Below are 57,671 nucleotides of genomic sequence, written 5' to 3'. Positions count from 1 at the left end.
GGAGAACCGCGGCGGCCTGCAGGACATGGATCACACCCAGCTGGTGCGCTCGATCACGCGCTATGCCCGCACCGTGCGCGAGCCGTCGCTGGTGCTGCAGGAGCTCGACGAGGCGATTGCACGCGCTTTCGGCGACGGCGGCGAGCCGGGGCCGGTGTTCATCGATTTCCCGGTCGACACCTTGCGCGGCATCGTGCCCAAGGCGTTGCAGCTCGAAGAGCATCTTGCGCCGAAGCCGCGCGCGGCAGCGCGGCCCGATCCGGCTGAGGTCGAGAAGGCCGTCGAGCTGTTGTGGTCGGCGCGCCGCGCGCTCGTGATTTCCGGCCGCGGCGCGCGCGGCGCCGGGCCCGAACTGATCGGGTTGCTCGACCGGCTCGGCGCGGTCTACCTCGACACTGGAGAGAGCAGGGGCCTCGTGCCCGACGATCACCCTGCGGTGGTCGGCGCGATGCGCGGCGCCGTCATGGGCGATGCCGATGTGGTGCTGACGGTTGGGCGAAAGCTCGACTTCCAGCTCGCCTATGGCTCGCCCGCCGTGTTCAAGGACGCCAGGTTCGTGCGCATCAGCGACACCGCCAGCGAGCTGCGTGACAACCGCCGCGGCGCCGCCGAGATCCTGGCGTCACCGGCCGAAACGCTGCGCGCGATCGTGGCGCTCGCGGGCAATCGCGAGTCGGCCGTCGATCGGCAATGGGCCGCTAAGTTGCGCGCTGCGCATCAGGAACGGGCCGCCAAGCTGAAGCAGAGCATGGCGATGGCGGCGCCCGGCTCGGACGGACGCTTGCATCCGAACCGGGTCTTGTCAGCGGTGCAGGAGGCGATCGGCCACGACGCCGTGGTCATCACCGACGGCGGTGATTTCCTCTCCTTCGCCCGTGTGGGCTTGAGCGCACCGCTGATGCTCGATCCCGGCCCGTTCGGCTGCATCGGCATCGGCGTGCCCTACGGTATCGCCGCGAGTCTCGCTTATCCCGACAGACCGGTGGTCGTCGCGACCGGCGACGGCGCGTTCGGCTTCAACGCGATCGAGGTCGACACCGCGGTGCGCCACAAGGCGCCGGTGCTGATCGTCGTCGCCAACAACGGCGCCTGGCAGATCGAGGTGCATGACCAGACGGTGACGCATGGCAAGGTTGTCGGCACCAGGCTGCAATTTGCCGATCACGCCGCCATGGCGCGCGCGTTCGGCATGCATGCCGAGCGGGTCGAGACGGAGGAGCAGTTGGGGCCTGCCATTAAGCGCGCACTGGCCAATCGCCCGGCGCTGCTCGACATGGTCGTGACGCCGGAGGCGGTGTCGTCGGATGCCAAGACGGGACTGGCGTGGGTGCCAGATCTGCAGCCGCTGGCGGCGTGGGACGAGGCGGAGCGGAAGTGGCGGGGGAGTTGATCTGCACTTGATGTGCAACGCCGACTTCGGATCTCACCCCTCATGGTGAGGAGCGCCGAAGGCGCGTCTCGAACCATGAGGCCCGAGCTGTGGCCTCGCCCTTCGAGACGCCCGCCTCCGGCGGGCTCCTCAGGATGAGGGGAGAGGCCGTTCCAAGCGGGCGACCGCGCAACTTGGAAACAAGCTTTTGATCGTCTCGATTAGAACGCCATGGTCGACAGCGCATCTCGAACCAAGAACACCCGCTTCAGCTACATGAGTCGCCTCGCCTATTTCTGCTCCAACTGCCTCGGCGCACTCAGCCACAACGCCAGCAGCGTGCACACCGCGCCCGACAGCAGATAGCCGCCGGCCGACAGCAGGCCGAAATACGACGCCAGCAACAGCGCCGCCAGCGGCGCGAAGCCCGCGCCGAACAGCCACGCGAGGTCCGCGGTCAGTGCTGACGCCGTATAGCGATAGGTGCGGGCGAAGTTGGCGGCGATCGCGCCGGAGGACTGGCCGAACGACAGGCCGAGCAGGATGAAGCCGAGCACCATGTAGACGGTCTCGCCGACCGGGCCGGCGTCGAGCAACTGCGGCGCGAAGCCGGAGAAGACGGCGATCGCGATCGCCGAGCCGATCAAGAGCGACTTGCGGCCGATGCGGTCCGCGAGCATGCCGGAGGCGATGATCGCGACCACGCCGAACACCGCGCCGACGGCCTCGATGATCAGGAAGCGCGCCGGCGTCTCCTTGGTGAACAGGAACACCCAGGACAGCGGAAACACCGTCACCATGTGGAAGAGGGCAAAGCTCGCCAGCGGCGCGAACGCGCCGATCACGATGTTGCGGCCTTCATGGCGGATGGTGTTGGCGACGCTGGCCGGCTGCAGTTCACGGGAGTGGAACAGCTCGTCATATTCGGGCGTCACCACCATGCGCAGCCGCGCGAACAGCGCCACGACGTTGATGGCAAACGCCACGAAGAACGGATAGCGCCAGCCCCAGTCGAAGAAGTCCGCCGCCGAGAGATGGCCGACGAAAAAGGCGAACAGCGTGCTGGCGACGATCAGGCCGAGCGGCGCGCCGAGCTGCGGAATCATCGCATACCAGCCGCGCTGATGCTCCGGCGCGTTCATCGCGAGCAGCGAGGCGAGCCCGTCCCAGGCGCCGCCCCAGGCGAGGCCCTGGCCGATTCGCGCCAGCGCCAGCAGCCAGATCGCACCGGCGCCGACGGTGTAGTAGCTCGGCAGGAAGGCGATCGCGACGGTCGAGGTGCCCAGCAGGAACAGCGCGATGATCAGCTTGGCACTCTTGCCGTAGCGGCGGTCGATCGCCATGAACATCACGCTGCCGAACGGGCGGGCGATGAAGGCCAGCGCGAACAGCGCGAAGGAATACAGCGTCTGCGTCAGCTCGTCGGCGAACGGGAAGACGAGCCGCGGAAACACGATCACCGAGGCGATGGCGTAGACGAAGAAGTCGAAGAACTCCGACGTGCGGCCGATGATGACCCCGATCGCGATCTCGCCCGGATTCGCCTCATGCCTGCGGGAGAGATCGGTCTCGCCGTCCATGGCCGCTGCCTGTGTCATCGCTGCTCGCAGTCCTCTCGCACTCTATCTGAGCCCGTAGATGTCTGGCCGGGCGGCGGTCCGGTATTGGACAAATTGTCCAATGTTGGGCGTGACGCGCGGTCGCTACGTGAGGCCTCGTTCAGAGATCCGCGCTTCGACGAGGTTAATCGTGCATTACTGGAAGACATTGGCTCTGCTACCGCTGGGGCTTGCGCTCGGCGGCTGCAATCTGGTGGTGCTCGCGCCCTCCGGTGATGTCGCCGCCCAGCAGCGCGATCTCGTGATCATCGCCACCGTTCTGATGCTGCTGATCGTGGTGCCGGTGATGGTGGCCACCGCCATGATCGCCTGGCGCTACCGCCAGTCCAACCAGTCCGCGACCTACACGCCGGACTGGGACCACTCGACCCAGCTCGAGCTGCTGATCTGGGCCGCGCCGCTGCTGATCATCATCTGCCTGGGCGCCGTGACCTGGATGGGCACGCATCTGCTCGATCCCTACCGTACGCTGGGCCGCATCTCCGCCGATCGCGCGGTGACGCTGCAGGACAAGCCGCTCGAGGTCAACGTCGTCGCGCTCGATTGGAAGTGGCTGTTCATCTATCCGGAATACGGCATCGCCAGCCTCAACGAGCTCGCCGCTCCCGTGAACCGGCCGCTCGATTTCCGCATCACCTCGTCCTCGGTGATGAACTCGTTCTATATTCCGGCACTCGCCGGCCAGATCTATGCGATGCCGGGCATGCAGAGCCGGCTGCACGCCGTCATCAACAAGCCCGGCGTCTATCGCGGCTTCTCGGCGAACTACAGCGGCGCCGGCTTCTCTGGCATGCGCTTCGCCTTCCATGGTCTGTCGGATGCGGAGTTTTCGAGCTGGATCGAGAAGGCCAAGGCGAGCGGCAATGCGCTGGGCAAGCCTGAATACCTGACCCTGGAGCGTCCGAGCGCCAACGAGCCAGTGCGCTACTACGCGTCCGTCGACAACGACCTGTTCCGCGCCATCCTCAACATGTGCGTCGAGACCGGCAAGATGTGCATGAGCGAGATGATGGCGATCGACGCCCGAGGCGGCATGGGCATGGCCGGCGTGCGCAACACGCTGCCGCTCGCCTATGACAAGTTCGCCGGCCGCGGCGCCGTGTTCGGTGCCGAGCCGAGCTTCGTCGCCGGCGGCGTCTGCCTGCCGGGCGATCAGGTCACGCGCATGGCCGAGGACTCCTCGCCGACCGTGCTGGCGCCGCTCGACTGGACGCCGCTGCAGGGACGCGGGCTCGAACGGCCCGGCCTGATGCGGCCGTCGAAGGCGTCGTTCATCCTGGTGCCGGCCCCCAAGAGCAATTCGTGAAGTCGGATTCGTGAGCGTCCATCATGTTTGATACAGCAGATATCACCAAGCTCATCTTCGGCCGGCTGACCCTGGAGTCGCTGCCGCTGCACGAGCCGATCATCATCGGCACCTTCGCGATGGTTGCGCTCGGAGGCGTCGCGCTGCTCGGCGCACTGACCTATTTCCGGCTCTGGGGCTATCTCTGGAAGGAGTGGTTCACCACCGTCGACCACAAGCGCATCGGCATCATGTACATGGTGCTCGGCATCGTGATGCTGCTGCGCGGCTTCGCGGACGCGCTGATGATGCGGCTGCAGCAGGCGATCGCCTTCAACGGCTCCGAGGGCTACCTCAACTCGCACCACTATGATCAGGTGTTCACGGCGCATGGCGTGATCATGATCTTCTTCGTGGCAATGCCGCTGGTCACCGGCCTGATGAACTATGTCGTGCCGCTGCAGATCGGCGCCCGCGACGTGTCGTTCCCGTTCCTCAATAATTTCAGCTTCTGGATGACGACGGCCGGCGCCGTGCTGGTGATGTGCTCGCTGTTCGTCGGCGAGTTCGCGCGCACCGGTTGGCTCGCCTATCCGCCGCTGTCGAACCTGTCCTACAGTCCGGATGTCGGCGTCGACTATTACATCTGGGCGCTGCAGGTCGCCGGCGTCGGCACGCTGTTATCCGGCGTCAACCTGATCTGCACCGTCGTCAAGATGCGGGCGCCCGGCATGACCATGATGAAGATGCCGGTCTTCACCTGGACCTCGCTGTGCACCAACGTGCTGATCGTCGCCTCCTTCCCGGTGCTGACGGCGGTGCTGGCGCTGCTGTCGCTCGACCGCTACGTCGGCACCAACTTCTTCACCAACGATTTCGGCGGCGATCCGATGATGTATGTCAACCTCATCTGGATCTGGGGCCATCCGGAGGTCTACATCCTGATCCTGCCGGCGTTCGGCATCTTCTCCGAGGTCACCTCGACCTTCTCGGGCAAGCGGCTGTTCGGCTACACCTCGATGGTCTACGCCACCGTCGTCATCACCATCCTGTCCTATTTGGTCTGGCTGCACCACTTCTTCACCATGGGCTCCGGCGCCAGCGTGAACTCGTTCTTCGGCATCACCACGATGATCATCTCGATCCCGACGGGCGCGAAGATGTTCAACTGGCTGTTCACGATGTATCGTGGCCGCATCCGCTTCGAATTGCCGATGATGTGGACGGTGGCCTTCATGCTGACCTTCGTGATCGGCGGCATGACCGGCGTGCTGCTCGCGGTGCCGCCGGCCGACTTCGTGCTGCACAACAGCCTGTTCCTGGTCGCGCATTTCCACAACGTGATCATCGGCGGCGTGCTGTTCGGCCTGTTCGCCGGCATCGCCTACTGGTTCCCGAAGGCGTTCGGCTTCAAGCTCGATCCGTTCTGGGGCAAGATGTCGTTCTGGTTCTGGACCGTGGGCTTCTACTTCGCCTTCATGCCGCTCTACGTGCTCGGCCTGATGGGCGTGACGCGCCGCCTGCGCACCTTCGATGATCCGAGCCTGCAGATCTGGTTCGTGATCGCCGGCATCGGCGCGTTCATGATCCTGTTGGGCATCGCCAGCTTCCTGATCCAGATTGCCGTCAGCGTCCTGCGCCGCGAGCAGCTCGTCGACACCACCGGCGATCCGTGGGATGCGCGCACCCTGGAGTGGGCGACGTCGTCGCCGCCGCCGGCCTACAATTTCGCCTTCACGCCCGTCATCCACGACAATGACGCGTGGTGGGACATGAAGCGCCGCGGCTACGTCCGTCCGCTCACAGGCTTCAAGGCGATCCATATGCCGAGCAACACCGGCACCGGCGTGATTCTGGCGGGCCTCAGCACCACCATGGCGTTCGGCCTGATCTGGTACATGTGGTGGATGGCGGCCGGCAGCTTCGTCGCGCTGCTGGCGGTCGCGATCGGCCACACCTTCAACTATCACCGCAGCTTCCACATTCCGGCCGAAGAGGTCGTGAGCGTCGAACGTGCCCGCACCGAGCTGCTCGCGGCAGGAGCCAAGTCATGACGATCGCAACAGGCACCATGAAGGCCGGCGAGCCGGTCTTCTACGTCGTCGACGAGCACGACCACCCGGAAGGCAGCAGCACGCAGCTCGGCTTCTGGATCTATCTGATGAGCGACTGCCTCATCTTCGCGATCCTGTTCGCCGTCTATGGCGTGCTCGGCGCCAAATATGCCGCCGGCCCGGCGCCGAAGGACCTGTTCGACCTGTCGCTGGTCGCAATCAACACCTCGTTCCTGCTGCTGTCGTCGCTGACCTACGGCTTCGCGATGCTGTCGATGCAGCAGAACCGCGTCGGCGCGATGCAGGGCTGGCTGGTGATCACCGGTCTGTTCGGCCTCGCCTTCCTCGGCATCGAGCTGACCGAGTTCGCGCACATGATCCATGAGGGCGCGACGCCGCAGCGCAGCGCCTTCCTGTCGTCGTTCTTCACCCTGGTTGGAACGCACGGTCTGCACGTCACGTTCGGTCTGGTCTGGCTGCTCACCCTGATGGTGCAGGTCAAGCGCTTCGGCCTAATCGAGGCCAACCGGCGCCGGCTGGTCTGCCTCAGCATGTTCTGGCACTTCCTCGACGTGATCTGGATCGGTGTCTTCACCTTCGTCTATCTGATGGGAATGCTTCGATGAGCTCTGATGCCCACGCTCACGGTTCGGCCGACGACCATGCCGGCACGCGCTCCGGCCAGCTGATCGGTTTCGGCCTGTCCGTCGTCCTGACGGCGATCCCGTTCCTGCTGGTCATGACCGGCTCGTTCGACAAGCAGGTGACGGCGCTGATCATCATGGCGTTCGCGGCCGTACAGGTCGTGGTCCACATGATCTTCTTCCTGCACATGAACACCAAGGCCGAGGGCGGCTGGACGATGATGGCGCTGATCTTCACCATCATCATGGTGGTGATCGCGCTGTCGGGCTCGCTCTGGGTTATGCATCATCTGACCACCAACATGATGCCGGTGCACGAGATGGGCCAGACGCCGTGATGTCGAGTCCTGCCAATCGGGCAGGGGGACGAGAGACGCCGGGCGCGTGGCGGCCGGCGACGCTGGCGATCGGCGCGGCGTGGGTCGCCTGCGTCGCGATCCTGCTGGCGCTGAGTGTCTGGCAGGTCGAGCGCCGCGTCTGGAAGCTCGATCTGATCGACCGGGTCGAGCGCCGCGTGCATGCCGTGCCGGTGCCGGCGCCTTCTCCCGCACAGTGGCCAGCGATCAATCGCAGCGACGACGAATACAAGCGGGTGACGCTCAGCGGCCGCTTCCTCAACGACCAGGAGACGCTGGTCCAGGCGATCACGGTCGAGGGGCCCGGCTACTGGGTGGTGACGCCGCTGCAGACGGCCGACGGGCTCGTGCTGGTGAACCGCGGTTTCGTGCCGTCGGATCGACGCGATCGCGCCAGCCGCGGCGCCGGGAACCCGGATGGTGCGGTCAGCGTGACCGGATTGCTGCGGATCTCGGAGCCCGGCGGCGGCTTCCTGCGCGACAATGATCCCCGGGCCAATCGCTGGTATTCACGTGACGTCGCGGCGATCGCGGCCGCGCGCGGCCTGCAGGACGTCGCTCCCTATTTCGTCGATGCCGACGCGACGCCCAATCCCGGTGGCTTCCCGATCGGTGGCCTGACCGTGATCGCGTTTCCGAACAGCCATCTGGTTTATGCGCTGACGTGGTTTACATTGGCCCTGATGCTGGCCGGCGCCGGCGTGCAGCGGCTCCGCCGCGCGCGCGGGGAAGCCGGCGCGGCGGCAGCGCAGGATGCGGAATGGGATCATCGGCAGCAGGGCATGCGTGGACACGAGGCATCGCCATTGTGAGCGGACCGGTCCCGTCGACGCTTGCGCCAATCGCGGACGCCGCGCCATGAGGAACGAGGCGCCGAATCTGCCGATCGGAGCTGTCGCCGCGATCGGGATGCCCGAAATCCACGCTCCGCTGCCGACCAAGGACGCGACCAACCGCAAGAACATGGTCCTGCTGATCCAGCTGCGCTGGATCGCCGTGGTCGGCCAGATCGTCACCATCGCCTTCGTCACGTACTGGTTCGGCATCGCCCTGCCACTGCTGCCCATGGCGGCGATCATCTGCGCGCTCGTGGTGCTGAACGTCGCCAGCCACATCTGGCTGCGGACGCGCGACGATGTCGCCAATCGCCATCTGCTGATCGCCTTGATGCTCGACGTCGTGGCGCTGACGTCCGAGCTCTATCTCACCGGCGGCGCGTCCAATCCATTCACCTGTCTCTATCTGCTCCAGGTGACGCTGGGCGCCGTGCTGCTCGATGCGCGCTCGTCCTGGTCGCTGGTGGCGCTCACCGTGCTCAGCTTCGTCTGGCTCACCATCGAGTACCGCCCGCTCGATCTCCCGCAGCATCACGTCAGCGACGCCTTCACACTGCACATCACCGGCATGTTCGTCGGCTTCGTGCTCGACGCCGTGCTGCTCGTCGTCTTCGTCACCCGCATCAACCGGAATCTGCGCGAGCGCGACGCCAAGCTCGCCGATCTGCGCCAGCATGCCGCCGAGCAGGATCACATCATTCGCATGGGCCTCCTGGCCTCGGGCGCCGCGCATGAGCTGGGCACGCCGCTCGCCTCGATCTCGGTGATCCTGAACGACTGGCGGCGCATGACCGCGATCTCGGCCGATCCGGCATTGGCGGAGGACTTCACCGAAATGGAAGCCGCGGTGCAGCGCTGCAAATCGATCGTCACCGACATCCTGGTGTCGGCCGGGCAGGCGCGCGGCGAAGGCTCGGCGCCGACGACGTTGAAGGCGTTCCTGACCACGCTGGTGGCGGAATGGAGCGCGGCGCGTTCGGCGCGCAACCTGATGGTCCGCAACGAGTTCGGCGCGGACCCCGCCATCGTCTCCGACGTCGCGCTGAAGCAGGCCATCGTCAACGTGCTCGACAACGCATTCGAAGTGTCGCGCGAATGGGTGGAACTCGTCGTCGAGCGCGATGGCGATCAGCTGCTGCTCAGCGTCAGCGATCGCGGACCCGGATTCGATCCGGCTATGCTCGGACAAATCGGGCGTCCCTACCAGTCGAGCAAGGGCCGCCCAGGCCGCGGCCTCGGGCTGTTCCTGGTGGTCAACGTGATCCGCAAGCTGGGCGGTAGCGTTTCTGCCTGGAACCACCGGGGACGCGGGGCAACCGTGCGGCTGTCGCTGCCGCTGTCGATGCTTGCGATTGGAGAGCCCAGTGGAGATTGAACGCTCTCTCCTCATCGTCGAGGACGACGACGGCTTTGCACGCACCCTGAAACGCTCCTTCGAGCGCCGCGGCTATGAGGCGGTGATCGCGGCCTCGCTCGAGCAGGTCGACGACATCCTGAAGGAAAAGACGTTCACTTATGCCGTCGTCGACCTCAAGCTCGGCGGCGCCTCCGGCCTCGTCTGTGTCGAGAAGCTGCATGCGCATGATCCGGAGATGCTGATCGTGGTGCTCACGGGCTTCGCCAGCATCGCCACGGCCGTCGAGGCCATCAAGCTCGGCGCCTGCCACTATCTCGCCAAGCCATCGAACACCGACGACATCGAGGAAGCCTTCCGCAAGGCCCAGGGCAACGCCCAGGTCGCGCTCGCGGAGCGCGCCACGTCGATCAAGACGCTCGAGTGGGAGCGCATCCATCAGACCCTGATCGATACCGACTTCAACATCTCCGAAGCCGCACGACGCCTCGGCATGCATCGCAGGACCCTGGCCCGCAAGCTGGAGAAGCGGCCGGTGAAGTAGGCCTCAATTCGGATCGCAGCTTCGATGCAATCCGACTTTTGCCCGCAAGCAGGCAGCGCGACCTCTGCGGAAAGGGGAGCTGGCGAAGATCAACCCAGTCCCCACGCAGCCCATGGTGACAGATCGCGAAGCTCATCCTCGGATCCCCTGTTCCCCGGAAACGGAACCTTCGCGCCGTGTCGTGATTGCTGTGGTGTCACAGGGAGATCATCTTCAATGGCACGAACAGCACGCAAATACGCGAAGGGCGCGTCCAAGGACGTCGAGCGCGCGATGAAGAAGCGCAAGGCCGGAACGTTGAAGAGCGGTGGCCCGGGCCGCAAGGTCAAGAGCCGCAAGCAGGCGATCGCGATCGGCCTGTCGGAAGCGCGCCGCGAAGGCAAGAAGGTGCCGGCCAGGAAGAGCGCGAAGTCCTCGGCGAAGAAATCTGCCAAGAAATCCTCGAAGAGTGCGAGCAAGACGAGCACGAAGAAGACCACCAAGAAAACGACAAAGAAGAAGTCGTCGAAGAAGAACTGATAGCGCTGATCAGCGCAACGCGCGCCGTGACGCGCAGTCGTCGCCCGATCCTCCGCAGTCGTCCTGGCGAACGCCGGGACCCAGAACCCCAGGGAGATGTGATGGGGCGGGATGTCCGACCAGTCTCGTCTCACCATACCTGCCGCGGAGTATGGATCCCGGCGTTTCGCCGGGATGACGGCGGTCGGCGTCGGGGCTTGAGCTAGACGAGCAGTCTGTAGCCGGATGAGCGCAGCGACATCCGGGTTACGACGTCATCCGGCCTTGCGTTGCCGCGCCGCCGAGCGATGCGCCTTCTTTGCCGGACGGCGATGCGACGGCGCCCGCCGCGATGGTGAACGCGACGCCTTCTTGCCGCCCTTGCCCAGGCTCTGCTTCAGTGCGTCCATCAGGCTGACCACATTGCCGGACTTCTCCTCCGGCTCCGGCAGCTTGATCGGCTTGCCCGAGGCCTTGCGCTTGACCAGCGCCTTCAGCGCCGTCTCGTATTGATCCTTGAACTCTGAGGGATCGAAATGCGCGGCCTTGGTCTGCAGGATGTGGCCGGCGAGCTCGACCATGTCCTTTGTGATCTTCGGCGACTTGATGTCGTCGAAGAACTCAGCTTCGTCGCGCAGCTCGTAAGGGAAGCGCAGCGTGGTGCCGAGCATGCCCTTGCCCATCGGCTCGATCGCGATGACGTGCTCGCGATGCGTCAGCACGATGCGTGCCAGCGCGACGCGATCCTGGTCCTTCATGGCGTCGCGGATCACCGCGAAGGCATCCAGCGCGGCCTTTCCGTCAGGAGCGATATAGTAGGGGTGATTCAGATAGCGCTGGTCGATCTCCTCGCGCGGCACGAAGCTGTCGATGTCGATGGTGTGGTTGCTCTCGATCTGGACCGCCTCCAGCTCCTCCGGCTCGATCTCGACATACTGCCCCTTGGACAGCTCGTAGCCGCGGCCCTTCTGCTCGCTCTCGACGATGTCGCCGGTCTCGGCATCGATCATCTGCTGCTTGAGCCGATTGCCGGTCTCGCGGTTGATCTGGTGGAAGCGCGTCTTCTCCACCGAAGTGGATGCCGGATAGAGCACGACAGGGCAGCTGACGAGCGAGAGTTTGAGCGAGCCTTTCCAATAGGCGCGGGGGGCCATCGTGATCTCCGTGAAAGCATTCTGAGCCCAACCAGATTGGACCTGTTTAGGTTCCGCGGGGATCGATGGACGACCTCGCGGCTCACCTGTGGGCTCTGCCGAGCCGATCAACGATACTGCATCGATCTCGTCAGCTGCCACCATCTTGGCGGCGTGCTCAAGCGGGCGAGTTCATTGCCATTGATAGGCTTGAGAGCCCGAAGCTCGCTGAAAAGGTCTGCCCGCATCATCCAATCGCGGGGGTACAATGGCAGAGTCGCGGCGGTGTCCGTCGGGACGTTGAACAGGTAGTCTACCTTCCAGCGTGTGGTTTGGCTGGGGCGCTGCTTTGCGATCGCTTGGTCGCGCAGCTTTGCGAACTCTCCCGGAAGCGACCCCGTCGTCTCAAGATGGTCGCCGGCATCGTGCCGAACCTCCCACACAGGCTCTCCGCCCTTCCAATATCCGGCATAGGACACCATGGCATGTTCGAGCACGACGCACGCGACGCAGCGGGACTGCGCCGGCAGGCGGGCGAGCCGAGGCGGCGTCGTACCCAAGAGCAGGTCCATGACGAGAGCGTAGTTGCCAAAAATGCCACACCAGCTTGGTTCGAGCTTGGCACCCGTCAGAGGAACGCTGCTCGTTCCCAAGTCCGTATGGTCTGGAATGTCGTGAGTGGGCTGAACGTCGAGAATTGTGTAGAGCTCGTGGAGGCTGACTCCTTCCACGAACGCCCAAGACATGTTTGTACCCACGATCGATCCAGCCTCGCGCTCACCTAACGATTGACTTTATCTATGCAAGGATAGGCTTGGCAACATGAGGCGCGAGCGGGGAGACGCGTGGTCGTCGATCCATGATGTGGTGCGAACCGGGCTCTATTTGCCCGTCGGGTTACTATGTCGCAGTCATTATCCCTTGCGTCGTCGGGCAAATCAGATCGATCTTTCCGTGCATCCCGCCTCATGCAGAGGGCGTACGCGTCGTCACGATACGTGGAGTGCGGGAGGCGATGGACGAGACGGCAGCGTGCGCTTGATGCGCGGACGAGCGTTGTCTCTCGGACGTGAAGTCGCGTGGTCCTGGCGCCCCGATGCTGGCGTCAAGTCCGTGCTGCTGACGAGGCGCGCGGACGACGGTGGCTAACAAGCCGGACACCGGGGAGATCGCGAAGTAAGCGTTAACACCATCGCGCAGGGAAGGCCGGTTGATGGCCGTACCTGTGGTGACTGCCGCCTGCTTTTGTGTTGCAGGCGGGCCATGGGCCGCGGTCAGCACCCGGCCTTCCCTGCACCCTCTCGCTTCTGCGGAGGGGTCGAATGCAGCAACACCCGGGCTCGTCGAGCGCCGGGAACGCGGAACTTTGCCCCGTGTTATCATGCAGATCGGCCGGTTCCACGACCCCGCCGGCTTTGCTACGTTACCGCTCAACGCGAGGGATCACCGTGGCGCTCAAGAAGCTTTCCACCTATCGCAAGAAACGCGACTTCGAGAAAACGGCAGAGCCGTCCGGCGATGCCAAGGTCGCCCGTGCCGAGCGGCCGCGCTTCGTCATTCAGAAGCATGACGCCACCCGGCTGCACTATGATCTCCGGCTCGAATTCGGCGGCGTCTTCAAGTCGTGGGCGGTGACCAAGGGGCCGTCGCTCGATCCGCACGACAAGCGGCTCGCGGTCGAGGTCGAGGACCATCCGCTCGATTACGGCGATTTCGAAGGCACCATTCCCGAAGGCGAATATGGCGGCGGCACCGTGATGCTGTGGGACCGCGGCACTTGGGAGAGCGCAGATCCAGAGCGCGGCTTCAAGAAGGGCGACCTGAAGTTCACGCTGGCGGGAGAGAAGCTGCATGGCAGCTGGGTTCTGGTGCGGATGCGCCACGACCGCACCGGCGGCAAGCGCACCAACTGGCTGCTGATCAAGCATCGCGATGAATTCGCCAGGGAAGGTGAGGCGAACGACATCCTGAGTGCAGACAAGTCGGTCGCGTCTGGCCGCACCATGGAGCAGATCGCGGCCGGCAAGGGCAAGGCGCCGAAGCCGTTCATGCTGGCCAAGAGCCAGCGTATGAATGCCGATGCGGTGTGGCACTCCGACCACGGCGACAGCGAGACGCAGATCAACAGGGGATCGACCAAGGCGCCCTCGCCGAAGGCCAGGGATGCGAAAGCCAACGCCGCAAAAGCGAAGGCCACGAAGGCCAGTGGTGCGAAGGCCCGGCGTACGACGAAGACCATTGAGCCCAAAACCGTTGCGTCGCTGCCCGACTTCGTGCCGCCCGAGCTCTGCACCTCGGTCGCGGCGCCGCCGAGCGGCGAGGGCTGGGCGCACGAGATCAAGTTCGACGGCTACCGCGTGCAGATCCGGGTCGAGGACGGCAAGGCGACGTTGAAGACGCGCAAGGGCCTCGACTGGACCGCCAAGTTCGGCGCGATTGCGGAAGCCGCGGCCAAGCTGCCGGATGCGATCATCGACGGCGAGATCGTTGCGCTCGACAAGGACGGTAACCCGAACTTCTCGGCGCTGCAGGCGGCGATCTCGTCCGGCCAGACCGATGAGCTGGTCTTTTTTGCCTTCGACCTGCTGTTCATCGACGAGTTCGACCTGCGCCGCCAGCCGCTGCGCGAGCGAAAGGCCCGCCTTGCGAAGCTGCTGAAGGCGAACAGCAAGGGCAAGACGTCTGTTATCCGCTATGTCGAGCATTTCGAGAGCGACGGCGAGGCCGTGCTGGAATCGGCGCGCAAGCTGAACCTGGAGGGCATCGTCTCGAAGAAACTGGATTCGGCCTATCATTCCGGCCGCACCGAGAGCTGGACCAAGGCCAAGACGCGGCCGGGGCACGAGGTCGTCATCGGCGGCTGGAAGACCACCAACGGCAAGTTCCGCTCGCTGATGGTCGGCGTCAACAAGGACGATCATCTCGCTTATGTCGGCATCGTCGGCACCGGTTTCGGCCAGGACACGGTGAAGGAGATCATGCCGGCGTTGAAGGCGGCGGCGGCCGACAAGAGTCCGTTCAGCGGCAAGAACGCCCCGCGCAAGGCGCGCGAGGTGCATTGGCTCAAGCCGGAGCTCGTGGCGGAGATCGAATTCGCCGGCTTCACCGGCGACGGCAATGTCCGGCAGGCTTCGTTCAAGGGACTGCGCCAGGACAAGCCGGCGCGCGAGGTGGTTGCCGAGGAGCCGGTCGTCGCTACCAAGGTAACGAAGCCGGTGGCGCGTGCCGCGGCGACGGTCGCGACCGGCGGCACGACGGTGCACAAGACCCCCTCGCGGTCGAAGACCTCGGCCACTGTGATGGGCGTTGCGATCTCCAAGCCCGACAAGGCGCTGTGGCCGGACGCCGGCGACGGCGAGCCGGTGACGAAGCTCGACCTCGCCAACTATCTGGAGGCCGTCGGTGACTGGATGATCGAGCATCTGAAGGGCCGGCCATGCTCGATCGTGCGCGCGCCCGACGGCATCGGCGGCGAGCGGTTTTTCCAGCGGCACGGCATGCAGGGCATGTCGGACCTGCTCGAGCTGGTGAAGGTCTCCGGCGATCGCAAACCCTATCTGCAGATTGATCGTGTTGAGGGGCTCATCGCAGTGGCGCAAGTCGCAGCCGTCGAGCTGCATCCGTGGAATTGCGCGCCCGATGCCTACGACGTGCCGGGCCGGCTGGTGTTCGATCTCGATCCGGCGCCGAACGTCGCTTTCGAGGAGGTCATCGCCGCGGCCAAGGAGATGCGGCAGCGCCTGAAGACGCTCGGGCTGGAGAGCTTCTGCAAGACCACCGGCGGCAAGGGCCTGCATGTGGTCACGCCGCTGCTCCATGGCGCGCGCGACAAGGTGACGTGGCCGGAGGCGAAGGCGTTTGCCCAGGGCGTGTGCCAGTGGATGGCGAACGACAGTCCCGACGACTATCTGCTCAACATGTCGAAGAAGCTGCGCAAGGGAAAGATCTTCCTGGACTATCTGCGCAATGATCGCATGTCGACCGCCGTCGCGGTGCTGTCGCCGCGGGCGCGTGACGGCGCGATGGTGTCGATGCCGATCACGTGGGCGCAGGTGAAGAACGGACTCGATCCCAAGCGCTATACGATCCGCACGGTTCCGGCGCTGCTGGCCAAGACCAAGGCGTGGGATGGTTATGACGACGCGGCCGGAGCGATCAAGCCGGCGATCGAGAAGCTGACGGACAAGCTGTGAAAGGCTGTCAGCTGGTTCGGGCAGACATGGTCTTCGCCACATCTGCCCGAAGAGTATCGCAGGTGAATCAGATCCGCCCGAGCAGGACGAGGATCAGCACGATGACGATGATCAGGCCGAGACCACCGCCGCCGTAATAGCCGGTGCCGTAGAACGGGCCGCCGCCGATGCCGGAGAAGCCGCCGAGCAGCGCGATGATGAGAATGATGAGGATGATCGTTCCGATGGACATGTACTTTCCTCCAGGGCCCGGCAGCGGGGCGACAAATGGCTCTGCCTTCGTCGAGGAAACTGGTCGGAACTTCGAAAGTTCCGCGAGGGAAACAGGTAAAATACGGAGTGTATCTTTGCGGTCGTATCGATCGATGACTACATGAGGGCGGTTGTTAGTCAGGAGATCGCGATGTCAAGACCGCTTGTCGTTTCCATTCCGCATCGCCTCGGCAAGGACGAAGCCGTGCGGCGGCTGCAATCCGGCCTGAGCCGCGCCGCGAGCAGCCTGCCGGTCCTGAGCGTCGACGAGGAGCGGTGGGACGGCGACAAGATGATCTTTCGCGTCCGAGCGCTCGGCCAGGCGGCGTCGGGCCACGTCGACGTCGCCGACGACCATGTGCGTGTCGAGGTCACGCTGCCCTGGCTGTTGCAGCGCTTTGCCGAGGCAGCGCAGTCCGCCATTCGCAGCCGCGGCCAGCTGTTGTTGACGAAGAAGAGCTAATTAGCTCGGAGACGCGAGGGCTGGCGTTCGCCTGCCGCCACGTTCGGGCGCACCGTCCACCCCGGCGGATATCAATGCGGCCGGCAGATGGGTGAAGAGCGCGGAGACAGAGAGCACGCTGTCTTGAACTTGGGGGGCCGCGTAGCCGGGAACCTGCACCGTAGCGTCGAATGCATCGGCGTGCGGCCAGACGCGGCCGCCGTCGGTGAACGGCGCAAAATTGCGGCCGACGACTACGATCGCAGCCTCGGTCCCGCGTCGGCGCGCGAAGGCGACGATGTGGTCGGCGTGCCGACCCCTCACCTCGAGCGGATCGTAGCTGCCGTCGGTGAACACGTCGGCGAGCTCGCTGCGCAGCTTCAGAAGATGCCGCGTCCATGCGAGCTTGATGCGGCCGTCAGACCAATGCTCGACCAGATTGGTCCAGTTCGGGCTTTCATTGTCCCGCAATGCGCTCTCGCGCGCGGCAAAATCGACCGGACGGCGATTGTCGGGATCGACCATCGAGAGGTCCCAGAACTCGGTGCCCTGGTAGAAGTCGGGTACGCCGGGCATCGTCGCCTTGAGCGTGAGCTGCGTCAGCGAATTGAGCGCGCCGAGCAGGGCGATCCGCTTGGCGAACGTCTCCAGCGACTGCAGGAACTCGGACGAACGACCACGATCGAGACTGCCGTCGATGAAGCTGCTCAGACCGTTCTCATAAGCCTCGTTCGGATTGAGCCAGCTGGTCTCCTCCTTGCCCTCCCGCGCGGCCTTCAGCGCATAGGCCTGCAGCCGATCGACGAGGCGTTCATCGGTGCCGGCGGGCGGCCAGATGCCGACCAGGGTCTGGTACAGCATGTATTCGAAGGTGGCGGACGGCGCGCGCATGGTGCCGGCGGTGACGACGTTCGGCGCGTTCAGGGTCTTCCACCGCGCCACCGCGGAGGTCCAGTCATTGGGCAGCTCGGTGAGGGCCGCGAGCCGCATGCGGGCGTCCTCGCCGCGCTTGGTGTCGTGCGTGGCGGTCGCCGTCATGCCGCGCGGCCAATGCCTGGCGCGCTGCCGCATGAGCGTGTGAAAGTCGCCGATCGCCAGTGCATGGGCCGACGGATCGCCGCCGACCTCGTTGAGCGCGAGCAGCCGGTGGAAGCGGTAGAAGCCGGTGTCCTCGAGCGACTTCGCCATCATCGGCCCGGTGAACTGCTGCACCTTCAAGGCGAAGCGGCGCACGCGCGGGACGCTGTGGGTGGTGCTGCGGTCGCGCTTGATCAGATCCATCGTCAGCGCATCGCGCAGGAAGTCGAAGATCGAGCCGTCGGAGGCGAACCATTCGGCACTCGCCTGCGTGATGGCGTGATCGATCAGCTGGCGGTCGGCCTCGGTCGGGCCGGCCGTTGTGAGATAGGTCCGGTAGACCGGAAAGTGCAGCACGTACAGCTCAAGCGCCTGGCGCAGGCTGTCTTCCGAATAGTCGCGCGTGGAATAGTGACCATTGGCAATCCGCGCCAGGAGGCGCGTGAGCACGGTGAACTCGCTGGTCAGCAGCGTCTCCAGCACGCGACGCTTGGCCTCCTTGATCACAGGCGCGAGCTTCGGCGGCTTGTTGCTGATCTGGCGCCAGATCTCGTCCAAGGGCTCCAGACCTTTGCCGTCGATCAGGAGTTGGGTGATGACGTTCATCCACTCGTAGCCGGTGGTGCCATGCACGCCGGAGAAGCTCGGCAGCTTCTCGTGCTCGCAGAGAATCTTCTCGATGACGACGTAGAACGGCCCGGCCGCGGGCCCCCGGGCGTCACGGATCAGCCGCCGCAGGCGCTGGAAATATTGCGCGGGATCGCGCAGCCCGTCGATATGGTCGAGCCGCAGACCCTGCAACTGACCATCCGCGACCAGCTTCTTGACCAGCCGGTGGATCGCCTCGAACGTTCCGGCGTCCTCGACGCGCAGGCCGGCCAGCGTGTTGACGTCGAAGAAGCGGCGGTAGTTGATGTCGCTGGACGCCAGCCGCCAATGCCCGAGCTTGTAGTGCTGCCGCTCCAGCAGATGGTGCAGGGCCAATGTCTGCGCGGGGCGGTCTTCGCCCGCTTTGTAGGCCGGAAGACCGCGCGCGATGACGTCCGCGGCGCCGGGAATGGCCTTGAGCGCTGCCTTGAAGCTGGGCGCTTCCTTGCGGTTGGGATGGCGCAGGCCGGGGTAGCGAGAGACGAGCTCCAGGATCGCCTTGCCGGCCTCGCTGCTTTCTTCACCGGCTTCCTTGACGATGATGCGCAACATTTCGCCATAGCGCTCGGGCGCGATCGGCAGCCGGTGCTCGAAGTACCAGCACGAGAACGAGCCTTCCTCCGGATCGTAGCGCAGCTCGATGTCGCCGTGCTCCAGCGCATGGCCGTAGGACGTGCCGATGATCGGCAGCAGCACGCCGCCGCGCGCGCGATACGGCAGTTGGTCCCAGTCGATGTCGAACGAGGCCGCATGCGGTGAGGCCTGGCCCCATTCGAGGACGTCCAGCCACCACGGATTATCGTCGAAGTGCACGCCGACATGGTTCGGCACGAAATCGAGGATCAGCCCGAGGTCGTGAGCCTTCAGCGCGGCGCTGAGCTTGGTGAAGCCATCCTCGCCGCCGAGCTCCGGATTGAGCTTGGTATGATCCGTGATGTCGTAGCCATGCGTCGATCCCTTGCGCGCCGTCATGAACGGCGAGGCGTAGACATGGCTGATGCCGAGCGCCTTCAGATAAGGCACGACCCGCGCCGCTGCCTCGAAATTGAAGTCGGCGGTGAGCTGCAGGCGGTAGGTCGCGAGCGGGATGGCTGGAGGCATGGTTATCCTCCAATGCTCCAGAACACCGACCAGGGCGGCAGGCGATCTCCGGGCGTGCCGCCCCAGATCGGGCTGCCCGCGACGTTCGATGCCGCCAAGATGTCCCTGTCGGAGACGTTGGCGAGCAGCCGGAGCGTGCTGCCGTCGCCCATCACCCAATGCGCGCTCAGGAGGCCGTCGTCGGTGACGTCGGCTTTGCCGAAGCTCGCGCCCGGCAACCGGGGCGCAACGTGCCTGTGTCGTGCGGCGAGGAGATCGCGCACCAGCGCCAGCCGCTCGCGGCCGGGCGAGGCGTTGCGCGCGTCCCAATCGATGATCGCGGACTTGAAGGTTTCAATGTCGAGCGGGTCGGGCACCTCGTCGCCATATTTGGCATACGCCCACTCATATTCCTTGCGCCGGCCCCTTCGCACGGCGTTCGCGAGATCGCCCTGGAAGTCGCAGAAGAACGGGAACGGCTGCTTCGAACCCCATTCCTCGCCCATGTACAGCATCGGCACGGTCGGTGCGAGCAGGGTGACTGCCAGCGCAGCCGCGATCCCTTCCGGCTGCGCCAGCGCTTCCAAGCGGTCGCCAAAAACGCGGTTGCCGATCTGGTCGTGGTTCTGCAGGAAATTCACGAACGCGCCGGGGGCCAGATGACCACTCGGCTCGCCCCGCGGAATGTCGCCCCAGAAGGCCGCCTGTTCGCCCTGATAGACGAAGCCGGACGCCAGCGCACGTGCAAGGTCGCGCCGCGGCGACTGCTGATAGTCGCCGTAATAGCCACTGCTCTCGCCGGTCAGCATCACATGCCAGGCATGGTGATAGTCATCGTTCCACTGTGCCCGGAATTTCCCTCGTGGCGGCTCCTCGGCGGAATCGAGCATGCTGGCGCGATTATCGCCGTTCTCCAGCACGAGATGGATGTGCCGTCCGGTCTGCTCGACGAGCTTGCCGACGGCGGCGCTGAGATCGTGCAGCATCGGAATCTCACCCTCGTTGGCGAGGATGTGATTGACGGCGTCGAAGCGCAGACCGTCGAAGCGATAATCGGTCAGCCAATGCAGCGCGTTTTCGATCGCAAACGCACGAACCTCGGGCCGCCGATAGTCGATGGCGCTGCCCCAGGGCGTGTGCGTATCGGTGAAGAAGGTCGGCGCATACAGGCCGATGTAGTTCCCTTCGGGGCCGAAATGATTGTAGACGACGTCGAGGAACACCATCAGGCCGCGCAGATGCGCCTCGTCGATCAGCGCGCGCAGATCATCGGGGCGGCCATAGACGTGGTCGGGCGCGTAGAGCAGCACGCCGTCATAGCCCCAGTTGCGCGAGCCGGCGAAGTCCGCCAACGGCATCAGCTCGAGCGCGGTGATACCGGTCTCGACGAGATGATCGAGCTTGTCGATCATCGCGCGGTAGGTGCCCTCCGTCGTGAAGGTGCCAACATGGCTTTCGAGGAACACGGCATCCTGCCACGGACGTCCGCGCCAGTTTCCGGAGCGCCAAGTATAGGAGCCGTGGTCGATGATTTCGCTCGGGCCGAAGACGTCTTCGGGTTGGAAATCCGAGCCGGGATCTGGAACGTCCAGCTCGTCGTCAATTCGGAACTTATACTGTGTACCGGCGCCGACGCCGGCGACCTCGAGCGAATACCAACCGCCATGCCCGCGCTGCATCTCATGCTTGCCATCGAGCACCAGATCGACGCGCTTGGCGGCGGGCGCCCACAGCCGGAACGTCGTGCCGTCCGGCGTGAGCCGGGGTCCGAATTGACGGGCGGTCATGACAGGCCCGCATATGCCAGCACGGAGCGGGGCGGGGCCTTGAGGTCCGTGCCGGACGCAAAATCGATCGGCTTCTGCTGGGCTTCCGCGGTGTTCAGGACCTGTTGCCAAATCTTGGTTTCGGCGAGCTTGGGCAATTTGAATCCGATCTCTTCGGGGGCCGCGTTCAGAACGATAAAGATCGGAGCCTGCTCCTGTTCCACCGGTGCGAGCACATAGGCGAGAAATCGACCATCCGGAAAGGTCCAGTCGGTTTGCGTCATCTCCTCCGCCGAAGGCGTCAGCCACAGCACGCCGAAGCTGCCGTCGGAGCGGCGGCCGTCGAGCCAGCGGCGCGCGCGGATCTGGCCGAAGCGGCGGCGCAGATCGGTCATGTGCGCGATGAAATCCGTGAGATCGTCGCCCTCGCGGCCCATGCCGCTCCAGTCGACCCAGCCGACCTCGTTGTCCTGGCAATAGGCGTTGTTGTTGCCATGTTGCGAGTTGCCGACCTCGTCGCCCGCGAGCAGCAGCGGCAGGCCCTGCGCGAGGAACAGACAAGCGAGCTGGTTCTTGCGCGACTGCCGCCGCAACGCGGTGATCGTCGCGTCATCGGTCGGTCCTTCGTGGCCGAAATTGTTGCTGTGGTTGTCGTTGGAGCCGTCGCGATTGTCCTCGCCGTTCGCTTCGTTGTGCTTGCTGTTGTAGGCGAAGAGATCGGCGAGCGTGAAGCCGTCATGGACGGTGACATGGTTGACGCTGGCGCGCTGCGTGCGGCCGTCGTGATTGAAGATGTCGGACGAGCCGGTCATGCGGCTCGACACCTCGCCGATCAGGCTGCCTTCGCCGCTCCAGTAGCGGCGCATGGCGCTGCGATAGCGGTCGTTCCATTCCGACCATTGCGACGGGAAGGCGCCGACCTGATAGCCGCCGAGGCCGACGTCCCAGGGCTCGGCGACCAGCTTGACGCTCGCCAGCACCGGGTCCTGGCGGATCGCGGTGAGGAAGCCGCTGCGGCGGTCGAAGCCGTGCTTCTCACGGGCCAAGGTGGTGACGAGGTCGAAGCGGAAGCCGTCGACATGGCAGACCTCGACCCAGTAGCGCAGCGAGTCCATCACCATCTGCAGCACGCGCGGATGCGTCAGGTTCACCGACGAGCCGCAGCCGGTGAAGTCGTCATAGAAGCGCGGATTGTCGGGCTTGAGCCAGTAGTAGGAGGCGTTGTCGATGCCGCGATAGCAAAGCGTCGGGCCGAGATGATTGCCTTCGGCGGTGTGGTTGTAGACCACATCCAGCATGACTTCGATGCCGGCATCGTGCAGCCGCGCCACCGTCGTTCGAAAGGCGTCGAGCGGATTGTCCTGCGCGTAGCGCTGCTCCGGCGCGAAGAACGAGATCGTGTTGTAGCCCCAGTAGTTGACCAGCTTCTTCTCGACAAGCATGCGGTCATCGATGAAGGCGTGGATCGGAAGCAACTCGATCGTGGTGACGCCGAGCCGCTTGAGGTGCTTGATCATCGCGGGCGACGACAGCCCGCCATAGGTGCCGCGGAGGTTCGGCGGGACATCGTCGCGCCTGTTGGTCAGGCCCTTGACGTGGGCCTCGTAGATGATCGTGTCCTCCCATGGGATCTGCGGCCGCATCTCGCGGCGGCCCCAATTGAAGGTCTCGTCGATGACCACCGCCTTTGGCATGCCGCGCGCATTGTCGCGTCTGTCAAACGAAAGGTCTTCGCGCGGCGAGCCGGCGCGGTAGGCGAAATGCGCGTCGCTCCAGACCAGCCGGCCAGCGAGTCGCTTGGCGTAGGGGTCGAGCAGCAGCTTGTTGGCGTTGAAACGATGGCCGCGCTCCGGCTCGTAAGGGCCGTAGACGCGGTAGCCATAGAGCTGCCCCGGCGAGACGTCGTTGAGATAGCCATGCCAGACGTCCTCGGTCCGCTCGGGCAACTCGATCCGCTCGATCTCGCGCCGGCCCTGGCTGTCGAACAGGCAGAGCTCGACCTTCTCGGCATTTGCGGAAAACAACGCAAAATTCGTCCCCCGTCCGTCCCAGGTGGCGCCGAGACGGGCGTGACTTCCTGCGGCCAGGCGCATGGAGTCAGGCTTCCGGGACGAGAAATACCGCTGCCATGGGCGGGAGGATGAGGTTGAGGTGCTGATCTTCAGAGGCATGGACCTGGCCGACATTGCCGACATTGCTGCCGCCATAATGCAGGGAATCGGAGTTGAATGCTTCCCTCCATTTGCCGCCGAACGGCACGCGGACCCGGTAATTGTAATAAACGTTGGGCGAAAAGTTCACGACCACGACGCAGCGGGCGTGCTCATCGAAGCCTTTTCGTACCCAGGCGAAGACGTTGCGGTCGGAATCGTCGGCGATCAGCCATTCGAAGCCATCCGGCTCGCAGTCCCGCTCATGCAGTGCGGGCACGTTGCGGTAGAGATGGTTGAGGTCGCGGATCAGGGCCTGGATGCCGGCATATTTGGTATCGCCCAGGAGATGCCAGTCGAGCGAGGTGTCGTGATTCCATTCGCGCTCCTGGGCGAGCTCGCAGCCCATGAACAGCAGCTTCTTGCCGGGATGGCCGAACATGAAGCTGTAGTAGGCGCGCAGGTTCGCAAAACGCTGCCAGTCGTCGCCCGGCATCCGGCCGATGATGGAGCGTTTGCCGTGCACGACCTCGTCATGCGACAGCGGCAGGATGAAGTTTTCCGAAAAGGCGTAGTGCAGCCCGAACAGGATCTCGCCGTGGTGATATTTGCGGTGAATCGGATCCTTGCTGATGTAGCGCAAGGTATCGTGCATCCAGCCCATGTTCCATTTGTAGCCGAAGCCGAGGCCGCCCATGTCGACCGGGCGCGACACCTGCGGCCACGCCGTGGACTCCTCGGCAGCGGTGGTGGCCTGGGGGAAATGGCCGAACACGTCGATGTTGGTCCGGCGCAGAAACTCGATGGCTTCGAGATTCTCGCGGCCGCCGAACTTGTTGGGAATCCAGCCGCCGGAGGGACGGCTGTAGTCGAGATAGAGCATCGAGGCGACGGCGTCGACGCGCAGCCCGTCGATGCCGTAGCGCTCCAGCCAGAACAGCGCGTTCGAGCGCAGGAAATTGGCGACTTCGGTGCGGCCGTAGTTGTAGATCAGCGTGCCCCAGTCGAGATGCCGGCCCTGCATCGGGTTGGCGTGCTCGTACAGCGCGGTGCCGTCGAAATGGCCGAGGCCGTGGGGATCGTCCGGGAAATGTCCCGGCACCCAGTCGAGCCACACCGCGAGGCCTTCGCGATGACAGGCATCGATCAGCGCGCAGAAATCCTCCGGGCTGCCGAAGCGGCTCGTGGGCGCGTACAGGCCGGTCGGCTGATAGCCCCAGGAGCCGTCGAACGGATGCTCGTTGATCGGGAGAAATTCGATATGGGTGAAGCCCATGTCGCGCGCATAGGCCGGCAGTTGCTCGGCGAGCTCGCGATAGCTCAGCCACTGATTCTTGTCCTTGCGCCGCCAGGAGCCGAGATGCACCTCGTAGATCGAGACCGGCTTGTTCAGCTTGTTGATGTCGTGCGGGGCAGGCCGTGGCCGCGGCAGAGTGGTTTCGTCGACCACGATCGACGCCGTCTTCGGGCGCATCTCGGCCGCGAACGCCATCGGATCGGATTTCAGCGGCAGGTGCTCGCCCTGCGGGCCGATGATGTCGAACTTGTAGTGATCGCCGGCCCGGGCGCGCGGAATGAACAGCTCCCAATAGCCGTTGCCGCGTACGCGCATCGGGTGGCGCCGCGCGTTCCAGAAATTGAAATCGCCGACCACGCTGACGCGACGCGCATTGGGCGCGAGCACGATGAAGCCGACGCCGTCGATTCCATCCAGCAGCATCGGATGGGCACCGAGCTTGTCGTAGAGCCGCTCGTGATTGCCTTCACCGAGCAGATGCAGATCGAAATCGCTCAAGATCGGCAGGAAGCGGTAGGGGTCTTCGAGGTCGGTGACGGCATCGCCGAATGTCGCGCGCAGGCGATAGCGCTGCATCGACGACATCGTCCCGGTGAACAGGCCGGCGTCGTGGATGCGCGCCAGCGGCGCGATCTCGCCATGCTCGCCGACCACCTCCACCCGGGAGGCCTCGGGCAAGAACGCGCGGACGACGGTCCTGCCGTCGACATTGTGCTGACCGAGATAGCGAAACGGGTCGGCATGCCGGCCCTCGATGATCGCAAACGCCTCGGGAGAAAGATGGGTCATGAGGACTCGCTGGCAGGTGCTGACTCGGACAGAACGCGAAGCAGATTGCCCAGCGCGACGCGCAACCAGTCCGGCCGGTGAGCCAGATCATATTCCAGCGCTCCGAGGGCTTTTTCCAGCATGAAAAAGTTAAGGAGCGCCTCTGCGTCGCGCGGATCGTCCGGCCAGAGCCGTTGATGAGCCTTGACCTCGCGATAGCCGGCCAGAAATGCAGCGGTTGCCTGATCGCGCCACTCCGAGAGGGCGGCGGCAAGCCTGCCGTGATCATCGGGAGCGGCATTCAGGGCGCGGTCGAGCGCCACGCGAATCGAGCAGTCGATGGAGCGCAGAAAGCCTGCGATGTCGCGCGCCGGCGGCGCCTTGCGTCGACGCTCTTCGAGCGGCTGCTCCTCGTCACCATCAAAGTCGATGATGAAGATGTCGTCCTTGACGATCAGGACCTGGCCGAGATGGAAGTCGCCATGGACGCGGATGTCCTGGCCGCCGACATGGTGGGCCAGCGCGCTCAGCCGCTCCGACAACTCGCCGCGGCGAGCGAGCACCTGGTCGGCCAGCCCACGTTCGGGATCCTTGAGCCGGTCGCGGCGCTCGCTCAGACTGCCGAACACCCGGCCGGCCTGGGCCCGCAGCCGATCGATCCAATGATCGAGGCTGTCGGCGGTGGTGGCCTCGGGGGCGAATTCGGCGATGTCGCTGCGTGAGGCCAGTGCGACATGAAGCTCTCCGAGCCGCCGCCCTGCCTGCATCACGTAGCGCAGATAAGGGGTCAGCTCCTCGCTCTGGCGTACGTCTCCACTCGCCGCGAAGACGCGCTGGTCGTCTATGTAGCGGTCGAGATAGGCGGCGCTGACGGTCCAGCCATCGCCCTGATTTTCGACAAAGCTGTGGACGCTGCCGACGGTACGCCGCTCGCCGTCCTGGATCACCTCGACGCTGCCGAGCAGCGGCGGCACGTTGGCAAAGCCGGCGGTCTCGGTGAGGAAGCGGCCGACGTCGGTCTCGGGATGGGAGCCGGCTTCGAGCTCACGGTAGATCTTGATGAAGAATTCGTTGTTGACGACCGCCTTGCTGCTGCAGCGGTCGGTCTCGATGACGCGGATCTGCTCGGACTCGCGGATCGGCTTGTCGGGAAACTTCGAGGTCGGGCGGAATTCGAGGCGCAGTCCATTCTCTTCCACCGTCAGCGACTGCGCCAGATTGCGCAGCAGCAGCGCCAGGAAAATGGGGTTGTTGGCGGCATCCAGCAGCGTGCCCTCGCGGGCGCCCTGACGCACGGCGGCGAACGCCTGCGGGTTGTAGCGCTCGCGATCGAAGCGGACCCAGTCGATCTGCATCGGCAGCAGATAGCGCAGATCGTCCTTGCGTCCGGCGGCCTTGAAGAAGATCAGCCAGGGTCGGTTGTCGCCGATGTCGCAGAACGGGATGGCCGATGTCAGTGTCGCCTCGATCGCCTCCGGCGCGCGCTCCGGATACCAGCGGGTCCGCGCGAGGTGACCAGGCAGCACGTCGCGCTCGAATAGGCTGCGCGTGCGCGCCAGCGATACCCAGGTCGATCCGAGCGGCACCACCAGCGTTTCGAACTCCGGCACCGCGCGCTGAACGACCGGCTCGGATTTCTCGCGCTCCTTGAGCTGGAACCAGTAGAAGCCGTAGGGCGCGAGCGTGATCATATAGGGAGGCTCGCCGATTGCGGGAAATCGCGAACGGCCCAGCATCTCGATCGGCACGCGATCCTTGAATGCCGACAGATCGAGCTCGGTGGCCTGCGCCGAGCGCGACAGGTTGGCGACGCAGAGGATGACCTCGTCCTTGTATTGCCGGACATAGGCCAGCACGGAGCGGTTGGCGGGACGGATGAAGGTCATTGTGCCACGGCCGAAGGCCAGCGTCGACTTGCGCACCGAGATCAGCTTCTTGGTGGCGTTGAGCAGCGACGACAGGCTGCGCGATTGCGCCTCGACGTTGACGGCCTCGTAACCATAGACCGGGTCCATGATCATCGGCGCGTACAGCCGCGCCGGGTCGGCCCGCGAGAAGCCGCCGTTGCGATCCGGCGTCCATTGCATCGGCGTGCGCACGCCGTTGCGGTCGCCGAGATAGATGTTGTCGCCCATGCCGATCTCGTCGCCGTAATAGATGATCGGCGTGCCCGGGAACGACATCAAGAGCGAATTCATCAGCTCGATCTTGCGCCGGTCGTTGTCCATCAGTGGCGCCAGCCGCCGGCGGATGCCGACATTGATGCGCGCGCGCGGATCGTTGGCATAGGTCGACCACAGATAGTCGCGCTCGACGTCGGTCACCATTTCCAAGGTGAGCTCGTCATGGTTGCGCAGGAACAGCGCCCATTGGCAGCTCGCGGGAATGTCCGGCGTCTGGCGCAGGATGTCGGTGATGGGAAAACGATCTTCCTGCGCGATCGCCATGTAGATGCGCGGCATCAGCGGGAAGTGGTAGGCCATGTGGCACTCGTCGCCCTGGCCGAAATATTCCTGCACGTCCTCCGGCCATTGATTGGCCTCGGCCAGCAGCAGCTTGTCCTTGGCGTAATTGTCGAGCTCGACCCGCAGACGCTTGATGATCGCGTGCGTCTCGGGAAGGTTCTCGTTGTTGGTGCCGTCGCGCTCGCAGAGATAAGGAATGGCGTCGAGCCGGAAGCCGTCGACGCCGGCATCGAGCCAGCGCTTCATCACCTGGATGATGGCATTGACGACGCGCGGATTGTCGAAGTTCAAATCCGGCTGGTGCGAGAAGAAGCGGTGCCAGTAGAACTGGCCGGCTTCGGGGTCCCAGGTCCAGTTCGACTTCTCGGTGTCCGTGAAGATGATGCGCGTGCCCGGATATTTCTGGTCGGTGTCGCTCCAGACATACCAGTTGCGCGCGCTGGAGCCGGGCGGGCTGCGCCGTGCGCGCTTGAACCAATGGTGCTGGTCGGAGGTGTGGTTGACGACCAGCTCGGTGATCACGCGCAGGCCGCGCCGCTGCGCCTCCTGGATGAAGCGCTTGAACTCCTTCATCGTCCCGAAGTCGGGATTGATGCTGCCGTAATCGGCAATGTCGTAGCCGTCATCGCGGCCCGGCGAGGGATAGAACGGCAGCAGCCACAGCGCGGTGACGCCGAGATCCTGGAGATAATCGAGCTTCTCGGTGAGACCGGCGAAGTCGCCGATGCCGTCATGGTTGCTGTCGGCAAACGCCTTGACGTGCAACTGGTAGATGATCGCGTCCTTGTACCACAGGCCGTCGCCGTCAGTCTCGGTCTGAAGATTGGGGACATCCAGGGATGACATCAGATTCATGAGGCCCTCACCTAGGAGAGAGGATGAAAAATCGGCTGCGGTCGGAGGCGCGATGCGACGCGTCTCGGCTCCGACAGATGCGGCTCTCCTCAAAAGAGGGCAGAATAGGGGAGAAAGCGTCCCGGAGGGCGACGCTCTCGAACGTGTGCGTAAATTTGTTCACTGTGATGCCATTGACAAGAAATCGGTGTCCCGGTTCGCTAGGAATCGAGACGACTTCATACAAAGCTGCCGGCCCCGGATTTGTTCCCTGAGGAACGAGGGCACGGGCGGCGCGTTAGAGGTCTATCCTCTTGCTGTCCCACAATAATTTACCGACGTGCTCCCCCCGTACGTCCAGATCGCGTGCCGAATGGATCTCTACAGCGAAGCTCACAGTCTCGGAATCCTGACAGAATTCTATGATGGTCAGGGACAGCGCCGCGTCACCGACGAGGCGGCCCTCAAGATTATCGTCGAGGCCTTCCCCAGGCCGACGCCTCACCGGCTCCTGAGTGGCGCGATCGTGATTCGATCTGCGCAGCCGGCCCGCAGCCGCCTCAGCGAGGCTGCCAAGCTGCCGGTCACCTGGGTCATCAAGCGCGGCGACGCCACCATTGCAGAGGGTGAGACGCGCGACGCCTTGGTCGAATGGCCTCAGGATCTGCCCGCGGGCAGCTATCGCCTGGAGCTCCTGGATGCGTCGTCATGCCGCGAGGAGCTGCCGCTGCTGGTTGCGCCCGACAAGGCGTTCTCGGGCGATTTCGACCGCGTCTGGCTCTTGGCGGTGCAGCTCTACGGCATCAGGTCACGCCGCAACTGGGGCATGGGGGATTTCACCGACCTCGCCCATCTCATTCAGCTATGTGCCGAGCTGGGCGCGGACGGCGTCGGCCTCAATCCGCTGCACGCGCTGTTCGACGACCGGCCCGGCGATTTCAGTCCCTACGCGCCGAACAGCCGGCTCTTTCTCAACGCCCTGTATATCGATGTCGAGCAGGCGCCCGGCTTTGCGAAGGGACCGGACGACAAGCAGCTCGAACCGCTCCGGCAAGCCGAGCTGGTCGATTACAAGGGCGTCGCGGCGCTGAAATGGCCGGCCTTGCGCGCGGCGTTCGACGCCTTCATGTCTGCGCCCGACACCGCCGAGGCCGCGGAGTTCAAGACCTATCGCGCCGAGCGCGGCGACCTCTTGGCGCGCTTCACCTGTTTCGAGGTACTGCGGCATCGCTTCGAGAAGCCGTGGTGGGAATGGCCCGAGGAATGGCGGCAGCCCGACGCTGCGCGTTGTGCCGCGCTGCTGAGCGGTCCGGACCGGCGCGAGGCCGACTTCGTGGCCTATGTGCAGTGGCTCGCCGAGCGCCAGTTGCGCCGTTGCAAGGATCTTGCCCATCGGTTGGGCATGAAGGTCGGCCTGTATCTCGATGTCGCCGTCGGCGTCCAATCCGACGGATTCGATGCCTGGAATGAGCAGGGCGCCATTTCGCGCACGCTGTCCGTTGGCGCGCCGCCTGATCCCTTGAACACGGTCGGTCAGAACTGGGGACTGGCGGGCTTCAATGCCCCAGGGCTCGAATTGAAGAACTTCGAGCCGTTTCGCGAGATGATCAGGGCCTCGATGCGTCACGCCGGCGCGATCAGGCTCGACCATGTGCTCGGCCTGAAGCGGCTCTATCTGGTGCCGCATGGTTTTCCGGCCAAGCAGGGTGCCTATGTCCAGATGCCGTTCGATGCGCTGCTCGCCGCCACCGCGATGGAGAGCGTCGCCAACCAATGCATCGTCATCGGCGAGGATCTCGGCACCGTGCCGGAAGGGTTTCGCGAGCAGATGGCCGATTGGGGGCTGTGGTCCTACAAGGTCATGATCTTCGAGCGCGACGACAACGGGCGCTTCCGCGACGTCGACTCCTACCCGCCCAACGCTTTGGTCACTCTGAACACCCACGATCTCTCGACCTATGCCGGCTGGCGTTCGTTCGGCGACCTCAACACCAAGCGCGGTCTCGCCATCGATCCTGGCGAGAGCGATCAGGATCGCTGGCACGCGCTCGGTCTCTGGGACGAGGTGCTGCGCCACAATGGGATTCTCGGCAACGACGTCCATTCCGCGATTGGATTCCTGTCGCGGACGCGGTCGCGGCTGCTGGCGGTCTCGCTCGAGGATCTGCTCGGCGTCGTCGATCAGCCCAACATTCCCGGGACGATCGACGAGCATCCCAACTGGCGCCGCAAGATGCCGATCGGCATCGAGGACATCTCCGGCGCCGCAAATGTCGCGGCGCTGAAGGCCGCGACCGCTGAACGGATCAGCCCGGCCGGCGTTTAAGCAGCGGGGTTCGGGCGGGGGCATTTGCACGCGGATGCCGGATGTCTTGCAGGATCGAAGATTATGCGCTGATCGGTGATTGCGAGACGGCGGCGCTGGTGAGCCGCAACGGATCGATCGACTGGCTGTGCTGGCCGGCGTTCGATTCCGACGCCTGCTTCGCGGCGCTGCTCGGCGATCACAACCATGGCCGCTGGCTCATCGCGCCCCAGGGCAAAGTGACCGCCAGCTCGCGCCGCTATCGTGGCGACAGCCTGATCCTGGAGACCCGGTTCGAGACCGCGGCAGGCACGGTCGAGCTGATCGATTTCATGCCGCCGCGTGGCAGCGCCTCCGACATCGTCCGGCTGGTTCGCGGCATCAGCGGCAAGGTGGCCCTGCGGATGGATCTGATCATCCGCTTCGGCTTCGGCGTCGAGATCCCCTGGGTGAGGCGGTCGGAGGACCGCACCGCGCTGCTGGCCGTGTGCGGCCCTGACATGACGGTGCTGCACACGCCGGTCGAGACGCGCGGCGAGAACATGACGACGGTGGCGGAGTTCGAGGTCGCGGCCGGCGAGACCGTGCCGTTCGTTCTGACCTATGGTCCATCGCATCTGGCGCCTCCGAAAGCGATCGATCCGGAGCAGGCGCTCCGCGACACCGAAGCGTTCTGGCAGGACTGGTCGCACCGCTGCACCTATCGGGGAGACCATCGTGATCTCGTGATGCGTTCGCTCATCACGCTGAAGGCGCTGACCTACGGCCCGACCGGCGGCATCGTCGCGGCCCCCACCACATCGCTGCCGGAGAAGCTCGGCGGCTGGCGCAATTGGGACTATCGCTTCTGCTGGCTGCGCGACGCGACCTTCACGCTGCTGGCGCTGATGAACTCCGGGTACACCGAAGAGGCGCTGGCCTGGCACAATTGGCTGCTGCGGGCAGCGGCCGGCGCGCCGGCACATATGCAGATCATGTACGGCATTATGGGGCAGCGCCGGTTGACCGAGTGGGAAGCGGAATGGCTTCCGGGGTACGAAGGCGCCCAGCCGGTCCGGATCGGCAATGCAGCCCATGCGCAGCTTCAGCTCGACGTCTATGGCGAGCTGATCGACGCCTTTCACCAGGCACGCATGAGCAGGCTCAAGCTCGATGACGGCACCTGGGGCCTCGAATGCGCGGTGCTCGATCATCTCACCGATGTCTGGGACCAGCCCGACCATGGCATCTGGGAGCGTCGCGGCGACGGCCGCCACTACGTGTTCTCCAAGGTCATGACCTGGGTTGCGTTCGACCGCGCCATCAAGAGCGCCGAGCGCTTCCATCTGAAGGGGCCGCTCGAGCGCTGGCGACGTCTGCGCGAGACCATTCATCGCGACGTCTGCGAGAAGGGCTTCGATTCGGGGCTCGGCAGTTTCGTCGAATCCTACGGGTCTCGGCTGCTCGATGCCAGCCTGCTGCTGCTGCCGGCCGTCGGCTTCCTGCCGTGCTCCGATGCGCGGATTCGCGGCACCATCGCGGCGGTCGAGCGGCACCTGCTCCGCGATGGTTTCGTGCTGCGCCATGATCCGCGCGAGATGTCGTCGGAGGAGCAGCAGCCGATCGAAGGCGCCTTCCTGGCCTGCACGCTGTGGTTGGCCGATGCGCACGTGCTGACCGGCGAACTCGAGAAGGCCGAGATCCTGTTCCAGCGCGTGGTCGACATCGCCAATGACGTCGGACTGATTGCCGAGGAATATGACATCGAAGCACGCCGGCAGACCGGCAATTTTCCTCAGGCATTGACACATATTGCGCTGATCAACACGGCGCAGAATCTCAGCGGTGCCAAGCGGGCGAGCGACAAGCCGGCCAAGCAGCGGTCGGAGTCATGAGCCCGTAGCCCGACTTCCGGGGCAGCTAACCTTGCGCGTTTTCGGCCAGGATCATCTCCATGGCGTTGGCGAAGCCTTCGTCCTGATTCGACGTGGTGATGCGCCTGGCTTTGCTCTTGACGTCGTCACTGGCATTGCCCATGGCGATCGAGAGGCCGCTGACATCGAACATCGCGACGTCGTTATGCATGTCGCCGATGGTCGCGACCTGGTCGAGCGGGATGCCGAGGCGCCGCGCCATCGCCGTGACGAACGTTCCCTTGTTGCGGCCGGGCGGGGTGATGTCGAGATAATAGCTCTGCGAGCGGACGGCAGTCGCCTCCGTCCCCAGCAGCTCGCGCATCTCGCTCTCGCAGCGGGCCAGCAGCTCGAAATCGCGGCTGGCGCCGACGATCTTGCAGGCGCTGGAGAGATAGGGGGTGAAATCATCGATGATGGTCGGGTCGGCGCGGATCGCGCGCTGCTCGTTGGGCACGTAGTCGCCGTCCGGATTGCGCGTCAGCCACGCATCGTTCGTGAACACCCAGATGTCGATGGCGCGCTGGTGCAGAAGATCGATGCAGCGCTCGGCGGCCCCGGCCGGAATGAGGCTCTGCTCCAGCGGCTGCATGTCGGGACCGATGATCGAGCTGCCGTTGAACGGGCCGACCGGCAGGTCGATCTGCAATGGCGCGATCAGGAATCCCATGCCGATCGCCGGCCGGCTGGATGTGATGGTGAAGGCGATGCCCGCCTCGCGGAGCTGGCGCGCCGCCTTTGCAGCCCGCTCGGTCAGCACCTTGTCCTTGGTCAGGAGCGTGCCGTCGACATCGGACACGACGAGAGCAATGTGGGTCATGAGACCTTCCAATCGCAGTCAGGCGCGGCCCTGACCGATGCGCAGTCGTTGCAGGATGCCGTCCACGATCGCCTCCACTGGGGCATCGACCGATACCGTGACGGGATGTTCGTCACCCCCCGGCGGCTCCAGCGTGGCGAACTGGCTGTCGAGCAGGCCGGTCGGCATGAAGTGACCCTTGCGGTGACGCATCCGGTCGGCGATCAGGTTCTGGCTGCCCTCGAGATAGACGATGCGGACGTCGTCCCGATTGCCGGCCAGGATATCGCGATAAACCTTCTTGAGGGCCGAGCACGCGATGATGATGCGTTCGCCGTTCGCGCGGCATCGTGCAATCTCATCGGCGATTGCCTGAAGCCACGGCCAGCGATCCTCGTCGGTGAGCGGGTGGCCCGCACTCATCTTGGCGACGTTGGCCGGCGGATGGAAGCTGTCACCGTCCTCGAAGCGCCACCCGAGGCGCTGCGCCAGAGCTTCGCCGATCGTGCTCTTGCCCGAGCCGGCCACGCCCATGATGATGAGCGCCTGCGGCAGCTCCGGCGGCGATCGATCCAATGAGGTCTCCGGCCACGCCGCGGCGTCGATCAGAAATGTCGTGTGATGGTCCGAGCGGGCGCGATGGGCGGGCAGGTTCTCGCCCGCCAGCACCCGCGTCAAGATCGCGCGCTTGTCCGGACCGGCCACTTCGAACAGCAAGGTTCGGCAGGAGCCGAGGGCAGGCAGGGTCAGGCTGACCCTGGGAACGAACGGCGCTACGTTGGCCTTGTCGACGCCGACGACCCAGCGATCACTGACATTGACGGCCGGGAAGCCTGGAAACAGCGAGGCGACGTGGCCATCGGGGCCGATGCCGAGCAGCACCAGATCGAACAGCGGCCGTGCCGCATCGAGCTTGTCGGCGCCGTAGAACGCCATCAGCTCGCGCTCATAGGCATGCGCTGCAGCCTCGGGCGTGGCCGTGTCGGTCGGGATCGGATGAATGTTCGCAGGTGGTGCGAAGGCATCGAGGAACGCGTGGCGAGCCATCGTCATGTTGTGCAGCGGGTCGCCGGGGGGAACGAAGCGTTCGTCGCCGATGAACCAGTGCACGCGCGGCCATGGGATGCGCGCGCGGCAGGCGTCCGTCGCCAGCAGCTCGTAGAGCTGCTTCGGGCTGGACCCGCCGGCCAGGCAGACCGCGATCCGGCCGGGGTTGAGCGCGATCTGTGCGATGAGGCGATCGGCTGCCGCCTGCGCCATCGCCGCCTTGTCGGCGACGCGGACCAACGCGGGAGAGGCGGTCGCCATGGTTCAGGCCAGCTTTCGCCAGCTGCGGCCATCGCGCGCGAGCAGATCGGCGGCCGCCGTGGGGCCTTCGCTGCCGGCTTCATACGAATGCAGGCCGTCGCGGCCGGCCTTCTTCCAGGCCTCGATGAACGGCTCCACCGCCTTCCACCCGGCCTCGACGCTGTCGGCACGCTGGAACAGGATGTTGTCGCCGATCATGCAGTCATAGAGCAGAGTCTCGTAGCCGGTGGCCGGCTCGGCCTGGAAATAGTCCTTGTAGTTGAACTTCATCTGCACACCGTCGGTACGGATGGTCGGCCCTGGAATCTTGGTGTTGAACTGCAATGTGATGCTCTGGGTCGGCTCGATGCCGATCACGAGATAGTTCTCCGCCAGCGTATCGATCGGCGTGCAGCTGAACATCGCGAACGGCGCCTGGCGGAACTTGATCGCGACCTCGGTGCGCTTGGCGCCGAGGGCCTTGCCGGTGCGGAGGTAGAACGGCACGCCGGCCCAGCGCCAATTGTCGATGGTGAGCTTCAGCGCCGCATAGGTCTCGGTCGCGCTATCGGGCCGTACATCCTTGGTCTTGCGGTAGTCGGACAGCTCGGTGTCGCCGATCTGGCCCGCCTTGTATTGGCCGCGGACGGAATTCAGCAGCGCTTCCTGTTCGGTGAGCGGCTGGACGGCCGAGAGCACCTCTGCCTTTTCGGAGCGGACGGTATGCGCATCGAAACGCGCAGGCGGCTCCATCGCCACCAGCGACAGCAGCTGAAACAGATGGTTCGGCACCATGTCGCGCAGCGCACCGGTCGCGTCATAGAAGCTGCCGCGCGTTCCCACCCCGAGCTTCTCCTCGACCGTGATCTGGACGTGGTCGATGTGATGCCTGTTCCAGATCGGCTCGAACATGCCGTTCGCGAAGCGCAGCACCAGGATGTTCTGCACCGTCTCTTTGCCGAGGTAGTGGTCGATGCGGTAGATCTGGTGCTCGGTCACGAGCTCCAGCAACTGGTCGTTCAGCTTCTTGGCCGAAGCGAGATCGGTGCCGAAAGGCTTTTCGACCACGAGCCGGCGCCACGCCTTGCCGTCCTCCTTCAGCAACCCGACGCGTCCGAGCTGCTGGGCGATCGGCGCAAAGGCGCTCGGCGGCGTCGCCAGATAGAACAGCCGGTTGCCATGCGTCTCACGCGCAGCCTCGAGCTTTTCGAGCCGCGCCTTCAGCTGATCGAAGCTGTCCGGCTCCTTCGGATCGGCCTCGACCGCGGTCACGCAGTGCAGCAGGCGCTGGGCGATCTCGTCCTCGACGGGGCGGGTCGCGTATTTGCGCAAGCCTTCCATCAGATTGTCGCGCAGCTGCTCGCTCGACATGCCCTTGCGGGCGATGCCGACGATGCAGAACCGATCCGGCAGCAGATGATTGGCGGCGAGATTGTAGAGCGACGGCAGGACGAGGCGGTGCGTGAGATCGCCGGTCACTCCGAAGATGACGAAGGCGCAGGCGTCGGGCTTCTGATGTTGCGGCTGGCGGGGATGTGTCACGCGCGGTCGGCCCTATTGTTATCCTTGGGCTTGACGATCTCGGGCGCGCTCTGGCGCGCGGGATCAGGATGCTGCTCCGGCTCCTTGTGGCCGCCGAAGCCCTCGCGCATGGCCGACAGGATCTTTTCCGCGAAAGTGTGCTCCTGGCGCGAGCGGAAGCGCGCGAACAAAGCGGCCGTCAGCACTTCCGCCGGCACGGCCTCATCGATCGCGGCATTGATGGTCCAGCGGCCCTCGCCGGAATCCTCGACATAGCCGGAGTACTTCTCGAGTGCCGGCTGACGCGCCAGTGCGCTCGCGGTGAGGTCGAGCAGCCAGGACGGAATGACGCTGCCCCGGCGCCAGACCTCGGCGATGTCGGCGAGATCGAAATCGAACCGGTGCGCTTCTGGCAGCACCTCGCTGTTGGCATTGCGCAGGATGTCGAAGCCTTCGGCGTAGGCCTGCATCAGGCCATACTCGATGCCGTTGTGGATCATCTTGACGAAATGTCCGGCGCCGGTGGGGCCGGCGTGGATGTAGCCCTGCTCGACGCGCGGGTCGCGGCTATCACGACCCGGCGTGCGCGGAATATCGCCGATCCCCGGTGCGAGCGTCGCGAAGATCGGATCAAGCCGGTCTACGACGGCCTTGTCGCCTCCGATCATCATGCAGTAGCCGCGGTCGAGGCCCCAGACGCCGCCGGAGGTGCCGACATCGACATAGTGCAGCCCGCGCTCTCGGAGTGCCTTGCCGCGGCGGACGTCGTCCTGCCAAAAACTGTTGCCACCATCGATGATGACGTCATCAGCCGACATCAGCTTGGTCAGTTGTTCAACGGTGGCTTCCGTGATCTTGCCGGCCGGCAGCATGATCCAGGCGTGCCGCGGCGTGGCAAGCTTGCTGACGAACTCCTCCAGGCTCGCGGCGCCGGTCGCGCCTTCCGAGACAAGGGCCGCGACGGCCTTCGTGTCGCGATCATAGACGACGCAGGAATGTCCCGCGCGCATCAGGCGGCGCACGATGTTGCCGCCCATCCGCCCGAGACCGATCATTCCCAATTGCATGACGAGCCCTTCCTAGCTCAGCGCTTCGGTGAGCGCGCCGTCGAGCATCTTCAGGCCCGATTTCAGGTTGCCCTTGAGATGAACCCGCAGCGCCCGCCGGCCGCGCTCGGTGAGCACGTCGAAATCGCCGCGCGCCTGCGCCGCCTTGATGACTCCGAAGCTGGCCTTCTGACCGGGTATCGTCAGGTCCTGCCCCTCGTCGGCGGTGATCTGGAGAAACACACCGCTGTCCGGCCCGCCTTTGTAGGCTTGGCCGGTCGAATGCAGAAAGCGCGGGCCGAACTCGGCACATGTCGCGAGATGCTTGGTGTCTCGCAGCTTCACGCGCATCCGCTGCAGCGCCTCGGTGTTCGCGCCATTGTGCTCGATGTAGCCGAGCAGCGCGATGTAGTCGCCGTCGCCGGCGCGGCGGAGATGCGCCTTCAGCCAGGAGGCGAGGGTGCCGTCGGCGCCATGCTCGCGCAGGCTCTCGGCATTGTGCGCGTCGGTGTAGAGCTCGCAGCCCTTGATGGCGACGACGGGCTCTTCCGCGGGAAGCGCGCCGCTCTGCTCGAACGCGGCCGTCAGCTCCCGGGTCTTGATCTTGGCGGATTCGACGTCAGGCTGGTCGAACGGGTTGATGCCCAGCACGGCGCCGGCCACGGCAGTGGCGATCTCGAAGCGGAAGAACTCCTGCCCGAGCTGGTCGATCGATCCCATCACGATGCGCACGACGGGATGACCGGCGTCCTCCAGGGCGGCGAGCTTCGTCGCGTGACCGGGATCATCATCGCCGTCGACCTTGATGTCGATGAAGAAGCGGTCGTTGCCATAGACCTCGGGCGAGGCGATCGGCTCGCCGTCGATCGGGATCAGGCCCTTGCCTTCCTTGCCGGTGGACTCCGCGATCAGCTGCTCGGCCCAGGCGCCGAAATCGGCGACCTTGGGTGAGGCGAAGATGGTCACCTTGTCACGGCCATCGAGACCGGCGAGACCCATGGCGAGCCCGAGCTGCACGCCCGGATTCTGCAACGGCGGCACGTCGGGGCCGCAGGACCGCACCATCGACAGCGCCTGCGTGACCAGCTTGCGCACATCGATGCCGGCGGTTGCGGCCGGCACCAGGCCGAAGGGCGACAGCACCGAGTAGCGGCCGCCGATGCTCGGCTCGCCGTGGAAGATGCGCGCAAATCCCTGCGCCTTGGCCGCCTTCTCCAGCGACGAGCCGGGATCGGTGACGGCAATGAACCGATGGCCGGCCTTCTTGGCCCCGATCGCCTCGCTCACGCGGGCGAAGAAATAGTCCTTCATCGCGTTCGGCTCGGTGGTGCCGCCCGATTTCGAGGAGACGATGAACACCGTGTTCGCAACGTCGATCTTCTTCTCCATCGCGCGCACCTGGGCCGGGTCCGTGGAGTCGAGCACGTGCAGCCGGGGGAAGCCGGCCTTGCGCGGGAAGGTCTTGGCGAGCACCTCCGGACCGAGGCTGGAGCCGCCCATGCCGAGCACCACGGCGTCGGAGAATTTCTGTCCCTTCACGCGCTGGGCGTAGTCCTCGTAGTCGGCAAGGTCGGCCTTCTCGGCGCTGGTCAGCCAGCCCAGCCATTTGTGCTCGTCGCGGCCGGTCCAGACGCTTGCATCCTTGTGCCAGAGGCGGCGGATCTTGGCGGCCTTGCGCCAATCCTCGGTAGCGGCCTGCACTTTCTTCTCGAGGTCAGCAGCAACCACGATCGACTGCTGCCCAAGTCCGGCGCCCAAAACCACCGCGCGCTTATGTGCGACCGCGCCATACAGCTTGTCGGCGGCATCGGCGAACTGCTTGACGCCATCGACCACGAGGTCGGCGGTGATCTCGTCGAGCGAGATGCCGGTTTTCGCCAGCTCCTCGAGCGCCGCGTTCGCGGCATCGACGTTCTCCTCCAGGCTGTCGCGCACCTCGCCGTGGTCGCGGAATGCGTCCAGCGTCGCTGGCGGCACGGTGTTGACGGTGTTGGGGCCGATCAACTCCTCGACATAGAGGACGTCCCTGTAATCCTTGTTCTTGGTGCCGGTGGAGGCCCACAGCAGGCGCTGCGGTTTGGCGCCCTTGGCCGCCAACCGCTCCCAGCGCTCGCCCGAGAACAGCCGCTTGTAATCCTGATAGGCCATCTTGGCGTTGGCGATGGCGATCTTGCCCTTCAGCGCGGCCAGCCGCTCCTTCTCGGTGGGGTCGTTCGCCTGGGCAATCTTCTCGTCGAGCTGCTTGTCGACGACGCTGTCGATGCGGCTGACGAAGAACGAGGCGACGCTCGCGACATGCGAGGGATCGCCGCCGTGGGCGACGTGAGCCTCCAAGCCGGCGAGATAGGCTTCGGCAACCTGCCGATAGACGTCTTGCGAGAACAGCAGCGTGATGTTGACGCTGATTCCCCTGGAGATCAGGTGCTGGATGGCCGGAAGGCAGGCGTCCGTCGCCGGCACTTTGATCATCAGATTTTCGCGGTCGACCGCCTTCCAGAGCTGCTCGGCTTCGGCAATCGTCCCCTCGGCGTCCATCGCCAGATAGGGCGAGACTTCGAGGCTGACGAATCCGTCATTGCCGTTGAAACTGTCATAGACCGGCCGGAGCACGTCGGCGGCGTTCTGGATGTCCTCGACCGCCACGGCTTCGAACAACTGCGTCGGTGAGCGGTCGCCGCCCTTCAACGCTTTGGCGATGGGCGTGTCATATTCGTCCGAACTGCCGATCGCCTTCTCGAAGATGGCGGGATTGGAGGTGACGCCCTTGACGCCGTCCTCCTCGATCAGCCGCTTCAGGTCACCCTTGGCGACGAAGCCGCGAGCGAGGAAGTCGAGCCAGACCGCCTGGCCATGTCGTTCGAGTTTCTTGACCGGATTCATGATGCCTATCTATGTGCTCTGGCTTGCTTTTTTGGGTTCCGGGCAGAACCGGCCCGGCCCCGGACGAAACTATGCGTCAGCCGTTCGGATAACGCCATTCATATTGGATTGATCCTCGTTGAATCCCAAGCGCTTCCTGCGGGCTTCCAAAGCCTTCCAGCGCGCCCGATCCCGGTGTGAGCGCAGTCGAAGATTGCCCCGGCGGCAGCGCGGCGATGTCTTGGCTGAGACGGCTCCTGACTGGCCGCGCGATCGTGTCACGTGATTCGAACGGCTGGCGCCGTCGTCATCGGACAGGGCGCCGCCGAACGATGCTCATCCGTTCCATTTCGCTCAAATGAGAGATGATCGCACCATGGCTCCACTCGCCGATGCCCGCGCGAGCAGAGGCCGTCAATATGCGCGCGAATATGTTGGGCGGATGAAGGGGCGCGTCCTTGCAGAGCGAAAAGCAGCGCACATCTGTTTCAGTGAGATGCCTTCATCCTTGCCGGATAGCAGCGAGTGCGCGCTTAGATCACAGCATGACCACGCTGCTGGCCCTCCTTGCGAATGTCTCCGGTCGCATGTGACCCGCACACCACGCCACAATCGTTCCGGCGCGCGGTCGTTGCGGAGGAGAGCTTCGTTCATTTGTGGTTCACCTGCGTCGCCGACACTGCTTCGGGCGTGTCGCAGCTCCGCTTCACGTGGCTTCACAACAGCTTGTGCGGCGCAGGGAGACTACGGTGCCGGGGTATTGCGGATGTTGCGAAGCAGAGACAATGGGGTACAAATGAAGGGAGTCAGCCTGCTTTTGCCGAACTATTGAGCGAAGTGCATGTTGATAGGGCATATGCTGCATGCGCTTTGCGTTGCGAAAGAGGACCAAGAGGGTGCCCAATGGGGGCTAGCGCGCTTCACTCTGAATCGGTTCGAGATCAGTAGGAACGTACTTTGATCTCGGCCCGTTGCAGCGGTGCGGCGGAACCTACGTGGAGAGGGATCATGTACAACGATTCGTTGTTCAACGCGTTCGCGAGGTCGTTCGAGGCACGCAGCCAGACCGACATGTCGATGCAGGAATATCTTGAATCGTGTCGAACCGACCCGATGCGATACGCGAACGCCGCTGAGCGACTACTAGCTGCGATCGGTGAGCCTCAGATGATAGACACGGCCAAGGACCCACGCCTTGGCCGTATTTTTTTGAACCGGACGGTTCGCCTGTATCCGGCCTTTGCCGGCTTCTACGGCATGGAAGATACGATCGAGCGCATCGTCGGCTTCTTCCGCCATGCCGCGCAGGGGCTCGAAGAGCGCAAGCAGATCCTCTATCTGCTCGGACCCGTCGGCGGCGGCAAGTCGTCGCTCGCCGAGCGACTGAAGCAGTTGATGGAAACGCATCCGATCTACGTGCTCAAAGCCGGCGATGAGCTGAGCCCCGTGTTCGAATCGCCGCTCAGCCTGTTCGATCCCGACACGCTCGGCCCGATGCTCGAGGAGAAATACGGCATTCCGCGCCGCCGTCTGTCGGGCCTGATGAGCCCGTGGTGCTACAAGCGGCTCGAAGCTTTCGGCGGCGACATCTCGCAATTCCGCGTCGCCAAGATCCAGCCGTCGCGGCTGCGCCAGATCGGCATCGCCAAGACCGAGCCGGGTGACGAGAACAACCAGGACATCTCCTCGCTGGTCGGCAAGGTCGACATCCGCAAGCTCGAGACCTACGCGCAGAACGATCCGGATGCGTACAGCTATTCGGGCGGCCTCAACCGCGCCAACCAGGGCATTCTCGAATTCGTCGAAATGTTCAAGGCGCCGATCAAGATGCTGCATCCGCTGCTGACCGCGACGCAGGAAGGCAACTATATCGGCACCGAGAACATCGGTGCGATTCCCTATAATGGCGTGATCCTCGCCCACTCCAACGAGGCGGAGTGGCAGAGCTTCAAGACCAACAAGAACAACGAGGCCTTCATCGACCGCATCTGCGTCATCAAGGTGCCGTACTGCCTGCGCGTCACCGAGGAGCGAAAGATCTACGAGAAGCTGATCCAGGGCTCCGAGCTCGCCACCGCGCCCTGCGCGCCGGCGACGCTGGAGACATTGGCTCGTTTCTCGGTCATGTCGCGGCTCCGCAAGCACGAAAACTCGACGCTCTATGCCAAGATGCGGATCTATGATGGCGAGAGCCTGAAGGAGTCCGATCCGAAGGCCCGCAGCGTCCAGGAATATCGCGATGCCGCCGGCGTCGACGAGGGCATGGACGGCATCTCGACCCGCTTTGCCTTCAAGGTGCTGGCCGCGACCTACAACCACGACACGTCGGAAGTCTCCGCCGATGCGGTTCACCTGATGTACGTGCTGGAGCAGTCGATCAAGCGCGAGCAGCTGCCGGAGGAGGTCGAGAAGCGCTATCTCGAGTTCATCAAGGCCGACCTCGCGCCGCGCTATGCCGAGTTCATCGGCCACGAGATCCAGAAGGCCTATCTGGAATCCTACTCCGATTATGGCCAGAACCTGTTCGACCGCTACGTCGACTACGCCGACGCCTGGATCGAGGATCAGGACTTCAAGGATCCCGATACGGGACAGCTGCTCAATCGCGAGCTGTTGAACCAGGAGCTGACCAAGATCGAGAAGCCGGCAGGGATCGCCAACCCCAAGGACTTCCGCAACGAGGTTGTCAAGTTCTCGCTGCGGTCCCGAGCCCAGAACGGCGGAAAAAATCCGTCCTGGACCTCCTACGAAAAGATCCGCGAAGTGATCGAAAAGAGGATATTCTCGCAAGTCGAGGATCTGCTTCCGGTCATCTCGTTCGGCAGCAAGAAGGACGGCGAGACCGAGAAGAAGCACGACGACTTCGTCGCGCGCATGGTCGAACGCGGCTACACCGAGCGGCAGGTCCGCCGGCTGGTCGAATGGTACATGCGCGTGAAGCAGGCGGGTTGATCGTGGTCCGGCGCCGGTGTTCACTGCATGAGCTGCAGGCCATCGGACGAGCGCCGGCGCCCGGACTGCGGTCGATGCGGAACGGTCGACGCTGAGCTGCAAGGCGAAGCGTCGAGCAGGCGGATGATGCTGATGCGGTGCCGGATCCGACACCGTATTGCGCATCGCGGCGGGGGAGAGCAGGAGTCGAAGCCGCTGCAGCAGGAGGCGTATGGAACGTGGTCATGCACATCATTGATCGGCGCCTGAATCCGGGCGGCAAAAGTCTGGAAAACCGCCAGCGATTTTTGCGCCGCGCCAAGGCCCTGGTTCAGGGAGCGGTCAAGAAGACCTCGCAGGACCGCGACATCAAGGACGTGCTGGAGGGCGGCGAGGTCTCGATTCCGCTCGACGGCATGGACGAGCCGCGCCTTCGCCGCGAGGGCGGCACCCGCGACATGGTGTTGCCGGGCAACAAGAAGTTCGTCGAGGGCGACATCCTGCCGCGCTCCGGTGACGGCAGCGGCCGCAAGTCGGGGCCGGGGCAGGGCGACAGCGAGGATGCGTTCCGCTTCGTGCTCAGCAAGGAGGAGTTCGTCAATCTCTTTCTCGACGATCTCGAGCTGCCCGATCTCGCCAAGCGAAAGTTTGCCGAGGCCGAGAGCGAAGGGCTGGTGCGCGCGGGCTATTCGACATCGGGCTCACCGGCCAACATTTCGATCAGCCGTACGGTGACCCGCGCGCTCGCCCGCCGCGTCGCGCTGCGCCGGCCGCGGCCCGAGGCGATTGCCGAGCTCGAAGCCCAGATGGAGCAGGAGACCGACGAGGAGAAGAAGGCCGCGCTCGCGGCCGAGCTCGAAGCGTTGAAGGCGAAGGCCAAGCGCATTCCCTTCATCGATCCGATCGACATTCGCTACCGCCGCTTCGAGGCGGTGCCGAAGCCGATTGCGCAGGCGGTGATGTTCTGCCTGATGGACGTCTCCGGCTCGATGTCCGAGCACATGAAGGACCTCGCCAAGCGGTTCTACATGCTGCTCTACGTCTTCCTGACGCGGCGCTACCGCCATGTCGAGATCGTGTTCATCCGTCACACCGACCGCGCCGAGGAGGTCGATGAGCAGACCTTCTTCTACGGCCCGGCGTCCGGAGGCACCCTGGTGTCGAGCGCCCTGCAATGCATGCACGACATCGTCCGCTCGCGCTTCCGCCCGTCGGACTGGAACATCTACGCGGCGCAGGCCTCGGACGGCGACAACGCAACCTCGGATTCCGAGAACGTCGCGCGGCTCTTGACCGACAACATCCTGCCGGTCTCGCAGTTCTTCGCCTATCTCGAGGTCGGCGAATCCGGAACCTATTCGTTCGAGATGCCCGATTCGGCGCTGTGGTCGCTCTATGAGCGGCTGCGCGCCAATGGCGAGCCGTTGTCGATGCGCAAGGTGCGCGACCGCAGCGAGATCTTCCCGGTCTTTCACGATCTGTTTCAGCGTCGCGGCACGACGCAGGAGAGGGCCGCGTCATGAGTGGGCTTCTGTTCGAAGGCGCAGACTGGAACTTCCTCACTTTGCAGCGCATCCACGATGCCTGCGAGGCCGTGGCGCACAAGGAGCTCGGGCTCGACACCTATCCCAACCAGATCGAGGTGATCACCGCCGAGCAGATGCTCGACGCGTATTCCTCGGTCGGCATGCCCCTGTTCTACAAGCACTGGTCGTTCGGTAAGCATTTCGCCTATCACGAGGCCTCGTATCGCAAGGGGCTGATGGGCCTCGCCTATGAGATCGTGATCAACTCCTCGCCGTGCATCTCCTATTTGATGGAGGAGAACACGGCGACGATGCAGACGCTGGTGATCGCGCACGCGGCGTTTGGCCACAACCACTTCTTCAAGAACAACTACCTGTTCAAGCAGTGGACCGATGCCGACGGCATCCTGGACTATCTCGACTTTGCCCGCGGCTACATTGCGCAATGCGAGGATCGGTTCGGCCGGCTGGCGGTCGAGCACACGCTCGATGCCGCGCATGCGCTGATGTCGCACGGCGTCGACCGCTATCCCGGCAAGAAGAAGCTCGACTTCCGCGAGGAGGAGAAGCGCGCCGGCAAGCGCCGGCTCTACGAGGAGGAGCAGTTCAACGATCTCTGGCGCACGGTGCCGACAGGGCCGGCCAAGACCAGCGCGGTGCTGAATGTCGAGCGCCGCCGCGCGCTGCTCGGCCTGCCTCAGGAGAACCTGCTTTACTTCCTGGAAAAGAGCGCGCCGCGGCTGGCGCCCTGGCAGCGCGAATTGCTGCGCATCGTCCGCCACATCGCGCAGTATTTCTATCCCCAGGGCCAGACAAAGGTGATGAACGAGGGCACGGCGACCTACGTGCACTATCGCATCATGAGTCGCCTGCACCAGGAGGGGCGTCTCACCGACGGCAATTTCCTGGAATTCCTGCAGTCGCACACCAACGTCGTGTTCCAGCCGGAGTTCGACGATCCGCGCTTCTCCGGCTTCAATCCTTACGCGCTCGGCTTTGCGATCATGCAGGACATCGAGCGCATCGTGAAGGATCCGACCGAGGAGGATCGCGAGTGGTTTCCGGACATCGCCGGCACCGGCGACGAGATGGCGGTGCTGCGTGACGTCTGGGCCAATTATCGCGACGAAAGCTTCATCAGCCAGTTCCTGAGCCCGGCGCTGATCCGGCAGCTTCGGCTGTTCCATCTGCATGACGATCCGGCCGAGCGCGCCGGCATCCTGGTCGACGCCATCCATGACGAGCGCGGCTATCGCCGCATCCGCCGCGAGCTGTCGAAGCAATATGACGTCGGCTACATCGATCCGAACATCGAGGTGGTCGACGTCGACCTCGCGGGCGACCGCCGCCTGATGCTGCGGCATACGGTGGTGAAGGGCGCGCAGCTCAGCGAGACCGACACCAAGCGCGTGCTGCAGCATCTCGCCGATCTCTGGAGCTATGATGTGTCGCTGGTCGAGGTCGACGCCGCCACCGACAAGGTGTTGAAGGAGTACGTGCTCAATCCCCGGATACAACCGGCGGCCGCGTAGCGCGGCCGCCTTGCCCTGAGCGACGTCAGATTTCCGCGAAGATCTCCAGCAGGTTGCCGTCGGGATCCCTGAAGAACAGCGTCCGATGGCCGAAGGGCAGGTCCTCGGCGGCTCCATGAGCGCGACGCCCTTCGCGGTCAACTCGGCCGCGCAGCGGTCGACGTCGTCGCGTCCGACCTTGAAGGCGAGCTGAAGCGCCGCGCTTCCCGGCGGGGTCGGCTGGTCCGATCTCAGCCGCTGCGGCCGAGCGAGCGCGAGCGTGTTGGAGCCGACCTGGAATTCGATCCACCCCTGCGACAGTTCCCGGAGCAGCGGGAAGCCCAGGACCTCCTGGTAGAACTGCCGCATGACGTCCCAGTCGCGGGCGAGGATCACCGTGTAGTCGATGGCGCGAATGGCGCGAAATGCCGACGCCGTCTCTACATCATTGGTCATGATCTCTCCCTCCCGGCCGGCCCCAGCGAGCTTTTCCATCCCGCGTCGAGTGGCGCAAGGCTGACGAGCCCGCTATGGTGCCCGCCATGGGCCGGGTGGTTGCAGCCGGCCGTTGCGGACGATGATCAAGGCTCGGGCATAAGGCGCGTGGTTGGAGCAAAGGAGACGGCGGCAACGGATCGGCGGGACCGGTTCATTCCGATACGCAAGTCCGACGTCCTGGACGCCGTCATTTCGCATGGCGGCCTGGATGACGCCCAGGCGGCCGACCTGCGCCATTTGGCGCACATGCTCGGCGCTATCCTGCACCACGAATATTTCGACGAGCTCGATCGGCTGCGCGACGTCTATTTTGACTTCGATCCCGAGGTCCCCGCCGGCCGCCATCGCTCCGCCCAGGAGCTCGACACCGCCTATTGCAACCTCACCGACGAATTCGTCCGGGTGCTGGGCGAGGCCAATTTCATCGAGATCAGCCGTGATGAGATCGAGCGCGCCTTCGCCGAGCACGCGCTTGTCAGGGTCAAGCTGAGGGCGCCGGTCTCCGACTTTCGCGCCGTCCGCATGTTCCGGCGGGGCACGCATCAAGAGACCATCGAGGTGCCCATGCTCTATGGCCTGCGGCGGCGCAAGCAGGACATCGAGGTCTATGACGACATCATCCTGATGGTCGCGACCAGGCCCGACGAGCCCACCAAGAAGAAGCGCAAGACCGCCGCCTGGCGCGGCCGCAACAAGATCCGCGGCGGGGCGGTGCTGTTCAAATATTTCCGCCACATCGCGCGCTTCGATCTCGAAGCGCTGCTGCCGAACGTCCGCGTCGTCATGGGTCTGCGCGAGCAGCTCACGCTCGGGGTGCCGGCGCTGGTCGGCGGCGTGCCGATCCTGCTCAAGCTGGCCTCGACGCTCACGGTGCTGTTCATCGTCGCCGGCTTCTATCTCGGTCTCAGCGGCACCGTGCACGACAACGACACCGAGCAGGCGCTGGCGGCGCTGTCCGGCCTGTTCGCGCTCGGCGCCTTCATCCTGCGGCAATGGGGCAATTTCCACCGCCAGTCGCTGATCCATCAGAAGCAGGTCACCGACAACATCTACTTCCGCAACGTCAACAACAATTCCGGCATCTTCAATTACCTGATCGGCGAGGCCGAGGACCAGGACTGGAAGGAGGCCGTGCTGGCCTATGGCGGCCTGCTGCTGGCGTCGGTGCCGCTGAGCCGGGCGGCACTGGGGAGCCATGTCGAGGAATTATTGCAGCAGATGTTCGGACTGGGGCGGGCGTTCAATATCGATGAGGCGTTGATCAGGCTGCGCGAGTTCGGGCTCGTGAGCGGTGATGACGAGTCGCTGTCGGCGCTGCCGCTGCCGGAAGCGATCGCGCAGCTCGACCGCGTGTGGGCGAATGCGCTGCGGGCGTAGTCTCGCTCATCATGCGCAGCCTGCTGGTGAAGAACTTCGGCGGCTTGCTTCTCTTGCCCCAGCAAATGCTCTCCACCCTCACCCTGAGGAGCCCGCCGCAGGCGGGCGTCTCGAAGGGCAAGGCCACGGCTCGGGCCTCGCGGTTCGAGACGCGTCGCAAGGGCGACGCTCCTCACCGTGAGGGGGCGCACCGAGGACGGCGCTGCACTTGCCCTCCGAGGATTGTGTTCACGCGGGGTGAGCAGCCAAGCGTGATGTGTCCAAGCAGGGCTCTCCTCTGCTAACGCAGGCTCGCATTGATCTTGTCGAGCACGCTCTGCCCCGGGCACAGATCCGCCGCCTCCAGCCGGTTCAACGGCCGCTCCACCGTGTTGAGATGGCTGTGCAGGTCATCCGCCTCGGGATCGACATACAGCAGCCCGGTCACGATCTGCCCTTGCGCCGCATGCTTCTGCAGGAAGGTCATGGCGCCCAGGCGGTCGTGCGGATCGTAGTCGGCGTCGAGCTTGCGCAGCGCCAGGCGCGAGCCGTCATGCTGCTCGACGATCTGCACCGTGCCGGGATCCTGGTCGATCTCGATCGGGTCGCGGCCGGTCAGCACGTCGAGCCGGTTGACGGCGTCATTGTGCTCGCGGACATAGTCAAAACTCTTGGTGGAGCCGGCGTGATTGTTGAAGGCGATGCACGGGCTGATCACGTCGATGAAGGCGGCGCCCTTGTGCCGGATCGCGCCTTCGATGATCGGCACCAGCTGCTTCTTGTCGCCGGAGAACGAGCGCGCGACGTAGGTCGCGCCCAGTTGCAGCGCGATGCCGACGAGGTCGATCGGGTTGTCCGTGTTGGTGACGCCCTTCTTCGACTTCGAGCCGCGGTCGGCGGTCGCTGAGAACTGGCCCTTGGTCAGGCCATAGACGCCGTTGTTCTCAACGATATAGGTCATGTTCACGCCGCGCCGGATCGCATGCGCGAACTGGCCGAAGCCGATCGAGGCGGAATCGCCGTCGCCGGAGACGCCGAGATAGATCAGCTCGCGGTTGGCGAGGTTGGCGCCGGTCAGCACCGAGGGCATGCGGCCGTGCACGGTGTTGAAGCCGTGCGAATTGCCGAGAAAATAGTCTGGCGTCTTCGACGAGCAGCCGATGCCGGAGATCTTGGCCACCCGATGCGGCTCGATCGACAGCTCGAAGCAGGCCTCGATGATCGACGCCGTGATCGAGTCGTGGCCGCAGCCGGCGCACAAGGTCGAGATCTTGCCTTCGTAGTCGCGATGGCTATAGCCGAGCTCGTTCTTCTTGATGCCCGGATGCTGGAATTTCGGCTTCGCGATGTAGGTCATGAGAGCACCGTGTCGCTCACGGCCGTCATGGCCGGGCTTGTCCCGGCCATCCACGTCGAGCCGGGAAGGAGATGGATGCCCGGGTCAAGCCCGGGCATGACGCGAGGAGAATGCGGGTAAACCATCACGACACCGCCTTGCGCAGCGGCGTGACCTTGATCTGGTCCTGATGGGTGCCGATGGAGTCCGCGATGAAGCGGGCGGTGATCGGGGTGCCGTCATAGTGCAGGATCGGCACCAGACGGACCGGGTCGATGCCGTTTTCGGTGACAATCAGCTGCCGCAACTGCGCGTCGCGATTCTGCTCGACCACGTAGACGAAGTCGTGCTCGGCAATGAAGCTCGCCACGCTCGAATGGAACGGGAAGGCGCGGATGCGCAGCCGATCGAGCTGGTGCCCGCGCGCCTCCAGGAGTTCGGTCGCCTCGTCCATCGCCGGCGCCGTCGAGCCGAAATAGATCACGCCATACTTGGACGGCTTGGCCGCATTGGCCTGCAAGGGCCGCGGCACCATGTCCTGGGCCGTCTGGAACTTGCGCAGCAGGCGCTGCACGTTGTCGGCGTAGACGGCGCCTTCCTCCGAATAGCGCGCGTAGCGATCGCGCGAGGTGCCGCGGGTGAAATAGGAGCCCTTGGTCGGATGCGTGCCCGGAAGGGTGCGGAACGGGATGCCGTCGCCGTCGACGTCGAGGTAGCGGCCGAAGTCGCGGCCTTCCTCGAGCATCTCGGCGGTCATCACCTTGCCGCGGTCATACTGCCTGGCGTCGTCCCATTTCAGCGGCCGGCACAGCCGCTGATTCATGCCGATGTCGAGGTCGAGCATCAGGAAGACGGTCGTCTGCAGCCGCTCGGCGAGATCGAACGCGGCCGCGGCGAACTCGAACGCCTCGGCCGGATCCTCGGGAAACAGCATGACGTGCTTGGTGTCGCCGTGCGAGGCATAGCCGCAGGCAATGAGATCGCACTGCTGCGTGCGGGTCGGCATGCCCGTCGAGGGACCGGCGCGCTGCACGTTCATGATCACGGCCGGAATCTCGGCGAAGTAGGACAGGCCGATGAACTCGGTCATCAGCGACACGCCGGGGCCGGACGTGGTGGTGAAGGCGCGCGCGCCGTTCCAGGACGCGCCGACCACCATGCCGATCGAGGCCAGCTCGTCCTCGGCCTGCACGATGGCGTACTTGGCCTGGCCCGTTTCGGGATCATGCCGCAGCTTCTTGCAGTGATTGGTGAAGGCCTCGGCCACCGACGACGACGGCGTGATCGGGTACCACGCGCACACCGTTGCGCCGCCATAGACGGCGCCGAGCGCGGCGGCATTGTTGCCTTCGAGGAAGATGCGGTCGCCGACCTTGTCGGCCTTTTTGATGCGCAGTCCGATCGGGCATTTCAAATTCTGCAGCGCCCAGTCGCGGCCGAGATGCAGCGCGTGGACGTTGGAGGACAGGAGCTTCTCCTTGCCCTTGTACTGCTCGCCGATCAATTGCTCGATCAGCTTCGGATCCATCTCGAGCAGCGCCGAGAGGGCACCGAGATAGATGATGTTCTTGAACAGCTGGCGCTGGCGCGGATCCGAATAGGTCGAGTTGGTGATCGCTGTCAGCGGCACGCCGATCACATTGACGTCGTCGCGGAACTTGGTCGACGGCATCGGCTTGGTCGAATCGTAGAACAGGTAGCCGCCCGGCACGATCCCGGCGACGTCCTTGTCCCAGGTCTGCGGGTTCATCGCCACCATCAAATCGGTGCCGCCGCCGCGGGCGCCGAGATGGCCTGCCTCGGTGACGCGCACCTCGTACCAGGTCGGCAGGCCCTGGATGTTGGACGGGAAGATGTTGCGCGGCGACACCGGCACGCCGTGACGGAGCACGGCGCGCGCGAACAGCTCGTTGGCGCTGGCCGAACCGGAGCCGTTGACGTTGGCGAAGCGGACGACGAAGTCGTTTACGCTGCTGAGCGGCGCTTGCTGGGACATGCGTTACCTGCGTGAGTCGTCTCGATGAAATATTTCTGCATGTCCCACGCACCGGTGGGGCAGCGTTCGGCGCACAGGCCGCAATGGAGGCAGACATCCTCGTCCTTCACCATCACGCGCCCGGTCTTGAGATCCGATGACACGTAAAGATCCTGGTCGGGATGCAGCGACGGCGCCCTTAAGCGCGCGCGCAGATCGGCCTCCTCGCCATTCTCGGTGAAGGTGATGCAGTCCATCGGGCAGATGTCCGCGCAGGCGTCGCATTCGATGCACAGCGTGTTGGAAAACACCGTCTGCACGTCGCAGTTCAGGCAGCGATGCGCCTCGCCGAGCGCGAGCTTGACGTCGTAGCCGAGCTCGACCTCGGCGCGGATGTCCTTCAGCGCGACGACCTTGTCGCGATGCGGCACCTTGAAGCGCTTCTCCGGCGAGACGTCGTTGTCATAGCTCCATTCGTGGATGCCCATCTTCTGCGACGAGACATGCACCTCCGGCAGCGGCCGCTCGGTGATGTCCTCGCCGGAGAGTAACCGATGGATCGACAGCGCCGCCTCATGGCCCTGCGCGACCGCCCAGATGATGTTCTTCGGACCAAACGCCGCATCACCGCCGAAGAACACCTTGGGATTGGTCGAGACGAAGGTGGCCGGATCGACCACCGGCATATGCCATTTGTCGAACTCGATGCCGCAATCGGCCTCGATCCAGGGGAAGGCATTCTCCTGGCCGACGGCAACCAGCACGTCGTCGCATTCGAACGTCTGATCCGGTTCGCCCGACGGCACCAGCGAGCGCCGGCCCTTGTCGTCATACTCGGCCTTCACCTTCTGGAAGGTGACGCCGGTCAGCTTGCCATTGTCGTGCGTGAAGGCCACCGGAACGAGGTAGTTGAGGATCGGAATGTCCTCGTGCAGCGCGTCTTCCTTCTCCCAAGGTGACGCCTTCATCTCCTCGAAGCCGGAGCGGACGATGACCTTGACGTCCTCGCCGCCGAGCCGGCGCGCGGTGCGGCAGCAGTCCATCGCGGTGTTGCCGCCGCCGAGCACGATCACGCGCTTGCCGATCTTGTCGGTATGGCCGAACGACACGCTCGACAGCCAATCGATGCCGAGATGGATGTTCCCTGCGGCTTCCTTGCGGCCGGGAATGTTCAACTCGCGGCCGCGCGGCGCGCCGGAGCCGATGAACACGGTGTCGTAGTTGTCGGCGAGCAGCGTCTTGAGGCTGTCGATGCGATGGCCGGCTTTGTAGTCGACGCCGAGGCTGAGCACATAGCCCGTCTCTTCGTCGATCACGCTGTCCGGCAGACGAAACTTGGGAATCTGCGAGCGCATCATGCCGCCGGGCTTGGGATCGGCGTCGAACACGGTGCAGTGATAGCCGAGCGGCGCGAGATCACGCGCCACCGTCAGCGACGCCGGACCGCCGCCCACCAGCGCGATGCGCCGGCCGTTTTTCGGGGCAGGGCGCGGCATCCGCTGCTGCACGTCGTCCTTGAAGTCGGCGGCGACGCGCTTCAGGCGGCAGATCGCGACCGGGCTCTCCTCGACGCGACCGCGTCGGCAGGCGGGTTCGCAGGGGCGATCGCAGGTCCGTCCGAGGATGCCGGGAAAGACGTTCGACTTCCAATTGATCATGTAGGCGTCGCTATAGCGACCCTCGGCGATCAGGCGGATGTATTCGGGGACCGGCGTGTGTGCGGGACAAGCCCATTGGCAATCGACCACTTTGTGAAAGTAGTCGGGCGCCGAGATATCAGTCGCTCTCATTCCTACCCTGTCCGCGCGCCGAACCAGTCTCGCGCGGCCTTCCTGACGTGAGGACGACTGATTGTTCAGGATCAGCAGAGGATCGGTTGAGGTCCGAAGCAGGCCCTGGTCATCGCCCTTCTGTTTTTTGAATGGCTCAATTGAATAGTCTTATCAGACTAGAGCCATTCCAAGGCGCACACAAAGGCAAATTTGCAATGCTGCTCCCCATGCACAGTGGTGCGTCGCCGCATTGCAGGCGCGAAGCCGCCACGTGTGCGGTGCGGGATGATGCGGCGGCATTCAACTGTTCACGTTGTTGTCGACGCGAGAGGTCGTTCCGGGTCGAGATTTCGCCGTATCCACGGCTGTCATGCTCCGCGGAGGCGGAGCATCCAGTACTCCGCGGCAGAAGATATTAAGCCGAGGTGTCACGGCGTACTGGATCGTCCGCCTTCGCGGACGATGACAGCTGGAGTTACCTGATCAATGTGCCAAGGACTCCGGTATCGCTCCTCCAATGACGCGTCATGGCCGGGCGTGACCCGGGCATCCACGTCCCTCCGAGCATGCCGTGCGACGTGGATGGCTGGGTCAAGCCCGGCCATGACGTGTGGAGAGACAGGGGCCCAAACTTAGTTCGCCGCAATATCAGCGCGGCTGAGATCCCACATCAGGCGATAGATGCCGGCGGAAATCTGCGTCGCCAACGGTCCATCGACAGCCGCGAAGCGCGTCGTCATCAGCGTCGCGATGGCGTGGCTGTCGGTGCCGTCGATCAGGATGAACCAGTCGGCGTCGCGTGAGCTTGCAGGGACACCAGGGGCGGGGCCGGACAGATCCGCATCGCCTTCCAGCAGATGCATCGAGATCACGCCCTTCAGCTCGCGCGGATCGAGCTCGATCTGCAGCGCGTCGCGCAGCGCGCCATCCTGTCCCGGCTTCGGTCGCAGCCGGATGATGCCGAGCACCGCGCCGCGGCCGGCGCCCTTCGAGATCGTGATGCGCGCAACGCTGCGGATCATGTTCTTGAAGCGCGCCATGACAGCCTTGGACCATTCCGTCGGCGCCTCGAGCCGCGCGCGATAGGGCGCGCTGTCGAGCACATCGATGGTCTCGGTCGAGTACAGGCAGAGATATTTGGGACTGCCCTGCTCGGCGACATAGCGTCGCGCCTCGATGAAGCCGGGGATCGCGACGCGCTCCTCGAGATGCTCGCTGTCATACCAGCGGTTGAAGTCGGCCTCGTGAGCGGCGTCGATGTTCATCGACGTCAACAGCATGCCTTTGCCGGCGATGGGCATCTCGAGGCTCCCTGAGCGTGTGGCTGATCCTCATCCTGAGGAGGCCGCCAAAGGCGACCGTCTCGAAGGATGAGGCCCGAAATGTCACGGGCCTCATGCTTCGAGACGGCGCTGACGCGCCTCCTCAGCATGAGGGGAATGAGTGATGTGTTTAAGGCGCGATCGCGCGCGTCGCCAGATCGCAGATGGCTTTCATGACCGCATCGCGGATGCCGGGGTCATAAAGATTGTGACCTGCGGCTTCGACGACACGGATTTCGGCGTCGCGCCAGACCTCGGCGAGCCGCGCGGAGGTTGAGGGCGGACAGAGCAGGTCATAGCGCCCCTGCACGATGATTCCGGGAATGCCGGCGAGTTTTGTCGCATCGCGCAGCAACTGGTCCGGCGCCATGAAGCTGTCGTGAGAAAAATAGTGCGCCTCCATGAACGGCGTCGCGGGGAGCGCGCTGCCGGAGCGGATGGCGAGGCGGTCGAGATGGCTGCGCGCCGGCTTGATTTCCGAGAGCGCCCGCTCGGTGTCGTGCCAGGCGCGCGCCGCCGGGCCGTGGATGGCCGGATCGGGATCGAGGATGCGGCGGAAATAGGCTTCGCAGGGATTGGCGCGCTCGGTCTCCGGCAGCATCTCCAGGAAATCGCGGTGGAGCGTGGGATGGAAGCGAGCCAAGGTCTCGCCGAACGCCATCTCAACCTCGGCGCGGGTGCCGAGAAAGGTCGCGCGCAGCACCAAGCCCGTGACGCGGTCCGGATGGGCCTGCGCATAGGCCAGCGCCAATGTCGCGCCCCACGAGCCGCCCGCGACGATCCACTTGTCGAAGCCGAACTTGGCGCGGATCGCCTCCATGTCGGCGATCAGGTCGGGCAGGGTGTTGTTGTCGCGGCTGCGCGCGGGGCGCGAGCGGCCGGCGCCGCGCTGGTCGAACAGCACCGCATGGAAGCGCTCGGGGTCGAACAGGCGGCGGTGGTCCGGCTGGCAGCCGGACCCGGGACCGCCGTGGAGATACACCGCGGGAATGCCGCCTGCGCGGCCACTGCTTTCGACATAGATCTGGTGGCCGCCGGAGACGTCGAGCCATTCCGAGGTCAGCGGCGCAAACGGATCGCTGCGGCGCGCGGCGGCGCGGCCGGCTTCGGCGTCAGGCATCGTTGCTCTCGGGCGTGCCGCCGGCGAAGTTGCGATACAGGAAGCGGTCCTGGCCGGAGGCCGCATCGCGCTCGGCCTGCTTGAAGATGCTCTCGTGCAGCGGCGACAGGGTGCAGGCCGGATCGGTATTGCCAGCGTCGCCGGTCAGCGCGAACGCCTGGCAGCGGCAGCCGCCGAAATCGATCTCGCGGAACTCGCAGGACTTGCACGGCTCCTTCATCCAGCCGGTGCCGCGATAGCGGTTGAAGGCCTCGGAGTTCTGCCAGATCCAGGCGATCGAGTTGTTCGAGCGCACCGACATGAAGTCGAGCCCGGTGATGCTCTCGGCGGCATGGCAGGGCAGCACCTTGCCCGAGGGCGAGATGTTGAAGAACTGGCGGCCCCAGCCGCCCATGCACTTCTTCGGCCGCAGCGCGTAATAGTCCGGCACGACATAGTCGATCGTCAGCGTGCCCTTCAGCCGCTCGCGCGCCTCCTCGACCAGGCGGTCGGTTTCCTCGAGCTGCTGATAGGTCGGCATCAGGCTCGCGCGGTTCTTCAGCGCCCAGCCATAGTACTGAACGTTCGCGACCTCGAGCCGGTCGGCGTCGAGATCGACCGCCATCTGGATGATGTCCGGAAGCTGATGCAGGTTCTGCCGGTGCATGACGGCATTGACCGTCAGCGGAAGATCGAGCTCACGGGTCCAGCGCGCGACTTCGAGTTTCTTGGCGTGCCCGCCCTTGTAGCCGCCGACGCGGTCGGCCACGACGGGCTCGTTGCCCTGGAAGCTGATCTGAACGTGGCACAGCCCGGCATCGGCCAGCTCCTTCAGCCGCTCGCGCGTCAGCAGCACCGCCGAGGTGATGAGGTTGGTGTAGAGCCCGACATCATTGGCGTGCTGCACCAGCTCGACGATGTCCTTGCGCGCGGTCGGCTCGCCGCCGGAGAAATGCACTTGCAGCACGCCGATCTCGGCGAGTTCGGACAGCACCTTCTTCCACTCGGCGGTCGTCAGCTCCTGCCCGGCGCGGTCGAGCTCCAGCGGGTTCGAGCAATACGGGCATTGCAGCGGACAGCGATGGGTCAGCTCGAGCAGCACGGCCAGCGGAATGCCGTAGGTCTCGGCGACGGAGCCGCGGCGTTCCAGCACGGCGAGGCCGTCATGGCTGTCGACCGGCGGTGATGTCCCGGTGAGATCGGTCATGACGTCGTCTCCCGAACCTCGGTGAGGAATCCCTTGTCGGCGAGATCCTGCAGCATCGCCACGACGTCGGTCGCGATGACGTCGCGCGGCGCGGCGTACTTAGCCGCGAGTTCGTCGATGATGTTAGCGACGCTGCGCGCGCCGTCGCACAGCTTGAGCACCTCGACCGCAATCTCATCCGGCGCTAGCACCCGCTCGGGGGCGAGGATCACCCAGACCTGCCGCGTCTCGTCATACTTCAGCTTGGTGTGCCGCGGCAGCACCACGCGGCTGGTTTCGTTGACCTGGATGTGACGCGGGGCCATGGCGGGTCTCTACACGATAGCAGGTGCGTTTGATCCGATGCTGCGGCATCGGAAGTGCCCACCCTCCCCTGGAGGGGGAGGGTCGTTGCGCATCGCGCGCGATGCGCAACGGGGTGGGGTGATTTCTCCACGCGCACCGCGGCTGGCGGCTTCACCCCACCCCGCCTCGCGCTTCGCGCGAGCCGACCCTCCCCCTCCAGGGGAGGGTGGCACCGGTGCTGTTGAGAGAGCCGCGGCAACCACGCTCACCCCTCCTTCGGCACGAACGCGCCGGGCGGGATGTGGCCCTCGACATACGCGTGATACAGCGCGTCGAGCTGCACCCACAGCACGTTGGTCTTGAAGATCAGCGCATTGCACACCGCGGCGCGCTGCTCCGGCGTCGTGGCGTGCTCCTTGACGTAATGCAGGGCGAAGTTGGCGTCGCGCGGCGCCTGGGTGAGGCGGCGCTTGAAGTAGC

Annotated in this window: 39 protein-coding genes and 1 pseudogene (2 of these 40 only partly in view); 17 read left to right on the top strand and 23 right to left on the bottom strand. The window is 64.7% G+C overall.

Going from position 1 to position 57,671, the window contains the following annotated elements:
* A protein-coding gene (locus QX108_RS14515) for a thiamine pyrophosphate-binding protein (protein WP_315799491.1) crosses the window boundary here: on the top strand, positions 1 to 1,390 show its 3' portion. 323 nt of this gene lie to the left of the window's left edge; only the last 1,390 of its 1,713 coding nucleotides appear in the window; its start codon lies beyond the left edge, outside the window; the stop codon is at positions 1,388 to 1,390.
* A gap of 269 nt (positions 1,391 to 1,659) precedes the next feature.
* Here the strand turns inward: QX108_RS14515 and QX108_RS14510 are convergent, their stop codons facing one another.
* The gene (locus QX108_RS14510; RefSeq protein ID WP_315799490.1) at positions 1,660 to 2,967 is read right to left on the bottom strand and encodes an MFS transporter; all 1,308 of its coding nucleotides are present in this window, start codon (positions 2,965 to 2,967) and stop codon (positions 1,660 to 1,662) included.
* A gap of 151 nt (positions 2,968 to 3,118) precedes the next feature.
* Between QX108_RS14510 and cyoA the strand changes: the two genes are divergently transcribed.
* From cyoA to QX108_RS14470, 8 genes are all read left to right on the top strand, one after another.
* Complete coding sequence (gene cyoA / locus QX108_RS14505; protein ID WP_315799489.1) at positions 3,119 to 4,294, top strand: ubiquinol oxidase subunit II; 1,176 nt, start codon at positions 3,119 to 3,121, stop codon at positions 4,292 to 4,294.
* A 23-nt stretch (positions 4,295 to 4,317) separates the two neighbouring features.
* A complete protein-coding gene (gene cyoB / locus QX108_RS14500) occupies positions 4,318 to 6,327 on the top strand; it encodes a cytochrome o ubiquinol oxidase subunit I (RefSeq protein WP_315799488.1) in 2,010 nt (669 codons plus the stop codon).
* Positions 6,324 to 6,953 carry a cytochrome o ubiquinol oxidase subunit III gene (cyoC, locus tag QX108_RS14495; RefSeq protein WP_315725443.1) on the top strand — a complete coding sequence of 210 codons (630 nt, stop codon included), beginning with the start codon at positions 6,324 to 6,326 and terminating at the stop codon, positions 6,951 to 6,953. Before cyoB ends, cyoC begins: the two co-directional genes overlap by 4 nt.
* On the top strand, positions 6,950 to 7,309 hold the full coding sequence (gene cyoD / locus QX108_RS14490) for a cytochrome o ubiquinol oxidase subunit IV (RefSeq protein WP_315799487.1): 360 nt from the start codon (positions 6,950 to 6,952) through the stop codon (positions 7,307 to 7,309). The genes cyoC and cyoD overlap by 4 nt, the downstream gene beginning before the upstream one ends.
* The gene (locus tag QX108_RS14485) at positions 7,309 to 8,139 is read left to right on the top strand and encodes an SURF1 family protein (RefSeq protein ID WP_315799486.1); all 831 of its coding nucleotides are present in this window, start codon (positions 7,309 to 7,311) and stop codon (positions 8,137 to 8,139) included. The genes cyoD and QX108_RS14485 overlap by 1 nt, the downstream gene beginning before the upstream one ends.
* Positions 8,140 to 8,185: 46 nt before the next feature.
* Complete coding sequence (locus QX108_RS14480; protein WP_315799485.1) at positions 8,186 to 9,538, top strand: ATP-binding protein; 1,353 nt, start codon at positions 8,186 to 8,188, stop codon at positions 9,536 to 9,538.
* Complete coding sequence (locus QX108_RS14475) at positions 9,528 to 10,061, top strand: response regulator transcription factor (protein ID WP_315725451.1); 534 nt, start codon at positions 9,528 to 9,530, stop codon at positions 10,059 to 10,061. The genes QX108_RS14480 and QX108_RS14475 overlap by 11 nt, the downstream gene beginning before the upstream one ends.
* A 216-nt stretch (positions 10,062 to 10,277) precedes the next feature.
* Positions 10,278 to 10,580 carry a DUF6496 domain-containing protein gene (locus QX108_RS14470; protein ID WP_315799484.1) on the top strand — a complete coding sequence of 101 codons (303 nt, stop codon included), beginning with the start codon at positions 10,278 to 10,280 and terminating at the stop codon, positions 10,578 to 10,580.
* 254 nt (positions 10,581 to 10,834) lie between these two features.
* Here QX108_RS14470 and QX108_RS14465 read toward each other — a convergent pair whose 3' ends face one another.
* Together QX108_RS14465 and QX108_RS14460 are read right to left on the bottom strand one after the other, a co-directional pair.
* On the bottom strand, positions 10,835 to 11,713 hold the full coding sequence (locus QX108_RS14465; protein ID WP_315799483.1) for a Ku protein: 879 nt from the start codon (positions 11,711 to 11,713) through the stop codon (positions 10,835 to 10,837).
* Positions 11,714 to 11,820: 107 nt separating this feature from the next.
* A complete protein-coding gene (locus tag QX108_RS14460; RefSeq protein WP_315799482.1) occupies positions 11,821 to 12,438 on the bottom strand; it encodes a hypothetical protein in 618 nt (205 codons plus the stop codon).
* A 702-nt stretch (positions 12,439 to 13,140) separates the two neighbouring features.
* Here QX108_RS14460 and ligD point away from each other — a divergent pair.
* The gene (gene ligD, locus QX108_RS14455; RefSeq protein ID WP_315799481.1) at positions 13,141 to 15,885 is read left to right on the top strand and encodes a DNA ligase D; all 2,745 of its coding nucleotides are present in this window, start codon (positions 13,141 to 13,143) and stop codon (positions 15,883 to 15,885) included.
* Between the two features lie 67 nt (positions 15,886 to 15,952).
* On the opposite strand, the gene QX108_RS14450 is transcribed toward ligD, so the two are convergent.
* Positions 15,953 to 16,117: a DUF3309 family protein gene (locus tag QX108_RS14450; RefSeq protein ID WP_006614022.1), complete on the bottom strand. Its 165-nt coding sequence runs from the start codon at positions 16,115 to 16,117 to the stop codon at positions 15,953 to 15,955.
* Positions 16,118 to 16,288: 171 nt separating this feature from the next.
* Here QX108_RS14450 and QX108_RS14445 point away from each other — a divergent pair, with 171 nt between their 5' ends.
* Positions 16,289 to 16,600 (top strand): polyhydroxyalkanoic acid system family protein, encoded by a 312-nt coding sequence (locus QX108_RS14445; protein ID WP_172111217.1) that lies wholly within the window; start codon positions 16,289 to 16,291, stop codon positions 16,598 to 16,600.
* Here the strand turns inward: QX108_RS14445 and treY are convergent, their stop codons facing one another.
* Genes treY through treS form a run of 5 tightly spaced genes read right to left on the bottom strand, consistent with a single transcriptional unit; the run spans position 16,601 to position 28,685 of the window.
* On the bottom strand, positions 16,601 to 19,405 hold the full coding sequence (treY, locus tag QX108_RS14440; protein ID WP_315799480.1) for a malto-oligosyltrehalose synthase: 2,805 nt from the start codon (positions 19,403 to 19,405) through the stop codon (positions 16,601 to 16,603).
* Positions 19,406 to 19,407: 2 nt separating this feature from the next.
* Positions 19,408 to 21,171: a malto-oligosyltrehalose trehalohydrolase gene (treZ, locus tag QX108_RS14435; RefSeq protein WP_315799479.1), complete on the bottom strand. Its 1,764-nt coding sequence runs from the start codon at positions 21,169 to 21,171 to the stop codon at positions 19,408 to 19,410.
* A complete protein-coding gene (gene glgX / locus QX108_RS14430) occupies positions 21,168 to 23,243 on the bottom strand; it encodes a glycogen debranching protein GlgX (protein WP_315799478.1) in 2,076 nt (691 codons plus the stop codon). The genes treZ and glgX overlap by 4 nt, the downstream gene beginning before the upstream one ends.
* Before the next feature lie 4 nt (positions 23,244 to 23,247).
* Positions 23,248 to 25,386 carry a 1,4-alpha-glucan branching protein GlgB gene (gene glgB / locus QX108_RS14425; protein WP_315799477.1) on the bottom strand — a complete coding sequence of 713 codons (2,139 nt, stop codon included), beginning with the start codon at positions 25,384 to 25,386 and terminating at the stop codon, positions 23,248 to 23,250.
* A complete protein-coding gene (treS, locus tag QX108_RS14420) occupies positions 25,383 to 28,685 on the bottom strand; it encodes a maltose alpha-D-glucosyltransferase (protein ID WP_315799476.1) in 3,303 nt (1,100 codons plus the stop codon). Before treS ends, glgB begins: the two co-directional genes overlap by 4 nt.
* 352 nt (positions 28,686 to 29,037) lie before the next feature.
* Between treS and malQ the strand changes: the two genes are divergently transcribed.
* Together malQ and QX108_RS14410 are read left to right on the top strand one after the other, a co-directional pair.
* Positions 29,038 to 30,990 (top strand): 4-alpha-glucanotransferase, encoded by a 1,953-nt coding sequence (gene malQ, locus QX108_RS14415; RefSeq protein ID WP_315799475.1) that lies wholly within the window; start codon positions 29,038 to 29,040, stop codon positions 30,988 to 30,990.
* 41 nt (positions 30,991 to 31,031) lie between these two features.
* Entirely contained in the window at positions 31,032 to 32,843 is a 1,812-nt protein-coding gene (locus QX108_RS14410) for a glycoside hydrolase family 15 protein (protein WP_315799474.1), read from the top strand.
* A 25-nt stretch (positions 32,844 to 32,868) separates the two neighbouring features.
* On the opposite strand, the gene QX108_RS14405 is transcribed toward QX108_RS14410, so the two are convergent.
* Genes QX108_RS14405 through QX108_RS14385 form a run of 5 tightly spaced genes read right to left on the bottom strand, consistent with a single transcriptional unit; the run spans position 32,869 to position 40,394 of the window.
* Positions 32,869 to 33,681, bottom strand: coding sequence for an HAD family hydrolase (locus QX108_RS14405; protein WP_315799473.1), 813 nt, complete (start codon positions 33,679 to 33,681; stop codon positions 32,869 to 32,871).
* Between the two features lie 18 nt (positions 33,682 to 33,699).
* A complete protein-coding gene (gene pgl / locus QX108_RS14400) occupies positions 33,700 to 34,968 on the bottom strand; it encodes a 6-phosphogluconolactonase (protein ID WP_315799472.1) in 1,269 nt (422 codons plus the stop codon).
* A gap of 3 nt (positions 34,969 to 34,971) precedes the next feature.
* On the bottom strand, positions 34,972 to 36,489 hold the full coding sequence (gene zwf, locus QX108_RS14395) for a glucose-6-phosphate dehydrogenase (protein ID WP_315799471.1): 1,518 nt from the start codon (positions 36,487 to 36,489) through the stop codon (positions 34,972 to 34,974).
* Entirely contained in the window at positions 36,486 to 37,535 is a 1,050-nt protein-coding gene (gnd, locus tag QX108_RS14390; protein ID WP_315725480.1) for a phosphogluconate dehydrogenase (NAD(+)-dependent, decarboxylating), read from the bottom strand. The genes zwf and gnd overlap by 4 nt, the downstream gene beginning before the upstream one ends.
* A gap of 12 nt (positions 37,536 to 37,547) precedes the next feature.
* Positions 37,548 to 40,394 (bottom strand): bifunctional transaldolase/phosoglucose isomerase, encoded by a 2,847-nt coding sequence (locus tag QX108_RS14385; protein ID WP_315799470.1) that lies wholly within the window; start codon positions 40,392 to 40,394, stop codon positions 37,548 to 37,550.
* A 987-nt stretch (positions 40,395 to 41,381) separates the two neighbouring features.
* Here QX108_RS14385 and QX108_RS14380 point away from each other — a divergent pair.
* From QX108_RS14380 to QX108_RS14370, 3 genes are all read left to right on the top strand, one after another.
* The gene (locus QX108_RS14380; RefSeq protein ID WP_172111194.1) at positions 41,382 to 43,325 is read left to right on the top strand and encodes a PrkA family serine protein kinase; all 1,944 of its coding nucleotides are present in this window, start codon (positions 41,382 to 41,384) and stop codon (positions 43,323 to 43,325) included.
* A gap of 224 nt (positions 43,326 to 43,549) precedes the next feature.
* Complete coding sequence (locus QX108_RS14375) at positions 43,550 to 44,827, top strand: YeaH/YhbH family protein (RefSeq protein ID WP_315725485.1); 1,278 nt, start codon at positions 43,550 to 43,552, stop codon at positions 44,825 to 44,827.
* On the top strand, positions 44,824 to 46,362 hold the full coding sequence (locus tag QX108_RS14370; protein ID WP_315799469.1) for a SpoVR family protein: 1,539 nt from the start codon (positions 44,824 to 44,826) through the stop codon (positions 46,360 to 46,362). Before QX108_RS14375 ends, QX108_RS14370 begins: the two co-directional genes overlap by 4 nt.
* 25 nt (positions 46,363 to 46,387) lie before the next feature.
* On the opposite strand, the pseudogene QX108_RS14365 reads toward QX108_RS14370, so the two are convergent.
* Positions 46,388 to 46,797: pseudogene (locus QX108_RS14365) on the bottom strand (VOC family protein).
* A gap of 147 nt (positions 46,798 to 46,944) precedes the next feature.
* On the opposite strand from QX108_RS14365, the gene QX108_RS14360 reads away from it, so the two are divergent.
* Positions 46,945 to 48,216: a TMEM143 family protein gene (locus tag QX108_RS14360; RefSeq protein WP_315799468.1), complete on the top strand. Its 1,272-nt coding sequence runs from the start codon at positions 46,945 to 46,947 to the stop codon at positions 48,214 to 48,216.
* A 280-nt stretch (positions 48,217 to 48,496) separates the two neighbouring features.
* Here the strand turns inward: QX108_RS14360 and QX108_RS14355 are convergent, their stop codons facing one another.
* From QX108_RS14355 to pqqC, 8 genes are all read right to left on the bottom strand, one after another.
* Positions 48,497 to 49,552 (bottom strand): 2-oxoacid:ferredoxin oxidoreductase subunit beta, encoded by a 1,056-nt coding sequence (locus QX108_RS14355; RefSeq protein ID WP_315725492.1) that lies wholly within the window; start codon positions 49,550 to 49,552, stop codon positions 48,497 to 48,499.
* 124 nt (positions 49,553 to 49,676) lie between these two features.
* The gene (locus QX108_RS14350; protein ID WP_315799467.1) at positions 49,677 to 51,527 is read right to left on the bottom strand and encodes a 2-oxoacid:acceptor oxidoreductase subunit alpha; all 1,851 of its coding nucleotides are present in this window, start codon (positions 51,525 to 51,527) and stop codon (positions 49,677 to 49,679) included.
* On the bottom strand, positions 51,497 to 53,296 hold the full coding sequence (locus QX108_RS14345; RefSeq protein WP_315799466.1) for an FAD-dependent oxidoreductase: 1,800 nt from the start codon (positions 53,294 to 53,296) through the stop codon (positions 51,497 to 51,499). Before QX108_RS14345 ends, QX108_RS14350 begins: the two co-directional genes overlap by 31 nt.
* A gap of 614 nt (positions 53,297 to 53,910) precedes the next feature.
* The gene (locus QX108_RS14340; RefSeq protein ID WP_315799465.1) at positions 53,911 to 54,579 is read right to left on the bottom strand and encodes a DUF4286 family protein; all 669 of its coding nucleotides are present in this window, start codon (positions 54,577 to 54,579) and stop codon (positions 53,911 to 53,913) included.
* A gap of 151 nt (positions 54,580 to 54,730) precedes the next feature.
* Positions 54,731 to 55,720 (bottom strand): prolyl aminopeptidase, encoded by a 990-nt coding sequence (gene pip / locus QX108_RS14335; RefSeq protein WP_315799464.1) that lies wholly within the window; start codon positions 55,718 to 55,720, stop codon positions 54,731 to 54,733.
* Positions 55,713 to 56,906, bottom strand: a complete 1,194-nt coding sequence (pqqE, locus tag QX108_RS14330) for a pyrroloquinoline quinone biosynthesis protein PqqE (RefSeq protein ID WP_315799463.1) — start codon at positions 56,904 to 56,906, stop codon at positions 55,713 to 55,715. Before pqqE ends, pip begins: the two co-directional genes overlap by 8 nt.
* Entirely contained in the window at positions 56,903 to 57,211 is a 309-nt protein-coding gene (gene pqqD / locus QX108_RS14325) for a pyrroloquinoline quinone biosynthesis peptide chaperone PqqD (protein WP_315799462.1), read from the bottom strand. The genes pqqE and pqqD overlap by 4 nt, the downstream gene beginning before the upstream one ends.
* Before the next feature lie 245 nt (positions 57,212 to 57,456).
* Positions 57,457 to 57,671, bottom strand: the final stretch of a protein-coding gene (gene pqqC / locus QX108_RS14320) for a pyrroloquinoline-quinone synthase PqqC (protein ID WP_409998522.1). The gene runs 541 nt beyond the window's last position; 215 of the gene's 756 nt are visible here — the last part of the coding sequence; its start codon lies beyond the right edge, outside the window; it ends in the stop codon at positions 57,457 to 57,459.

The sequence above is a fragment of the Bradyrhizobium sp. SZCCHNR1002 genome (genome assembly GCF_032381435.1).
Lineage (GTDB): Bacteria > Pseudomonadota > Alphaproteobacteria > Rhizobiales > Xanthobacteraceae > Bradyrhizobium > Bradyrhizobium aeschynomenes.
The sequence above is the reverse complement of the archived record's forward strand: the minus strand, read 5'-3'. Positions and strand labels throughout refer to the sequence as shown.

Excerpts from the sequence above, each read along its gene's own strand:
- QX108_RS14510 (WP_315799490.1), bottom strand. The coding sequence starts at position 2,967 with ATGACACAGGCAGCGGCCATGGACGGCGAGACCGATCTCTCCCGCAGG.
- cyoB (WP_315799488.1), top strand. The coding sequence starts at position 4,318 with ATGTTTGATACAGCAGATATCACCAAGCTCATCTTCGGCCGGCTGACC.
- cyoC (WP_315725443.1), top strand. The coding sequence starts at position 6,324 with ATGACGATCGCAACAGGCACCATGAAGGCCGGCGAGCCGGTCTTCTAC.
- cyoD (WP_315799487.1), top strand. The coding sequence starts at position 6,950 with ATGAGCTCTGATGCCCACGCTCACGGTTCGGCCGACGACCATGCCGGC.
- QX108_RS14485 (WP_315799486.1), top strand. The coding sequence starts at position 7,309 with ATGTCGAGTCCTGCCAATCGGGCAGGGGGACGAGAGACGCCGGGCGCG.
- QX108_RS14480 (WP_315799485.1), top strand. The coding sequence starts at position 8,186 with ATGAGGAACGAGGCGCCGAATCTGCCGATCGGAGCTGTCGCCGCGATC.
- QX108_RS14470 (WP_315799484.1), top strand. The coding sequence starts at position 10,278 with ATGGCACGAACAGCACGCAAATACGCGAAGGGCGCGTCCAAGGACGTC.
- QX108_RS14465 (WP_315799483.1), bottom strand. The coding sequence starts at position 11,713 with ATGGCCCCCCGCGCCTATTGGAAAGGCTCGCTCAAACTCTCGCTCGTC.
- QX108_RS14460 (WP_315799482.1), bottom strand. The coding sequence starts at position 12,438 with ATGTCTTGGGCGTTCGTGGAAGGAGTCAGCCTCCACGAGCTCTACACA.
- QX108_RS14450 (WP_006614022.1), bottom strand. The coding sequence starts at position 16,117 with ATGTCCATCGGAACGATCATCCTCATCATTCTCATCATCGCGCTGCTC.
- QX108_RS14445 (WP_172111217.1), top strand. The coding sequence starts at position 16,289 with ATGTCAAGACCGCTTGTCGTTTCCATTCCGCATCGCCTCGGCAAGGAC.
- treY (WP_315799480.1), bottom strand. The coding sequence starts at position 19,405 with ATGCCTCCAGCCATCCCGCTCGCGACCTACCGCCTGCAGCTCACCGCC.
- treZ (WP_315799479.1), bottom strand. The coding sequence starts at position 21,171 with ATGACCGCCCGTCAATTCGGACCCCGGCTCACGCCGGACGGCACGACG.
- glgX (WP_315799478.1), bottom strand. The coding sequence starts at position 23,243 with ATGCGCCTGGCCGCAGGAAGTCACGCCCGTCTCGGCGCCACCTGGGAC.
- glgB (WP_315799477.1), bottom strand. The coding sequence starts at position 25,386 with ATGACCCATCTTTCTCCCGAGGCGTTTGCGATCATCGAGGGCCGGCAT.
- treS (WP_315799476.1), bottom strand. The coding sequence starts at position 28,685 with ATGAATCTGATGTCATCCCTGGATGTCCCCAATCTTCAGACCGAGACT.
- malQ (WP_315799475.1), top strand. The coding sequence starts at position 29,038 with ATGGATCTCTACAGCGAAGCTCACAGTCTCGGAATCCTGACAGAATTC.
- QX108_RS14410 (WP_315799474.1), top strand. The coding sequence starts at position 31,032 with ATGTCTTGCAGGATCGAAGATTATGCGCTGATCGGTGATTGCGAGACG.
- QX108_RS14405 (WP_315799473.1), bottom strand. The coding sequence starts at position 33,681 with ATGACCCACATTGCTCTCGTCGTGTCCGATGTCGACGGCACGCTCCTG.
- pgl (WP_315799472.1), bottom strand. The coding sequence starts at position 34,968 with ATGGCGACCGCCTCTCCCGCGTTGGTCCGCGTCGCCGACAAGGCGGCG.
- gnd (WP_315725480.1), bottom strand. The coding sequence starts at position 37,535 with ATGCAATTGGGAATGATCGGTCTCGGGCGGATGGGCGGCAACATCGTG.
- QX108_RS14385 (WP_315799470.1), bottom strand. The coding sequence starts at position 40,394 with ATGAATCCGGTCAAGAAACTCGAACGACATGGCCAGGCGGTCTGGCTC.
- QX108_RS14380 (WP_172111194.1), top strand. The coding sequence starts at position 41,382 with ATGTACAACGATTCGTTGTTCAACGCGTTCGCGAGGTCGTTCGAGGCA.
- QX108_RS14375 (WP_315725485.1), top strand. The coding sequence starts at position 43,550 with ATGCACATCATTGATCGGCGCCTGAATCCGGGCGGCAAAAGTCTGGAA.
- QX108_RS14370 (WP_315799469.1), top strand. The coding sequence starts at position 44,824 with ATGAGTGGGCTTCTGTTCGAAGGCGCAGACTGGAACTTCCTCACTTTG.
- QX108_RS14355 (WP_315725492.1), bottom strand. The coding sequence starts at position 49,552 with ATGACCTACATCGCGAAGCCGAAATTCCAGCATCCGGGCATCAAGAAG.
- QX108_RS14350 (WP_315799467.1), bottom strand. The coding sequence starts at position 51,527 with ATGTCCCAGCAAGCGCCGCTCAGCAGCGTAAACGACTTCGTCGTCCGC.
- QX108_RS14345 (WP_315799466.1), bottom strand. The coding sequence starts at position 53,296 with ATGAGAGCGACTGATATCTCGGCGCCCGACTACTTTCACAAAGTGGTC.
- QX108_RS14340 (WP_315799465.1), bottom strand. The coding sequence starts at position 54,579 with ATGCCCATCGCCGGCAAAGGCATGCTGTTGACGTCGATGAACATCGAC.
- pip (WP_315799464.1), bottom strand. The coding sequence starts at position 55,720 with ATGCCTGACGCCGAAGCCGGCCGCGCCGCCGCGCGCCGCAGCGATCCG.
- pqqE (WP_315799463.1), bottom strand. The coding sequence starts at position 56,906 with ATGACCGATCTCACCGGGACATCACCGCCGGTCGACAGCCATGACGGC.
- pqqD (WP_315799462.1), bottom strand. The coding sequence starts at position 57,211 with ATGGCCCCGCGTCACATCCAGGTCAACGAAACCAGCCGCGTGGTGCTG.